This window comes from Brumimicrobium glaciale (assembly GCF_004152935.1).
Classification (GTDB): Bacteria; Bacteroidota; Bacteroidia; order Flavobacteriales_D; family Crocinitomicaceae; genus Brumimicrobium; species Brumimicrobium glaciale.
The window spans coordinates 1-57,671 of record NZ_SETE01000010.1 but is presented as its reverse complement, the minus strand read 5'-3'; the positions used below and the strand labels follow the sequence as shown (position 1 = coordinate 57,671).

49 protein-coding genes and 1 pseudogene (1 of these 50 running past the window's edge) are annotated in these 57,671 nt (G+C 33.8%); 20 read left to right on the top strand and 30 right to left on the bottom strand.

Translation table 11 applies throughout. The features are described 5' to 3' along the window. Positions 1 to 907: the 5' portion of a SulP family inorganic anion transporter gene (locus tag ERX46_RS17190; RefSeq protein ID WP_130095108.1), read on the bottom strand. It extends 758 nt beyond the left edge of the window; only the first 907 of its 1,665 coding nucleotides appear in the window; the start codon lies at positions 905 to 907; the stop codon falls past the left edge of the window. Positions 908 to 1,262: 355 nt separating this feature from the next. On the opposite strand from ERX46_RS17190, the gene ERX46_RS17185 reads away from it, so the two are divergent. Both ERX46_RS17185 and ERX46_RS17180 read left to right on the top strand, forming a co-directional pair. After that, positions 1,263 to 2,012 (top strand): YoaK family protein, encoded by a 750-nt coding sequence (locus ERX46_RS17185; protein ID WP_130095107.1) that lies wholly within the window; start codon positions 1,263 to 1,265, stop codon positions 2,010 to 2,012. 87 nt (positions 2,013 to 2,099) lie between these two features. Next, positions 2,100 to 2,975 (top strand): M90 family metallopeptidase, encoded by an 876-nt coding sequence (locus ERX46_RS17180; protein ID WP_130095106.1) that lies wholly within the window; start codon positions 2,100 to 2,102, stop codon positions 2,973 to 2,975. Positions 2,976 to 3,062: 87 nt separating this feature from the next. On the opposite strand, the gene ERX46_RS17175 is transcribed toward ERX46_RS17180, so the two are convergent. From ERX46_RS17175 to ERX46_RS17155, 5 genes are all read right to left on the bottom strand, one after another. Then, positions 3,063 to 3,557: a phosphoribosyltransferase family protein gene (locus ERX46_RS17175; protein WP_130095105.1), complete on the bottom strand. Its 495-nt coding sequence runs from the start codon at positions 3,555 to 3,557 to the stop codon at positions 3,063 to 3,065. A gap of 8 nt (positions 3,558 to 3,565) precedes the next feature. After that, positions 3,566 to 4,627 (bottom strand): endolytic transglycosylase MltG, encoded by a 1,062-nt coding sequence (mltG, locus tag ERX46_RS17170; RefSeq protein ID WP_130095104.1) that lies wholly within the window; start codon positions 4,625 to 4,627, stop codon positions 3,566 to 3,568. Positions 4,628 to 4,629: 2 nt separating this feature from the next. Next, positions 4,630 to 5,145 (bottom strand): GNAT family N-acetyltransferase, encoded by a 516-nt coding sequence (locus ERX46_RS17165; protein WP_130095103.1) that lies wholly within the window; start codon positions 5,143 to 5,145, stop codon positions 4,630 to 4,632. A gap of 731 nt (positions 5,146 to 5,876) precedes the next feature. Further along, the gene (gene dapF, locus ERX46_RS17160; protein WP_130095102.1) at positions 5,877 to 6,653 is read right to left on the bottom strand and encodes a diaminopimelate epimerase; all 777 of its coding nucleotides are present in this window, start codon (positions 6,651 to 6,653) and stop codon (positions 5,877 to 5,879) included. Beyond that, on the bottom strand, positions 6,650 to 7,258 hold the full coding sequence (locus ERX46_RS17155; protein WP_130095101.1) for a type 1 periplasmic-binding domain-containing protein: 609 nt from the start codon (positions 7,256 to 7,258) through the stop codon (positions 6,650 to 6,652). Before ERX46_RS17155 ends, dapF begins: the two co-directional genes overlap by 4 nt. A gap of 146 nt (positions 7,259 to 7,404) precedes the next feature. On the opposite strand from ERX46_RS17155, the gene ERX46_RS17150 reads away from it, so the two are divergent. The 3 genes from ERX46_RS17150 to ERX46_RS17140 all read left to right on the top strand — a co-directional run bounded on the left by ERX46_RS17150 (position 7,405) and on the right by ERX46_RS17140 (position 11,605). Continuing rightward, positions 7,405 to 8,880: a trypsin-like peptidase domain-containing protein gene (locus ERX46_RS17150; RefSeq protein ID WP_130095100.1), complete on the top strand. Its 1,476-nt coding sequence runs from the start codon at positions 7,405 to 7,407 to the stop codon at positions 8,878 to 8,880. Between the two features lie 330 nt (positions 8,881 to 9,210). Continuing rightward, complete coding sequence (locus ERX46_RS17145; RefSeq protein WP_130095099.1) at positions 9,211 to 10,077, top strand: sigma-70 family RNA polymerase sigma factor; 867 nt, start codon at positions 9,211 to 9,213, stop codon at positions 10,075 to 10,077. Between the two features lie 76 nt (positions 10,078 to 10,153). Further along, positions 10,154 to 11,605, top strand: coding sequence for a glyceraldehyde-3-phosphate dehydrogenase (locus ERX46_RS17140; protein WP_130095098.1), 1,452 nt, complete (start codon positions 10,154 to 10,156; stop codon positions 11,603 to 11,605). Between the two features lie 230 nt (positions 11,606 to 11,835). Here the strand turns inward: ERX46_RS17140 and ERX46_RS17135 are convergent, their stop codons facing one another. The 8 genes from ERX46_RS17135 to ERX46_RS17100 all read right to left on the bottom strand — a co-directional run bounded on the left by ERX46_RS17135 (position 11,836) and on the right by ERX46_RS17100 (position 19,851). Beyond that, positions 11,836 to 12,288: an FKBP-type peptidyl-prolyl cis-trans isomerase gene (locus ERX46_RS17135; protein ID WP_130095097.1), complete on the bottom strand. Its 453-nt coding sequence runs from the start codon at positions 12,286 to 12,288 to the stop codon at positions 11,836 to 11,838. Positions 12,289 to 12,290: 2 nt separating this feature from the next. Further along, positions 12,291 to 13,160, bottom strand: coding sequence for a TraB/GumN family protein (locus tag ERX46_RS17130; protein WP_130095096.1), 870 nt, complete (start codon positions 13,158 to 13,160; stop codon positions 12,291 to 12,293). After that, positions 13,157 to 13,870, bottom strand: a complete 714-nt coding sequence (locus ERX46_RS17125; RefSeq protein WP_130095095.1) for a class I SAM-dependent methyltransferase — start codon at positions 13,868 to 13,870, stop codon at positions 13,157 to 13,159. Before ERX46_RS17125 ends, ERX46_RS17130 begins: the two co-directional genes overlap by 4 nt. 15 nt (positions 13,871 to 13,885) lie before the next feature. Further along, complete coding sequence (locus ERX46_RS17120) at positions 13,886 to 14,437, bottom strand: IS1096 element passenger TnpR family protein (protein WP_130095094.1); 552 nt, start codon at positions 14,435 to 14,437, stop codon at positions 13,886 to 13,888. Positions 14,438 to 14,479: 42 nt separating this feature from the next. Then, positions 14,480 to 15,892: a CCA tRNA nucleotidyltransferase gene (locus ERX46_RS17115; RefSeq protein WP_130095093.1), complete on the bottom strand. Its 1,413-nt coding sequence runs from the start codon at positions 15,890 to 15,892 to the stop codon at positions 14,480 to 14,482. 72 nt (positions 15,893 to 15,964) lie between these two features. Beyond that, positions 15,965 to 16,312, bottom strand: a complete 348-nt coding sequence (locus tag ERX46_RS17110) for a hypothetical protein (RefSeq protein WP_130095092.1) — start codon at positions 16,310 to 16,312, stop codon at positions 15,965 to 15,967. Between the two features lie 56 nt (positions 16,313 to 16,368). Further along, on the bottom strand, positions 16,369 to 17,238 hold the full coding sequence (locus ERX46_RS17105) for a hypothetical protein (protein WP_130095091.1): 870 nt from the start codon (positions 17,236 to 17,238) through the stop codon (positions 16,369 to 16,371). A 60-nt stretch (positions 17,239 to 17,298) separates the two neighbouring features. Beyond that, the gene (locus ERX46_RS17100) at positions 17,299 to 19,851 is read right to left on the bottom strand and encodes an ATP-dependent Clp protease ATP-binding subunit (RefSeq protein ID WP_130095090.1); all 2,553 of its coding nucleotides are present in this window, start codon (positions 19,849 to 19,851) and stop codon (positions 17,299 to 17,301) included. 222 nt (positions 19,852 to 20,073) lie between these two features. Here ERX46_RS17100 and gyrA point away from each other — a divergent pair, with 222 nt between their 5' ends. The 3 genes from gyrA to ERX46_RS17085 all read left to right on the top strand — a co-directional run bounded on the left by gyrA (position 20,074) and on the right by ERX46_RS17085 (position 24,811). After that, complete coding sequence (gyrA, locus tag ERX46_RS17095; RefSeq protein ID WP_130095089.1) at positions 20,074 to 22,680, top strand: DNA gyrase subunit A; 2,607 nt, start codon at positions 20,074 to 20,076, stop codon at positions 22,678 to 22,680. A 20-nt stretch (positions 22,681 to 22,700) separates the two neighbouring features. Further along, on the top strand, positions 22,701 to 23,918 hold the full coding sequence (locus tag ERX46_RS17090) for a tetratricopeptide repeat protein (RefSeq protein WP_130095088.1): 1,218 nt from the start codon (positions 22,701 to 22,703) through the stop codon (positions 23,916 to 23,918). Positions 23,919 to 24,118: 200 nt separating this feature from the next. Further along, positions 24,119 to 24,811, top strand: coding sequence for a Crp/Fnr family transcriptional regulator (locus ERX46_RS17085; RefSeq protein WP_130095087.1), 693 nt, complete (start codon positions 24,119 to 24,121; stop codon positions 24,809 to 24,811). A 394-nt stretch (positions 24,812 to 25,205) separates the two neighbouring features. Here the strand turns inward: ERX46_RS17085 and ERX46_RS17080 are convergent, their stop codons facing one another. From ERX46_RS17080 to ERX46_RS17065, 4 genes are all read right to left on the bottom strand, one after another. Continuing rightward, positions 25,206 to 26,399: an aspartate aminotransferase family protein gene (locus tag ERX46_RS17080; RefSeq protein ID WP_130095086.1), complete on the bottom strand. Its 1,194-nt coding sequence runs from the start codon at positions 26,397 to 26,399 to the stop codon at positions 25,206 to 25,208. A 114-nt stretch (positions 26,400 to 26,513) separates the two neighbouring features. After that, positions 26,514 to 27,473, bottom strand: coding sequence for a transketolase family protein (locus ERX46_RS17075; protein ID WP_130095085.1), 960 nt, complete (start codon positions 27,471 to 27,473; stop codon positions 26,514 to 26,516). Beyond that, the gene (locus ERX46_RS17070; protein WP_130095084.1) at positions 27,473 to 28,825 is read right to left on the bottom strand and encodes a vWA domain-containing protein; all 1,353 of its coding nucleotides are present in this window, start codon (positions 28,823 to 28,825) and stop codon (positions 27,473 to 27,475) included. Before ERX46_RS17070 ends, ERX46_RS17075 begins: the two co-directional genes overlap by 1 nt. A 75-nt stretch (positions 28,826 to 28,900) precedes the next feature. Next, positions 28,901 to 29,743 carry a transketolase gene (locus ERX46_RS17065; RefSeq protein ID WP_130095083.1) on the bottom strand — a complete coding sequence of 281 codons (843 nt, stop codon included), beginning with the start codon at positions 29,741 to 29,743 and terminating at the stop codon, positions 28,901 to 28,903. Positions 29,744 to 29,851: 108 nt separating this feature from the next. On the opposite strand from ERX46_RS17065, the gene prmC reads away from it, so the two are divergent. The 9 genes from prmC (at position 29,852) to ERX46_RS17020 (ending at position 38,206) form a co-directional block, all read left to right on the top strand. Further along, positions 29,852 to 30,700: a peptide chain release factor N(5)-glutamine methyltransferase gene (gene prmC / locus ERX46_RS17060; protein WP_130095082.1), complete on the top strand. Its 849-nt coding sequence runs from the start codon at positions 29,852 to 29,854 to the stop codon at positions 30,698 to 30,700. A 6-nt stretch (positions 30,701 to 30,706) separates the two neighbouring features. Then, positions 30,707 to 32,716: an NAD-dependent DNA ligase LigA gene (ligA, locus tag ERX46_RS17055; protein ID WP_130095081.1), complete on the top strand. Its 2,010-nt coding sequence runs from the start codon at positions 30,707 to 30,709 to the stop codon at positions 32,714 to 32,716. 263 nt (positions 32,717 to 32,979) lie between these two features. Then, entirely contained in the window at positions 32,980 to 33,420 is a 441-nt protein-coding gene (locus tag ERX46_RS17050; RefSeq protein ID WP_130095080.1) for a hypothetical protein, read from the top strand. Beyond that, positions 33,420 to 34,292, top strand: a complete 873-nt coding sequence (dapA, locus tag ERX46_RS17045; protein WP_130095079.1) for a 4-hydroxy-tetrahydrodipicolinate synthase — start codon at positions 33,420 to 33,422, stop codon at positions 34,290 to 34,292. Before ERX46_RS17050 ends, dapA begins: the two co-directional genes overlap by 1 nt. Before the next feature lie 89 nt (positions 34,293 to 34,381). Next, the gene (locus tag ERX46_RS17040) at positions 34,382 to 35,269 is read left to right on the top strand and encodes a hypothetical protein (protein WP_130095078.1); all 888 of its coding nucleotides are present in this window, start codon (positions 34,382 to 34,384) and stop codon (positions 35,267 to 35,269) included. Between the two features lie 12 nt (positions 35,270 to 35,281). Further along, positions 35,282 to 35,782, top strand: a complete 501-nt coding sequence (locus ERX46_RS17035; protein ID WP_130095077.1) for a hypothetical protein — start codon at positions 35,282 to 35,284, stop codon at positions 35,780 to 35,782. Positions 35,783 to 35,803: 21 nt separating this feature from the next. Then, positions 35,804 to 36,814, top strand: a complete 1,011-nt coding sequence (locus tag ERX46_RS17030; protein WP_130095076.1) for a DHH family phosphoesterase — start codon at positions 35,804 to 35,806, stop codon at positions 36,812 to 36,814. 2 nt (positions 36,815 to 36,816) lie between these two features. Then, on the top strand, positions 36,817 to 37,338 hold the full coding sequence (locus tag ERX46_RS17025; protein ID WP_130095075.1) for an FKBP-type peptidyl-prolyl cis-trans isomerase: 522 nt from the start codon (positions 36,817 to 36,819) through the stop codon (positions 37,336 to 37,338). A gap of 1 nt (position 37,339) precedes the next feature. Continuing rightward, positions 37,340 to 38,206, top strand: a complete 867-nt coding sequence (locus ERX46_RS17020; protein ID WP_130095074.1) for an FKBP-type peptidyl-prolyl cis-trans isomerase — start codon at positions 37,340 to 37,342, stop codon at positions 38,204 to 38,206. Between the two features lie 130 nt (positions 38,207 to 38,336). Here the strand turns inward: ERX46_RS17020 and ERX46_RS17015 are convergent, their stop codons facing one another. Together ERX46_RS17015 and ERX46_RS17010 are read right to left on the bottom strand one after the other, a co-directional pair. After that, the gene (locus tag ERX46_RS17015; RefSeq protein WP_130095073.1) at positions 38,337 to 39,611 is read right to left on the bottom strand and encodes a chloride channel protein; all 1,275 of its coding nucleotides are present in this window, start codon (positions 39,609 to 39,611) and stop codon (positions 38,337 to 38,339) included. 394 nt (positions 39,612 to 40,005) lie between these two features. Further along, positions 40,006 to 40,614, bottom strand: coding sequence for an outer membrane beta-barrel protein (locus ERX46_RS17010; protein WP_130095072.1), 609 nt, complete (start codon positions 40,612 to 40,614; stop codon positions 40,006 to 40,008). A 295-nt stretch (positions 40,615 to 40,909) separates the two neighbouring features. Here ERX46_RS17010 and ERX46_RS17005 point away from each other — a divergent pair, with 295 nt between their 5' ends. After that, entirely contained in the window at positions 40,910 to 41,425 is a 516-nt protein-coding gene (locus tag ERX46_RS17005; protein ID WP_130095071.1) for a lipocalin family protein, read from the top strand. A 212-nt stretch (positions 41,426 to 41,637) separates the two neighbouring features. Here the strand turns inward: ERX46_RS17005 and ERX46_RS17000 are convergent, their stop codons facing one another. Then, positions 41,638 to 42,255 carry an outer membrane protein gene (locus tag ERX46_RS17000; protein ID WP_130095070.1) on the bottom strand — a complete coding sequence of 206 codons (618 nt, stop codon included), beginning with the start codon at positions 42,253 to 42,255 and terminating at the stop codon, positions 41,638 to 41,640. Between the two features lie 910 nt (positions 42,256 to 43,165). Between ERX46_RS17000 and ERX46_RS16995 the strand changes: the two genes are divergently transcribed. Beyond that, positions 43,166 to 44,878 carry a T9SS type A sorting domain-containing protein gene (locus ERX46_RS16995; protein ID WP_130095069.1) on the top strand — a complete coding sequence of 571 codons (1,713 nt, stop codon included), beginning with the start codon at positions 43,166 to 43,168 and terminating at the stop codon, positions 44,876 to 44,878. Between the two features lie 246 nt (positions 44,879 to 45,124). Here the strand turns inward: ERX46_RS16995 and lpdA are convergent, their stop codons facing one another. Beyond that, the gene (lpdA, locus tag ERX46_RS16990) at positions 45,125 to 46,516 is read right to left on the bottom strand and encodes a dihydrolipoyl dehydrogenase (RefSeq protein WP_130095068.1); all 1,392 of its coding nucleotides are present in this window, start codon (positions 46,514 to 46,516) and stop codon (positions 45,125 to 45,127) included. Positions 46,517 to 46,719: 203 nt separating this feature from the next. Between lpdA and ERX46_RS16985 the strand changes: the two genes are divergently transcribed. Continuing rightward, entirely contained in the window at positions 46,720 to 48,429 is a 1,710-nt protein-coding gene (locus ERX46_RS16985) for a M61 family metallopeptidase (protein ID WP_130095067.1), read from the top strand. A 47-nt stretch (positions 48,430 to 48,476) separates the two neighbouring features. Here ERX46_RS16985 and ERX46_RS16980 read toward each other — a convergent pair whose 3' ends face one another. From ERX46_RS16980 to ERX46_RS16950, 8 genes and pseudogenes are all read right to left on the bottom strand, one after another. After that, positions 48,477 to 49,601: an aminotransferase class I/II-fold pyridoxal phosphate-dependent enzyme gene (locus ERX46_RS16980; protein ID WP_130095066.1), complete on the bottom strand. Its 1,125-nt coding sequence runs from the start codon at positions 49,599 to 49,601 to the stop codon at positions 48,477 to 48,479. Positions 49,602 to 50,322: 721 nt separating this feature from the next. Next, complete coding sequence (locus ERX46_RS16975; protein WP_130095065.1) at positions 50,323 to 51,345, bottom strand: AI-2E family transporter; 1,023 nt, start codon at positions 51,343 to 51,345, stop codon at positions 50,323 to 50,325. Between the two features lie 178 nt (positions 51,346 to 51,523). Beyond that, positions 51,524 to 51,721 (bottom strand): annotated as a pseudogene (locus tag ERX46_RS17900) (DUF6364 family protein); the annotation flags it as partial. A gap of 156 nt (positions 51,722 to 51,877) precedes the next feature. Then, on the bottom strand, positions 51,878 to 52,474 hold the full coding sequence (locus ERX46_RS16970; RefSeq protein WP_130095064.1) for a hypothetical protein: 597 nt from the start codon (positions 52,472 to 52,474) through the stop codon (positions 51,878 to 51,880). A gap of 197 nt (positions 52,475 to 52,671) precedes the next feature. After that, positions 52,672 to 53,610, bottom strand: coding sequence for a hypothetical protein (locus ERX46_RS16965; RefSeq protein WP_130095063.1), 939 nt, complete (start codon positions 53,608 to 53,610; stop codon positions 52,672 to 52,674). A gap of 274 nt (positions 53,611 to 53,884) precedes the next feature. Next, on the bottom strand, positions 53,885 to 54,097 hold the full coding sequence (locus ERX46_RS16960; protein WP_207214197.1) for a hypothetical protein: 213 nt from the start codon (positions 54,095 to 54,097) through the stop codon (positions 53,885 to 53,887). A gap of 160 nt (positions 54,098 to 54,257) precedes the next feature. After that, a complete protein-coding gene (locus ERX46_RS16955) occupies positions 54,258 to 55,487 on the bottom strand; it encodes a hypothetical protein (protein ID WP_130095061.1) in 1,230 nt (409 codons plus the stop codon). 381 nt (positions 55,488 to 55,868) lie between these two features. Next, positions 55,869 to 57,185, bottom strand: a complete 1,317-nt coding sequence (locus tag ERX46_RS16950) for an APC family permease (protein ID WP_130095060.1) — start codon at positions 57,183 to 57,185, stop codon at positions 55,869 to 55,871. Between the last annotated feature and the right edge of the window lie 486 nt (positions 57,186 to 57,671).

Below are 57,671 nucleotides of genomic sequence, written 5' to 3'. Positions count from 1 at the left end.
TTCCACCAAACATTGCAGAAAATATATTCGCAGTTCCTTGGGCAATAAGTTCGGTGTTAGACCTGTGTCGACTTCCTATCATTCCGTCGGCTACAACGGCTGAAAGTAAGGATTCAATTCCACCTAAAAGGGCAATGGCCAAAGCGGGCTGAATCAATGATTGAATTGTTGCTAAATCTATTTTTGGAATACTCGGCATAGAAATGTGATTCGGAATATCGCCAAAACTACTTTCAATTGTAGTAACTGGAAGATTAAAGAAGTAAACTGCTGCAGTACTTAATACAATTGCGATAATAGAACCAGGAACTTTTTTAGTAACACTACTGAAATTAAGGCTAATAAGAATTGTGACAACAGCGATTATAACAGCTATCCAATTGATGCTTCCGAAATTCACAGCATATAATTTCCATTTACTGATAAAGTCAGCCGGAACGGTGTCGATAGGTAATCCAAAAAAATCTTTAATTTGAGAAGAGAAAATTATAATGGCTATTCCGCTTGTAAATCCTACAATTAAAGGGTAGGGAATGTATTTCAGCAAATTCCCCAATCGACCTACTCCCATAAGAATGAGGATAAATCCTGCCATAAATGTGGCGATAATCAATCCATCAACACCATGTTCTTGAACAATTGCATAAACAATTACGATAAAAGCCCCAGTTGGACCTCCAATTTGAACACGACTTCCACCAAGAACTGAAATGATAAGTCCAGCAATAATAGCAGTAATCAATCCTTTGTCGGGAGAAACACCAGAAGCAATTGCAAAAGCAATCGCCAGTGGAAGTGCTACAATTCCAACAATAATACCCGCTGATATGTCTTTTGATATTTGTTTTCTAGAAATTCCCTTTTTTAAAAGTGAGAAAAATTTTGGACTAAAAAGAGGTTCTTTCATGATGCGTACTTATAAAAACAAACTGATTTTGTAATTGAATAGAATTCCTAAATGGACAGGCTAAAATATTCTGCAAAGATATCTATATATAAATCCATAGTTGATTAGAATTGAATAAAAGTCTTAGTAAGTGCTTGATTATGTAACTTATGGTACATAGGACTTTGGCGAGGTATTTTGTGTGTAATTTCTGTTATATGGAGACCTGGGTTTAAAATCTTATCTACTTAAATCAGTTCCTTTTATCGCTTGAATATGCTTGATATTAAAGTGAGTGAATAAATTCAAAATATATTCTTGAAAGAGAGGAGCATTTTCAAAGGATAATGTCAAATAAACGGTTAATTTTAAAAATATGTACAGACATCAAGGCAAGGCCAGAACAATGAAAGACAATCTTCGAATTGCGATAATACTTTCTTTTGTTGCTGGAATTGTAAACGTTACGGGTTTTTTATTTTTAAAACAGCTGACAACCAATGTTACTGGTCACTTTGCTTTGTTTATTAACGACGTAGCAAATCTTGAATTCTGGAAAGGAACGGTTTATTTTCTTTATATTTTCTCCTTTTTATTGGGTTCATTTGCTTCAAGTTTCTTAATCGAATTCTTTAGAAATAACAAAAGACTAAATGTCTATGTTATTCCGGTAATTATTGAGTCGCTGATTTTAATTTTCGTTGCTATCCTTGGAAGTATCTATTTAGTCGAATATCCTGATTTAATTGCGTGTCTACTCTTATTTTCAATGGGTTTACAAAACTCGTATGTGACCAAAGTCTCTGACGCAGTAGTGCGAACAACGCATTTAACTGGATTGTTCACAGACTTAGGAATTGAACTTTCTTATTTATTCTTTAAAAAGAAGTACCCCAATCGCAAGAAAATAAAAGCTTCAATTAAATTAAGAATTTACATTATTTCATTCTTTTTCTTAGGTGGTTTGTTTGGCGGATTCGCATATTCTACCTTGCAATTAGGAATGTACACTTTGATTATCGGTGCAGCGGTTCTAATATTTAATCTTCTTTATGATGATATGAGATTTAAAGTAATCAATTTGAGAAGGAAGAGTTATAGAAGGAGAATTGCTTATCGCAAGTGATTCGCTTGTGTTGGAGGTGTGAAAGACCAGTTTTTAAAAACAAAACGCCACATTTGTACTAATGCCGATATCTACTATCTTTAACCCATGAAAAATAAATCATTCTTGCCATGGATTATTTTGTTCCTAATTTCATTGGGGAGTATTCCAATAATTCTGCATTACAAAGGATTTACTAGCGCTAAAATAGTGGGTGTAATTGTGGTTGTTTCAATTATAGCTGCGCTTTGGTTCTGGAGAATCAACACACGTAAGAAATCTCCTCGAAAAGCAAAAGTTTCATTGTCTGTGAACGATAAGCATTGGATGAGAGGGCATATTTCTTTCTACAAAAGATTAAATAAGGAAGACAAAATCATTTTTGAAGATAGGGTAGGCATCTTTATGGCGGATGTTACTATTACAGAGATTGGTCAGGAAAGGCCTGAAAAGGAAACTTGTATTTATGTGGCTTCAAGTGCTGTTATTGCATTTTGGGGACTTCCATATTACAATTATGGAAATTTGAGAGAGGTTTTAGTTTATCCAACAAACTTTGACATGGATAATTCGCTGAATAAACGTGGAATTGTTAACGGAAAAGTTCACCACGGCGGATTAATGAACAATACCATGATTTTATCTTTACCTGCTTTAGAAACTGGATTTCAAATTGATAATGACAAACAAAACGTTGGAATTCATGAGTTTTCGCATTTATTAGATAAATCCGATGGAAAAATTGATGGAATTCCAGAATACCTGGGAGAAGAGGACAAAAAGATTTGGGTAGGATTAATGAAAGAAGCAATGGACAATATAAAGGCCAATGAATCTTCTATTCCGGCTTATGGTGGTACTTCAGAAGCTGAATTCTTTGCTGTTGTCACAACGTATTATAAAGAATGTCCAAGTTTATTGAAGATCAAGAACCGTCCTTTATTTGAGTTCTTGGATGAATATTTCAATCAAGAGAAGGGTTAATAACGAATTACGAATTACGAAATGCTTTATTCCTCAGCGAAGCGAATTATCAATTGTCCATTATCAATTGTCAATTGTCAACTATCCTTATACCAAATAAGCCTTTTTCTCTCCTTCTAAATCAACTTCAATTCTGTCTTGTAAAGTTGTAGATAAAGTCAAACCAACATAATCACAGCGGATTGGAAAGCTTCTGTGTTTCCTATCCACAAGGGCAACTGTCTTCACACGTTTCGTTGGACGTTCCAATAACTTGATCAAGGCATATTGCATTGTTCTTCCTGAATTAATGACATCATCAACCAAAACAATCGTTTGATTATCAAAATGATCTAAAGAAATGCTTGTTGTTATTTCATGATCAAGTGGCTTTTTCTTGTCGATTGTTAATTCACTTACATTGATTTTCTGTTCACCAATAAGCTCAAGTCTCTTGCCCAGTTCTTTAGCTATTTCGAATCCATTTCCTTTTATTCCAACAAGAAATATCTGTTCATCCTGAAAGTTGTTTTCAACTATTTCATAAGCTATTCTGTCAAGCTTTTGATTAATTTGTCTTTCGTTGAGTACAATTGTTTTCATGATTTATATTATTTTCTATTTCTTATCCATTGTTGAAATTCCGCAGCATTTCTGTTGTGTTGCGCTAATGATTTTGCAAAATTATGTAAACCGTCGCCTTTCGGTTTTGCACACATATACATGTAATCATTATTTTCTGCATTAAGCACAGCATCTACAACATCAGCAGGAGGGATGAAGATTGGTCCTGGAGGTAATCCTGCATAAATGTATGTATTGTAAGGACAATCTCTATCTCGGTGTTCGTAAGTCAACCTTTCAACACCTTTCAATTCATCTCCCCAACAAAATTTGAATGTTGGATCAGATTGTAATTTCCAACCTTTACGAATTCTGTTCAAATATAATCCAGCGATTGTTTTCCATTCTTCTGGATATTTGTCTTGTTCTTTAAATACAATTGAAGCCAAAGTTACCGCATCAGATTGACTGCTTAATCCCACTTGTTTTAATTTCGCTAAACGATCAGGTGTCCAGAATTTTTTGAATTCACTGGCCATTTTTTCAACGAATTGAACATGGTCAGTATCCCAGTAAAAACGATACGTATTCGGTAAGAAAAGTGCACCAATTGTAGCTTCGTTAAAACCAAATTTATTTAGGATAGAATCAGACAATATGTAGTTGATAAATGTCGCACTGTCTATTTCAATTTGTGTCGAAACTTTACCTGCTATATCTCTAATATGTAAACAGTTGTTGAATGTTACTTCAACCTCTACTTCTTGGTTTCCGTTCCCTAAACTATTGAGTGTGAATCCATTTATTAGCGTTTTATATTCCGTGTTTGGAGCGATGTTATATTTACCAGCTCCAACTTTTTTATTTTCAAATTCTTTGTAATCCAATACGGCTTGAAAAGCATCAGCATCGTCAATGATTTTATTAAGAACCAATAAGTTTTTCAATTCTTCAATATCAGTTCCAGTTGGAATGTAAAAGTCTGCTTCTTTTTGATTTAAAGATTTCTTTTTACCACCAAAATAAGCGTCAATAGAGGTACAAGAATTTAGCAGCAGTAAGAAGGCTAAAATCCATAAATAGTTCAATTTTCGAAATTGCTTATTCATTATTAAATAAATTTTTGGTAAAAATAAGCATCGATTGTGATATTCTTATAAACATACCAGTTTTTTCTTGTGCCTGTTTTAACAAATCCAACTTTCTCAAATAAGGCGATACTTCCTGGATTGTCTGATTGGATATCACAATAAAGTTGACTCATTCCGATTCTCCTAGATGCAAAACCAGCCATTAACTCTAAAGCTTCATAAGCATATCCTTGATTTCGGTTTTCTTTATTCGCTATGAGTATTCCAATACCTGCTCTGTGATTCTTAAAGTCAATCTCGAATAAATCTATGGTTCCTATGGCTTGATTATCTTCAATCAAGCAGATAATTAAACGCAATTGTTTATTCTCTCTAATGTGACTTGCATTCTTAACATAATGTTGGAGTTGGTGCAATGAAAACGGAGCTTCTGACTCGCTATAGCGCCAATTCTCAGTGTCATTTTCCCAAAGCAACAATAAATTTACGTCCTCCTCCTCTAATTGTCGAAGATATATTTTCTTTCCTTTTAACATGGTAGTTCAAAGATACGATTTTCAATATGAATTATTGAGTAATTATATAAACTTGATGCGTTTTTAAAATATTCAATTCAATTGTTTTTTGAGAATGATGGGTATTTATTAAATTATCAATTAATTCAGCGGTTTACGATTGGTTTTTATTGGATTCAGAAAGAGTTAAAAAAAACCTCTTTAATGCATATTGCTTTGCCCGAAAGTTTACTGTAATGATAAGTGTAAATAGTAAGTTTCTATTTTCTGAACTCACTTCTTTGATTAGGATTCTATTGTTTCCAAGGTGTGTCGTCCTTTCAGAACTTGAAGGTACACTGTTTCTTTTCCCTAGGACTTTCGTTCTAGGTAAACACGTGCCATCCCTTTGGGATTCATTTTGGTATTTAAGATTATATTAATCTTAAATGCTTATTGGATACTTTACCAGTAAGTCTAGAATTATATTTTAATTCTTTAACAGCACATTAGGTTCTCTTAAGAAATTAGATATGATATTATTTAATGGTAAGGAAATAGTTACTATTACGGACAAAAGCGATCCGCGTTTATCCGAATTCACAAGAAGTGAAAAACCCTTGAGTATCCGCGTTGCTTGCAGTTCTGCTGAGCCCGCCGAAGTATCAGTGTCATCCGCGTGCCATTACAGCGTACAACCATTTTATCGGAAATAACACTAAAATAATGAATTTACTGGTAAAGATCCCGACAGGAATTTAATCTTAAAAACTTTAAATTGTAATTTCTCCAACAAACACTTTTTCTGCAGGGCCAATAAGATAAATATTGTCGAAAGTGTCATTATTGCGTTCAGCTTTTACATATAATTCACCTCCTTTAACGAAGATTTTGACATCTATATCATCATAATCTAGGACCAAAGAAAAAGCCAGAGCTACTGCTGTTGCGCCAGTTCCACAAGAATAAGTTTCATCTTCAACACCACGCTCGTAAGTAAGCATTTCCAATTCATTGTCTGCCAAAACTTCAACTAAATTGACATTAATACCTTTTGTCTTGTATTTTTTTGAATAACGAATGTTTTTTCCGTACTCAACAATGTCCTCATCATCTACGTCTGCCACAAATTTCACATAGTGCGGACTTCCAGTATCAATAATATAAGCAGTATCATCTTTAGTATAGGATGTTACATCTTTCATTTTTACTGAAATTAGTTCATCATCAATAATCGCATTGTGTTCACCATCAATCGCTTCAAATTTCGCTTTAGTTTCAATTAAACCTAAAGACTTCGCAAATTGAACTGCGCATCGTGCTCCATTTCCACAAAAACTTTGTGAACCATCAGAGTTATAATATGTCATTTTGAAATCTAGGGTAGGGTGCTCAAAAATGAGAATTATTCCGTCTGCGCCAATCCCAAATCTGCGATCACATAGATCAGCAATTTGCTCATTGTCTAACTCGAAATCCTTGGCAGATGTGCAATCAACCATGATAAAATCATTCCCTGTCCCTTGATATTTTGTAAACGAAAAAGTCATCTTAATTTTAAAGTCTTAAACTGTTTAGATTTTTGAAGCACAATACTCATCGATTCAGTGTTGAGTAGGATTTGTTCTTCATTTTTGTCCAATTGCAAAGAAATCGATTCATTTGGATTAAACCCAAATAATTTCAGTCTATTTCTTGTTAATTCATATCCCGTAATATTTAAAGGACTCTGCCAAAATTCAACTACGATATCCTTGGAAAAAGATTTACTTTTTAGGTTAAGCATTTCAGAAACATCAGTTGTGTCATTTGGTGAAGGGCCTAATGTGATAGTACGTTGAGCAACTAATTCCTCCATAATTATGACTTCTTCACTCTCTGTGTTTTGAGAAGGTTCAATGTAATCTTCTTCATTTGACAAAGTGTCAACGATAAAATCATTATCAGAAGCTAGTTGTGAATCATCTTGAACTGGAGTTTCAACTGTTTTTTCGACTTCAGATTTTCTTTTAATGACCTTTTTCTTAACTTTTTCAACGTAGATTTCCTCAGTGTCTTCTTGAGCAATATCCTCATTTTTAAAATCAAAATTGAGGAAATAGCCTATTCCTACACCAGCAAGCAATAATAATAAATAAACGAGTATTTTTTTCATTAAATTATACTATCAAATAGTGCGTCAAAAGTACATAAAAAGAATGAATAAAATGCTTAACATGTTTTAACACGAACTGAATCATATTCAGTCTATTTTGGTGTTAATATTGGAGTAGATAAATCAACTATTTAAAAATAAGAATTATGAAAAAAAATATGAAATCAATAGGCCTAGGAATTCTAGGTGGACTATTGCCATTAGGTGTGTTTTTTATGTTAGATTCTTCAGATTATACATCATCAACAGGTTCCACTTCAGGTTTAATTGAAGAAACTGGTGCACCTGTAGCTAACATAAATTTTGCTTCTTCCGAAATTGACAGTAAACTTGATTTTACAAAAGCCAGCGAGGAGAGTATCCATTCCGTTGTTCACGTTAAAACAAAAGTTGTTCAATCCTATGTTCAAACTGATCCATTTTTGGAATTCTTTTATGGACCAGGTGCAGGAAGAGAACGCAAGCAATTTGGAAGTGGATCAGGATCTGGTGTAATTGTTTCTCAAGATGGTTATATTGTTACCAATAATCACGTAATTCAAAATGCAAGCGAAATTCAGGTGACACTGAATAACAATACAACATTTGACGCAGTTGTTGTGGGGACAGATCCTTCAACGGATATTGCAGTATTGAAAATTGAGAAAACTGGATTACGTGCGATGCCAATTGCAAATAGTGACGATGTGAAAGTGGGGCAGTGGGTGCTTGCAGTAGGAAATCCATTTAATTTGAATTCAACTGTAACTGCCGGAATCGTTTCTGCAAAAGCAAGAAATATCAATATAATAGGAAGTCAAAATAAGGAAATTATGCCAATTGAGTCCTTTATACAAACTGATGCTGCTGTGAATCCTGGGAATTCTGGTGGAGCATTGATCAACACACAAGGTCAGTTAATTGGAATAAACACAGCAATTGCTTCTCAAACTGGAAACTATGCTGGTTATTCTTTTGCAGTTCCTTCGCGTTTAGTGGCTAAAATTATGAGTGACTTAATAGACTATGGAATGGTTCAGCGAGGATTCTTAGGAATTCAAATTCTTGAAGTAACGCAAGATTTAATTAATGAAAAGAAATTGGTTGATTCTAAAGGACTTTATATTGCAGGAGTAAATGCTGATTCAGGAGCTGAAAAAGCAAAAGTGAAAGAAGGAGACGTAATTCTAAAAGTGGGTTCTAAATCTATTAACTCAGTTGCTGAATTACAAGAAGAAATAGGAAGAAGAAGACCTGGAGATATTGTGACCTTAACTTTAAGAAGAGAAGGAGACGTTATAACTAAAGATGTGTTATTGAAAAACATTGATGGAAATACGGATTTGACTTCAAAAGATGAGCTTGAAAAATATTCTGCCTTGGGAGCAACATTCACAGAGTTGACAAAAACAGAGAAGAAGGAGTTGAATATTTCAAACGGTGTAAAAATCTCTTCTATATCTTCCGGTAAATTGAGATCAATTGGTTTATCAAAAGGAATTATCATTACGAAATTCAACAATGTTGAGGTGACAAGCGTTGAGCAACTTACAGAATATTTAAAGCGAAATGATCAAAAAGGTGTACTGCTAGAAATAATGACTGAAAGTGGAAGGAAAGATTATGTCGGATTTGGACTGTAACCTTTCTCAGGTAATTGCGTAATAAAAACGCTCCTATCATAAACTGTTAGGAGCGTTTGTTATTTGATTTCATATTTAGTCTTTGCAAGAAAACTCCAAATACTGCGTTGTGCTTGTCTTTGAAGTTTTCTTATCAAAGACTTGAAAAAATAGTTTTCTTGCGGACACTATTGATTGAAAATAATAAGGTTAAAACGGACATCTTAAGTATATTGTTTAATAAGTAGGTGAATTTAGAAATTTGCCCTCACTTATATTTTGTAGTATAGTTTAATTGGTGTAATTTTGCCACACTTTATTTCCCATTATTAAAATAAGGATAAGAAAAACATGAGACAGCTTAAAATTACAAAGTCGATCACTAACCGAGAAAGTCAATCACTAGATAAGTATCTACAAGACATTGGTAAAGAAGAATTGATTACAGCCGATGAAGAGGTTTTATTGGCAAGAAGAATTAAACAAGGTGATCAAAAAGCTTTAGAGAAATTAACAAGAGCTAATTTAAGATTTGTTGTCTCCGTAGCAAAGCAGTATCAGAACCAAGGACTTACACTTCCAGATTTAATTAATGAAGGTAACCTAGGGTTGATAAAAGCAGCTCAAAAATTTGATGAAACTCGTGGATTCAAATTTATCTCTTATGCAGTTTGGTGGATTCGTCAATCTATTTTGTCAGCATTGGCAGAACAAGCACGTATTGTTCGTTTGCCTTTGAATCAAGTAGGTTCATTGAATAAAATCAATAAAGCATTTTCTCGTTTAGAACAAGAATACGAACGTCCACCATCAGCTGAAGAATTAGCTGAAGCATTGGAAGTTCCAGAAGATAAGATTAAAGAAAGCATGAACGTTTCAGGACGTCACGTTTCAATGGATGCACCATTATCAGCTAATGAAGATGGAGGTACTTTAATGGATGTGATGGCGAACGCTGATTCTCCAAAAGCAGATACGCTGTTGATGGCTGAGTCACTTCAACGTGAAATAGAACGTTCCCTTTCAACATTGACAGACAAAGAACGTGAGATTATTCGTTTATTCTTCGGAATTGGAATGAATCACGGTTTAACGCTGGAAGAAATTGGATCTAAATTCAACTTAACGAGAGAGAGAGTTAGACAAATCAAAGAAAAAGCAATTAGAAGACTGCGACACACTTCGCGAAATAAACTTTTAAAGGCTTATTTAGGATAAGAAATTTGGGGGCTGCTATTATTAGCAGCCCCTTTTTTATATGCAAAAATTTAAATCAAATCATAAACACAACAATATGAATACTTCAAACGGGTATGAAGAACAGTTAGACGCTCACGTTAAAAGAGAGAGAGCAGCTGTTAAATTAGCCAGTAAAACCGGACAACTTCTTTATGACAAAGGAGTGGAGTTAGTATTATTTAGAAACCACCTTGTAGGATTGACAGTTTCTGAAATTATGAAATTGCATGACTATTCACGCAAAGTAGTTCAGAAGCCAATCGACGTGTACACGACTTCTGCTTTGGCAGAGGCACTTTTATCTATCGACCTTGCTCCATCAAAATTGGACATCGGACGTTTAGCTTATGAGTACAATGACACAAAAGCTAATTTTAGCGACGAAAAAGAATTCTTAAAAGAAACGTTGAAAGACTTTATCGGTCAAGATAAAGCAAAAACAGAACCTCGTGATGTAGTTTTATACGGATTCGGTCGTATCGGACGTCTTGCAGCGCGTGAGTTAATCAAACAAGCAGGAAAAGGTCAACAATTACGTTTAAGAGCAATTGTAACAAGAGATGTTTCTCCTGAAATCATTAAAAAACGTGCAGCTTTATTTACAAATGACTCTGTTCACGGAGCTTTTGATGGAATAGTAGATGTTGATACAGAAAACAATGTATTGAATATTAACGGGATGAAGATTCAAATGATTGAAGCTAAAAATCCAGAAGATATTGACTATACAGCTTATGGAATTAACAATGCATTAATCATTGACAATACAGGCGTTTTTACAGATAAAGAAAGTTTATCAAGACACTTGCAAGCAAAAGGAGCTTCTCGTGTAATTTTAACTGCACCAGGAAAAGGAATTCCAAATATCGTTTATGGAATTAACCAAGGATCTTTAGATCTTGAGAATACTAAAATTTTCTCGGCTGCTTCTTGTACAACGAATGCAATTGCGCCAATATTAAATGTTATTAATGACAAATTTGGTGTTGTAAAAGGTCACATCGAAACTGTTCATGCTTATACCAACGACCAAAACTTGTTGGACAACATGCATAAGAAACCAAGAAGAGGTCGTTCAGCGGCAATCAACATGGTTATTACTTCAACTGGTGCTGGTAAAGCAGTAACGAAAGTTATTCCAGATTTAGAAAATAAATTAACAGCAAACGCTGTTCGTGTTCCTACTCCAAATGGTTCTTTGGCAATTTTAGCTTTAGAATTAAATAAAGAAGTTACAACGGAAGACATCAACAATGCTGTTAAATATGCAGCATTAAATGGTAGTTTGATCAACCAAATTCATTATTCAATTGATGAAGAATTGGTGTCAAATGACATTATCGGAAATACATGTTGTTCCGTATTTGATTCACCAGCAACAATAGTTTCAAACGACAAGAAAAACGTTGTGCTATACACTTGGTATGATAACGAATTCGGATATACGAAACAAGTTATTCGTTTAGCTAAATATGTAGCTAAAGTAAGAAGATTGATCTATTACTAGAATTTTAGTTTTGTGTTAGTTACCAAGAGATGCAATCTCATGGTAACTAAAAAAATTAAATAACGGTAATTAAAATATGTAAACAAAAAGGACGCACTTATGGTGCGTCCTTTTTGTTTGCGATGTATTTTGGATTTGACGGTGTTTTTTGATGTTGTTGGATGCACGGAATTGGATGTTATAGTGTGGTTGGCTTACCCTGTTAGCTTGCCTACCGTAAACCCAAACCGTCAATGCACGTCCAATACCGTCAATTCATATTCTAATATCGTATTCGCTGGAATAATCGACGAACTTTGATCTGCATAACCTAGTTGCGGTGGAATAATTATATGAATACTTCCGCCTTTTTTCAACATCATTAAAGCATCTTGCCATCCTATAATTAATTGACTCACTTTAAAGCTTAAGGGATCATTTTTCGAAATAACTTGAAATGAATTTCCTGTCAAGAAAGAACCTTTGTAATAGAAGGTAACCTGATCTTTGTAACCAATAAATTCTTCACCTTCACCTTCTTCAACGATAGCGTAGTAAAGACCATCTTCGGTTCTCTCCATTTCTAATCCTGTCGAGTCTAAATATTCTTTAATTTGATCATCAAAGGATACTAAATCTCTCTCAGAATAAGTTGTGCAGCTTGCAATTGAAAATAAGAGTATAAAAAGACCAATCCACTTCATAATTATAGTTTTGCAGGCGTTAAAGTATATCCTTCCGCTTTTAGTAATTCGATTACTCCATTTGGACCGCCTAAATGTGCGGCTCCAACAGCAATAAACGCTTTGTTTTTCTTGATAATTTTCTTAATCGGTGCAATCCAGTTTTTATTCCTGTTGTTTAAGAAATCTTCTTCAAATTCAGGTGAACTTACATCTGAGTTCACAGCAAAACTATGGATCTTATTGATGTCTTGAGATAAATAAATATCAATTAACTTTCTCATTTCTTCCTCTCCATCATCCCCTGATCTTAAAGCTTCCATGATCATATTTACCTGATCGTCTGAACTCAAATTGTCGATGAAACCCATTTGTTCCTCAATTGTTTCCAAGCCTAAAACCTCTATTTCATTGGCTTTTGCAATTTTCTCTAATGACATTTCATAACTCTGTGGATTTTCTCCAAAAGCATCCTTTGTAAATAACTGTAATAAAACAAATGGTTTCATTTTTCCAAAAGCCATACGCATTTGCGCTTCTTCAAAGCCAAGGTTCTCTTTCGTATAAGTGAAAATTGAATCCAACTGTTCTTCTGTGAAATAATCGAACATTGTTCCAGAATCCAACATCATTAATTTCATCGCTTTCATTTGTTCTCCTAGACCACCAATTTCCATTACTAAAATGTCAGAAGCCTTAACTTTATCTTTCAATGTCTCCGGAAATAAAAAATCATCATTTGGAATTAAGTGCATTGTTCCAAAAATGTAAGATGGCGATTTAACTTTTTTTCCTGTTACTTCCCATAAAAGAGAATTTGTAGGCGTTTCTTGAGCAATTCCAAAATTTATGGAAAAGAAAAGAGCAGAGATTATTACTAAAAGCGTTTTCATAATTGTTTTTTTAATTGGACTAAAAATGAATTTTCATCATCTTCGAGTAAAGTCAAGTCAAGGCCAGCTTCATTTGCAAATTTCTCAAGGTTTTTTACATCTACGTAAACCCAATTGAACCAGCCACTTTCTGAATCTTTATACTTCATATTGAATTTAAATTCCCCGTAGTAATTTGCGTTTAGGTCTACCCAAAGTGCTCCTTCTTCGTCTTCAAAAACGTTTTGAACATCGGTTGAATCGCACAAAATACTTCCGCCTGGAGCTAATAGCGAAGCTACATGTTTTAAAAACGGTGTCACTTCATTAAATGTGCCAGCTAAACCAATTCCATTCATCAATAATAAAATGGTATCGTATTCACCTGTATTGAAATCAAGTATTGGAGTAGAGTAGTGTGTTGCTTTAGGAAAAACTTCTTCTAAATAACGCAAAGCAGTCGGACTTACCTCTAAAGTAGTTACATCATGTCCTTTTTCGAGTAAATATCTAGCATGTGGACCAGCTGCGGCGCCAACATCAAGAATTCTTCCCGTACAATGTTCCATGGCAGCAATTTCTAACTTTGGAAAGTCGTCGAAATTACGCATTAAATGGTCGATAGGTAAAAAGTCGTCATCTATAAGATCAGATTCCACAACAATATCCTCAGGACTGTTATGGGTATGATAATCCCATATTGCTTTACCGATTGGGTCTTTTTTATCCATGTTATTTATGCTAAACTAAATATCGTAATCGTCAATATTGTCAAACTGACCATTTCCAAATTCATCATCGAAGTCGTCAAAATCTTCTGCGTTTGGATCACGGTCTGTTTCAAATTTCATATTCTCCAAGTTTTTATGGCCTTTATCCATCATTTCTTGAGGGATATCACCAACTTCTAGAATTAATTGTGGATGTTCAACCTCTTCATCCGTAATTTCGTGCAATTCAATTAAGAAAATCCACATTGATAAAAAGTCGTGAACTAATATGAAACGTTGTTTTGGATCAGAAATGCGTTCTTTTAATTGTAAAGAATTCATTTCTACGGGAGCCTCTTCTTCATCGATTTGCCCAAAAGACATATCCATCAAAGAAATCTCTTCTCCTTTATTCCAATCTTGGTCACTTACAAAAAATGACGCCATTTGATCATTTGAAAACCCAAATGCATCTAAAATAGTATTGTAAAAATGTTCAAAATTAAAATCATCATTGATTAAAATATCTCTAAAAACTTCAGTGTTCTTAACACTATCGAGTAATATTCTAAATTTAAGTCCTGCCATATTATCGTTTCCTATTGAACAATCAACAAAGTTAATAGTTTTCTATCTCTTCAAACCCAATTCTTCTCCTAATTTCAGCATCATTTGAAATGCTTCTTCATAGTCGTTTTGGATTTTTCCTTCTAAAATTGCTTCTTTTATTCTGTTTTTAATTGTTCCAATTTCTCCACATGGTTTTATATCAAAAGTTTCCATGATTAATTGACCATCTATTGGTGGTTGAAAATTACGAACACTGTCTTTTTCTTCAACCGATTTTAATTTTTCTTCAACTTTCTTGAAGTTATTGCGGTATTTCTTGACTTTAAAGTCATTTTTTGAAGTTATATCCGCATTACACAATAACATTAAATCTTCAATGTCATCGCCAGCTTCATTTAATAATCGGCGAATCGCTGAATCTGTAACATCACCCTTTACTAAGGAAATAGGACGTAAATGTAAACGTACAAGTTTCTGTACGTACTTCATTTTATGGTCCATCGGTAATTTCATCCGACGAAAAATCTTAGGAACCATTTTCGCTCCTAAATCTTCGTGGCCGTGAAATGTCCAACCAATTTTTTCATTGTACCTTTTTGTTGGAGGCTTCGCAATATCATGCATTATCGCTGCCCATCTCAACCATAAATCATCGGTATGTTCAGCAATGTTGTCTAACACCTCTAAAGTATGATAGAAATTATCTTTATGTGAATGTCCATTAATTGTTTCAACTCCTGACAAATTTACCATTTCTGGAAAAAACTGATGGAGTAGGTGAGTTGAATTTAATAATTTGAATCCTCGTGAAGGCGTATCGCTCAAAATTATCTTATTGAGTTCTTCACTTATTCTTTCTGCTGAAATAATTGAAAGCCGTTCAGCATTTTCTTTAATCGCATTAAGGCTCTTGATTTCAATCTTAAAATCCAATTGTGTTGCAAAACGAATGGCACGCAACATTCTCAATGGATCGTCAGAGTAGGTTGTTTCAGGATCGAGTGGTGTACGAATAATTCCCTTCTCCAAATCTTCAATTCCATTAAATGGATCAATTAAATCTCCGAAATTATCTTCATGTAAACTCAACGCCAATGCGTTAATAGAGAAATCTCTTCTTTTTTGATCTTCATCTAGTGTTCCATCCTCAACAATTGGCTTTCTTGAATCTCTTTGGTAAGATTCCTTACGCGCACCAACAAATTCAATGTCAAGGTCTTTATAATTGAAGTGTGCGGTTCCAAATGACTTGAAAGTAGTCACTTTTTTAACGCGTAGTTTTTCTGCGACCTTTTCTGCTAATTCAAGTCCATTGCCCACAACAACAATATCGATATCCTTTGATGGTCGATCCAATATTAAATCTCTCACGAAGCCACCTATAACATAAGATTCCAGACCTTCTGTGGTGATAATGTCTCGTGTGACTTTAAAAACGGGATGTTTAAGCTTTTCTTTGTAATTCAATTTCATTTCGGGTGCAAATATAATTGACTTTTAGTTAAAATGATAGTTTATGCCTATTCACCTGAGTAATATCTTCGATTATTCGGCATAAGATTTTACTGAATCAATCTGTTTTAGGTATAAAAACTCTGAACGTTTGAAAAGGGAATAGTGCGAGTAATTGCTAAATAATAACTTTTTCCCTTTAAGATTAGATCCTAATTCAAGTCTAAAAAGTTCATTTTCTTTAATAATAATTTTTAATGGATTGGTTTTAAACCAATCTATCTGAGCATAAATCTCATTTTCTCCTAGATTGAGTTCAAATGTTTGAGATTCTCCATCTTGAATTTTAGCAACCTTTTCATTATTGATGAATAGCTTAATACCACGACCAAAATTGACCATTTGATTTATTCTAATTACTTCAATTTTTCCTTTAATCATGAGGGTCAGTCTATTGATTTTTAAAACTCAGGTTTCTTTGCGGTTTTCTCAAAAGACTAATTCGTGTTCTTCACCTTAATCCAACCATAAACCCCTTTGTTTTTGAAGTTTGTATAGTTCAAAACTCTACTTTGCTCTTCAGCAATACCATTAAAAAACACGACAAATTGCCAATCATTTTTCTCATATAATATTTTATATAAGGCTCCTTCATTGTAATGAATAATTAAATTGGTTTCTGCCCAGTCTTTAAAAGCATTTTCCTCTACCACTTCTGGGGACCAACGCACTTCTGTTTTTTTACCTAGCTTATAATATTTATCTGAAAATTCTACTTTCTTTGGAAAGAAAGGTCCCACCATATCACCTGAATCTCTTCCCACAAAAAAGCGATCGTTTATTTTAAGCCCCTCTTCAACTCTTCTGAGTCGATAAATGTTATGACTCGCACTTTTGCAACACGGATATTTGTGCACATATAAAATAACTTCGCTTGTTAATGGATGTATTTTATAAGCTAATAAAACACCTACATCACTGAAAAGTCCGCGATAATTTCTGTCTTTTTCAAGATCAAAAATCTCCACATATTCTCTTTCGTCAACGTCGTTTTTCAATCCTTTAAACAAGAGCAATGGTTTTTGCTGTTTATTAAAAGAGATATAAAACCATTGAGACTTATATTTTTTCCAATATTCATTAAAACTATTCGTTTGAATAGTCAAATCATGGCTCAACTCATTAAAACTGTGAAGTGTTTTAACTTTTTCTTCAATTGAAGCATCTTGAGAAAGTATTTTATTAAAATCACTTTTTCCATCATTTACAAAAACTTCATGAGGAATATTTACTAAACTCGGATTAACCTGCGCTTGATAGCTACTGGTCGAGATAGCAAACAATAGAAATAAAGATATTTTTTTCATGTTTATTAAAATAAAAAAGGGAGCATATAAATACCCCCTTTATTTTTCAAATATTAAAATTTATTTTTCATCTTCTTTAGCATCATTCACCTTTTTCTCTCCTTTAATCACTTCAGTTGCTAAACCATCTTTTTCCTTGTTTAAAGTCATCTTGATGGTATCACCTTCTTTGATTGAAGCATTGATAATTTGTTCTGCCAAAGGATCCTCAATATATTTTTGAATTGCGCGGCTCAAAGGTCTAGCTCCAAATTTCGCATCATATCCTTTGTCAACAATAAAGTCTTTTGAATCTTTGTCTAACTCGATTTGATAACCTAAGTTATTGATTCTTTTGTACAAATGTACCAACTCCAAATCAATGATTTTATGAATATCAGCACGTTCAAGTGATTTAAACATAATCATATCATCAACACGGTTTAAGAATTCTGGAGAGAATGCTTTACGTAATGCACTTTGGATAACTGATTTTTGATCATCGTCCGTAGCAGTTAATTTCGCTGCAGTTCCAAATCCTACACCGGTTCCAAAATCTTGCAATTGTCTTGCTCCAATATTTGAAGTCATAATGATGATTGTGTTTTTAAAGTCAATTTTACGACCCAAACCATCCGTCATGTGACCTTCATCTAATGCTTGAAGCAAAATATTGAACACATCAGGATGCGCTTTTTCAATCTCATCTAATAGAATAATAGAGTAGGGCTTTCTTCTTACTTTTTCAGTTAATTGACCACCTTCTTCATATCCTACGTATCCTGGAGGTGCTCCAACTAAACGAGAGATAGAGAATTTCTCCATGTATTCAGACATATCCACTCTAATTAAAGCGTCTTCTGAATCGAACATTTGTCTGGCCAATACTTTTGCCAATAAAGTTTTACCAACTCCGGTTGGCCCTAAGAAGAAGAATGAACCAATTGGTTTGTTTGGATCTTTCAATCCGGCGCGGTTTCTTTGAATTGCTTTCACAACTTTTGAAACAGCTTCATCTTGACCAATGATTTGACTTCTCACTTCGTCATACATTTTTGCCAGTTTACCGCTTTCTTTCTCAGCGATACGCTGAACAGGAATTCCGGTCATCATAGCAACAACATCTGCAACGTTTTCCTCTGTAACCGTTACTTTATGGTTTTTAGTATCTTCTTCCCACTTTAATTTCTCTTCTTCTAATTGATCTTGAAGTTTCTTTTCAGAATCACGTAATTCAGCAGCTTTTTCATATTGCTGAGATTTAATTACATCATTTTTCTTGTCTTTAATTTCTTCAATCTTTCCTTCGATTTCGATAATTTGCTTCGGTACATTAATGTTCGTTAAGTGAACACGAGAACCTACTTCATCTAATGCGTCAATGGCTTTATCCGGCAAGTGACGATCAGAAATATATCTATCCGTTAAAGAAACACAAGCTTTAATCGCTTCTGGCGTATAAGTCACACTGTGGTGATCTTCATAACGCTCCTTAATGTTATTTAAAATTTCAATTGTTTCTTCAGCAGTTGTTGGTTCAACCAATACTTTTTGGAAACGACGCTCTAAAGCCCCATCTTTTTCGATATGCTGACGGTATTCATCTAGCGTAGTTGCTCCAATTGCTTGAAGTTCTCCTCTTGCTAAAGCAGGTTTGAACATATTTGACGCATCCAAAGATCCGCTTGCTCCACCAGCACCAACTATAGTATGAATTTCATCAATAAATAGAATAACATCTCTGTTCTTTTCTATTTCTGCCATTACCGCTTTCATACGTTCTTCAAATTGTCCACGGTACTTAGTTCCCGCAACAAGTGAAGCTAAATCTAACGACACAATTCTTTTATCGAACAATACACGCGAAACTTTACGTTGTACGATTCTCAAGGCCAAACCTTCAGCGATGGCACTTTTACCAACACCAGGTTCACCTATAAGGATAGGATTGTTCTTTTTTCTACGCGATAAGATTTGACTTACACGTTCAATTTCTTTTTCTCTTCCTACAATTGGATCTAATTGATCATTCTCAGCGAGTTTTGTTAAATCTCTACCGAAATTGTCAAGCACAGGAGTTTTTGATTTTGTATCTCCAGATTTTCTAGCTCCACCAGTTGGTCCAGCTCCACCTGCAAATCCAGCATCTCCACCTCCGTCTCCAGTTCCAGGGAATTCCGCTCTCGGATTATTTTCTTCTAACATAGCTTCAATTTCGTCTTTAATGTTGTCATAAATTACTCCATATCTATTCAAAGTTCTGCAAGCAACATTGTTTTCGTCCTTTAATATAGACAACAACAAATGTTCCGTTCCAATTACTGGACTCTTGAATAGTTTTGCTTCCAGATATGTGATTTTCAATACTTTCTCAGCTTGTTTAACCAATGGGATATTGGTCAAATCTTTAGCTGCGTTATTAGTTGACTTATTTAGGTACGATTCTATTTGATACCGTATCTGTTCTAAATCTAAATTAAATTCTTTCAATACACGAATGCCCAAGCCTTCTCCTTCACGAATAAGACCAAGCAGTAGGTGTTCAACGCCTATATAATCATTCCCAAGACGTAAGGCTTCCTCACGACTGAAATTGATAACGTCTTTTACTCTTGGCGAAAATTTTGCTTCCATAGTTTTACGAATATACATAAATTTTGTGTTGCTCACTTGCTAGATAATTAACACTTTCAAAAATAAAACGATTTAACAAGAGAATGGTTTAAGTTCTTCACAATTATTCACAGGATTTTGTTTATAATTTATAAAATCACTGTTGCCTAACTTGATTTAAATCCTTATTTTCGGGGATTCTTATGCACGCAACTTTCGTGCAGTAATAAATTAAATGACAAGATGGCAGAAGGAGAAAGAATCATTAAGATTAATATCGAAGATGAAATGAAATCCGCTTACATCGATTACTCGATGTCAGTAATTGTTTCGCGTGCTCTTCCAGATGTACGTGATGGATTTAAACCAGTACATAGACGTGTGCTTTACGGAATGCAAGATTTAGGAGTTTACTCCAACAAAGCACATAAAAAATCAGCGAGAATCGTTGGTGAGGTATTAGGTAAGTATCACCCGCATGGAGATAGTTCAGTTTATGATACAATGGTGCGTATGGCTCAATATTGGTCCTTGCGTTATCCTTTAGTAGATGGACAAGGTAACTTCGGGTCAATGGATGGAGATAGTCCAGCCGCAATGCGTTATACTGAGGCACGATTAAGAAAGATATCTGAAGAAATGTTGGGTGACCTCGACAAAGAAACAGTTGATTTCGTACCTAACTTTGATGATAGTTTAACAGAACCTACAGTTTTACCTACTAAAGTACCCAACCTTTTAATTAATGGTGCAAGTGGTATTGCAGTTGGGATGGCGACAAATATGGCGCCCCACAACTTAACTGAGGTAATCAACGGGACAATTGCGTACGTTGATGATAAAGATATCGACATTGAAGGTTTAATGAAGTACATCACTGCACCTGATTTCCCTACTGGAGGAATCATTTACGGTTATGATGGAGTTAAGTCAGCTTTTGAAACTGGAAAAGGACGAATTGTTATTCGTGCAAAAGCGATAATCGAAGAAAATAAACACGGTCGCGAGCATATCGTTGTGTCTGAAGTTCCTTATCAAGTGAACAAGGCGGATATGATTAAGAAGACCGCTGATATGGTAAACGAGGGAAGAATTGAAGGGATTACTGATATCCGTGATGAATCTGACCGAAATGGTTTGCGTATTGTTTATGAATTGAAACGTGATGCAATTCCTAACGTAGTGTTAAACAAATTGTTTAAGTTTACTGCGTTACAAACTTCATTTTCAGTGAATAACATTTGTTTGGTTGATGGTCGACCTGAGTTGTTGAACCTAAAACAAATGATTGAGAAATTCGTTGCTTTCCGTCACGAAGTGATTGTTAGAAGAACGAAATATGAATTGCGTAAGGCAGAAGAAAGAGCACACCTATTAGAGGGATTAATTATTGCATCTGATAATATCGATGAAGTAATTAAAATCATTCGTGCATCAAACAGTCCAGACGAAGCAAGAGAGAACTTAATCAAACGTTTCGAACTTTCAGATTTACAGTCACGTGCGATTGTAGAAATGCGATTGAGACAGTTAACAGGACTTGAGCAGGACAAGCTAAGAGCTGAATATGCTGAGTTGATGATAACTATTACTGATTTAAAAGATATTCTTGCTAATGAGTCACGCAGAATGGCAATTATTAGAGAAGAATTAGAATACATTCGTGAGAAATACGGTGATGAGCGTCGTTCTATTATTGAATACTCAGCTTCAGAAATGAGAATTGAGGATTTAATACCAGATGATGAAGTTGTTGTAACAATTTCTCATGCAGGTTATATTAAACGTACTAGTTTAAGCGAATACAAAGTTCAAAATAGAGGTGGAACGGGCTCAAAAGGTTCGACTACTAGAGATAAAGATTTCTTAGAGACAATTTTTGTTGCTACAAATCACAACTACTTGATGGTATTTACTGAAAAAGGTAAATGTTTCTGGATGCGTGTATTTGAAGTTCCTGAAGGAAGTAAAACTTCTAAAGGTAGAGCGATTCAAAACTTGATCAATATAGAACAAGACGATAAGATTAAAGCATACATCAACGTTGAAGATTTAACGAATGAAGAGTATGTTGATAATAACTTTATCATAATGTGTACTAAGAAAGGTATCATTAAAAAAACGAAGTTAGAAGCTTATTCTCGACCACGTTCTAATGGTATCAACGCTATTAATATCAATGAAGGTGATGAATTATTAAGCGCTAAATTGACTAATGGTAAACAAGAAATTATCTTGGCGAAAAGATCAGGATACGCAATTCGTTTCAATGAGTCTACTGTGAGAACCGTAGGAAGAAACTCAATAGGAGTGAAAGGTGTTAAAATGAGCAGACCAGAAAATGACGAAGTTATTGGAATGATTTGTTTGGAGCCAGATAGTGAGAACAGTATTTTAGTTGTTTCTGAAAATGGTTATGGAAAACGTTCGTTCTTTAATGATCCGGAAACTGGAGATCCAATTTACCGTGTTACTAACCGTGGTGGAAAAGGTGTGAAAACACTTTCTGTTACTGAAAAAACAGGTGATCTTATTGCTATTTTGAATGTAACAGACGATGATGATTTAATGATTATCACTAAACGTGGAATTACAATTCGTTCAAGAGTAGATCAGATTCGAGTTATGGGTCGTGCTGCACAAGGTGTGAAAGTAATCAACCTTTCAAAAGGTGGTGAAATTGCTGCTGTTGCAAAAGTGCCGAAAGAAGATGATGTAGAAATTATTGAAGGTGAAATCGTTGACGGAGAGATTGTTGAGGGAGGTGTTGTTGATTCAGAAGATATCGACACTGAAAATCCTGATGCTCCAGAAGAAGATGGCACAGAAAATGATACTACAGAAGAATAAGAAATAAAAAACAGAACAAAATGAAATTGAACAAAGTAAATTTAGGAATCCTTTGTGCTACATTTTTTATAGGAGCACAAGGATTCTCACAAAACAGCAATGTTGTTTCTGCTGCACTTGAGTTTCAGAAATATGAGCCTGCTTTTGCAAGTCAAGATTTAGTGAAAGCAAAATCTTATTTGTTGGAGGCAAAAAGATACATTGATCCTGCGATGAAGGATGAGTCGACAAAGGCTGATCCAAAAGCAAATTACTATAACGCTGTAATTAATTACAGTTTAGTTGAATTGTCTGGAATGACAGGTGCTGAAGATTTGAAAGTATATCAGACTGATTCTATTCTTGATGTTATTGAAGGATCAATCAAGCACACAGAAGCTAAGAAGCGTTATAAATCGGATGTAGATTTATTCTTCAACCGTAAAATTGGTCAAGCTGTAACAATCGGTGAAATGATGTTTAAGCAGAAGAATTATCAAATGGCTTTTGCTGGATTTGCAGGTGCTTATCAAGTAAAGAAAATTGCAAATATCGAAGAAGAGCGTGAAGCTATGAAAACGAATGCAATTATTGCTGCTAGAAACTACATTGACACTTTGAGCAAATCAGGTGAATCAGAAAAAGCTATGGAATTTATTTCTAGCGCTTTGGAGTTGTTTCCTGAAAGTGAAGATTTAGCAATTGCTGGTGTGAATATCGCATTAGACAATAACGATTTAGAAAAAGCTGAAGCTTATTTTGATGCTGCTGCTAAATCATCTCCAAACAACAAAGTGTTGTTTTCTAACATGGGATCTATTTACTTGACTGCTGCAGATAAAGCATATAATGAGTTTACTGCAATGGAAATTACAGAAGAAGGTTACCAAGTTAAATCTGATGAAGTGGAAGGTTTGTACACTAAAGCTGAAAACAACCTTGAGCGCGCTATCAAAATAGATCCAGAATATGCTGAAGCAGCATATAACTTAGGAGTTCTATATTTAGGTAGAGGTGAAAAACTGAAAACTACAGCTAGTCAAATGGATTTCAACAATCCTGATTACGACCAAGTTAGTGCAAGAAGTCAAGAGATGTACAAAAAGGCAATTGCGCCTTTGGAAATTTACATTAATCAAGATCCAAATAATTCAGGAGTATTGAATGTATTGTTTCAAGTACACAGAAACGCTGGAAACACTGAGAAAGCATTAGAGTACAAAAAACGTGCTGATGCAGTTGATGCGGAAGGTAAATAATATTTAATTCTAAAATAGAAGAGAGGTTGTTGCGAAAGTGACAACCTCTTTTTTTTTGAGGACGATTCACTTCCGAAGGGATGGCTTGCAAATAACTTCAAAAAAAAATAGATTATTTCCCATGAACTTTTTTTATTAATCATTGTTTTATAAGATAAGTAATAACACGTAATTATTATCTAAAGTAAAACTTAAAGAATATGATTAATAAAAGTGCAAAGAAGTGGTTGGTTGATAGCATTGAGTTGTTTGATGGACTTACATCCGATCGAAAAATAGCCTTGCAAAGCATTTTTAAGGAGAATCAATATTCGAAAAATGATTATCTTTTTCGCAATGGTGATTCTATAGATGAAGTTTTTTTTATTAAAAACGGAAGAGTTAAAATCATCAAACATTCAGACTCTGAAAAAGAGAGTATCAAACGTATTTTAAATGACGGTGACTATTATGGCGAATATGCAGCTATAGACCCTTCTATGTTTGCTAATCACAATGATTCAGCCAAAGTAATGGATAAAAATACTATAGTGCTTTCTATACCAACAAAAGATTTCAAAAACATCTGTGATGCAAATCAAGAGGTTTATCAGAAAGTTATTAAAAATATGTTGACCAATTACCGAAGACTAGACAATAGACTTGAATCGGTAATGCTTAAGAAGTCAAAACACAGAATTATAGACTTTATTAAAGAAATGGCTGAAGACATTGGAAAACCTGTAGGTTATGAAATGTTGATTAAACACAATCTTACTCACCAAGAAATAGCTAATTTGACGGGGATTTCAAGACAAAAAGTAACAACAATCCTAAACGAATTTAAACAAGCAGGATTGATTCACTTGGAGAGAAATTCTATATTGGTGCATGATGCGAAGTTGTTGGCATAGAGAAGAGTGACGCAGAGTTTCGCAGAGGGGCGGAGATTCGCAGAGAAAAAGGAAGAAAGAGAAGTATAAGTTGAGCGCCTTTGACGCTTTAATTATTTTCACAGAGTTGCACGGAGGTTTTTCACGGAGGGACTCAGAGAAAAAAAAATAAGAGTTACGCAGAGTTTCGCAGAGGGGCGGAGATTCGCAGAGAAAAAAGAAGAAAAAGAAGTATAAGTTGAGCGTATTCGGCACTTTAATTATTTTCATTAGAGATGTAGGGAGGTCTTCATAGAGAAAAAAAAATAAAATCAAAAATTTCACTCGACACGAAGAAAAAAATCTGCGTAATCCGCGAAAATCTGCGGGAGAAATAAGTCTAGCTCTCCGAGTAATTATTCTCGCAGAGTAGGTGTCATATTTCTTTCATCACCTCTTCAATAATCTTCAAAGCCTTTTCCCCTTCTTCACGACTCAGCGTCAATGGCGGACTCAACCTAAAACTCTCCGGGTGCGACAAAAACCAAAATGAAATCAATCCTTTTTCCATGCATTTCATCACAATTTCATTCACGACTTCCGCATTCTCCATGTCAATGGCAAACATAAATCCAATACGTCTAACTTCTTTCACGAGTTTATGCTTCAACAATTCATCTTCTATATGTTGACCTATTTTATTCACTTCATCGTAATCAATTCCAGATAAAACTTTTAATCCAGCCGCAGCTGCAGCACAAACCACAGGATGCCCACCAAATGTTGTAATGTGTCCCAAAATTGGATCATGACTGAATAAATCTAGCTTTTCGTGACTACTCACCAATGCTCCGATTGGCATTCCGCCGCCCAATGCTTTACCTAAGGTCAAAATATCAGGGACAACTCCAGAGTGTTCGAAGGCAAAGTTCTTTCCAGATCTTCCTATTCCACATTGGATTTCATCAAATATCAGTTGTGTTCCGGTTTCATCACATCGTTTTCTCAATGCTTTTAAATATTCGGTAGAAGCTTGTCGAACACCAGCATCTCCCTGAATAGGTTCAATAAAAACTCCAGCGGTTTTTTCTGTGATTAATGTTAAATCTTCTATTTCATTGTGACGAATAAAATTCACCTCTGGCATTAAAGGTTCAAATGGCTTTTTCTTAATTTCCTTACTTGATAAACTTAAACTTCCGTTCGTGCTTCCGTGATACGCTCCATAACAAGAAATGATTTCTCTTCTTCCAGTCACACGCTTTGCCAATTTTATAGCTGCTTCGTTGGCTTCCGTTCCAGAATTCACCGCATAAACTGAATTCAATTGCTGGGGTAAAATCGCTGTCAAACGTTCAGCCATTTCTAATGGAGCATCTTGAATGAATTCTCCATAAACCATTACATGTAAATGACGGTCAATTTGTGCTTTTAAAGCTTTGACAACCTCAGGATGATTGTGACCAATATTGTTTACGGCAACCCCTGCAATCATATCCAAATAAGACTTTCCTTGTTTATCATAGATATAACTTCCTTTTGCATAATCAACTTCGATTAAAAAAGGAAATGGACTGGTTTGCCCTTGCAATTGCTTAAACTTTTCAGCTGTGGTCAATGGATTTTTCATGAGAAATTAGAATTATTACTAAAATGTAAAATCAGACTATTTTAAAGGGCAGGAGTTAGATCAAAAAAAAACAGTTCTCCAGAAGTAAACTTCCAAAGAACTGTTTGTAAACTATTATTTTTTACGAGCGATAACTTTTTTTGCTGCTTTGATTACATCAGCTGTATCGATATTGTATTTCGTCATTAATTCATCAGGCGTTCCACTTTCACCGAAAGTATCATCAACACCAACATATTCTTGTGGTGTAGGATTATTCATGCTTAAAACTTGCGCAACAGAATCACCCAAACCACCATTGATCATGTGTTCCTCAGCGGTAACAACACAACCCGTTTTCTTAGCAGTTGCTAAAATAGCTTTTATATCCAAAGGTTTAATCGTATGCATGTTGATAACTTCTGCATTGATTCCTTCTTTTGCCAATTCTTGAGCCGCTTCAATTGCTTTGTAAACCATGTGTCCACAAGCGATAATTGAAACATCCTTTCCTTCAAAAATAGTATCAGCTTTCCCAATAACGAATTCAGCATCATCTGCAACGAAAATCGGAACTTTTGGACGACCAAAACGAAGATAAACAGGACCTTCTAAGTCAGCGATTGCTTTTGTAGCTTGTTTTGTTTGGTTAAAATCAGCTGGAACAATAACAGTCATGTTCGGCATCATTTTCATCATTCCGATATCTTCTAAGATTTGATGCGTTGCTCCATCTTCACCAAGTGTTAATCCAGCGTGAGAGGCACAAATCTTTACATTTTTCTTAGAGTATGCAACAGATTGACGAATTTGGTCATACACTCTTCCTGTAGAAAAGTTAGCGAATGTTCCAGTAAAAGGAATTTTTCCACCAATCGTCATTCCTGCTGCCATACTGATCATGTTTGCTTCAGAAATACCTACTTGGAAAAAACGATCTGAAAAATCATCTTCAAAAGCATTCATTTTTAATGAACCTGTTAAATCAGCACACAATGCCACAACATTTGGATGTGATTTACCCAATTCGTGCAAACCTTCTCCAAAGCCTGAACGTGTATCTTTCTCGCCTAAAATTTTGATTTTCTTTTCCATTATAAATTTATCGTTACTGTTTTGTTCGAATATACGTTAAAATCTTTTTGTTTAGTATAGCTGGTAGATTTCAAATCTTTTTGTCTGTAAACCACTTTGTATTTCCCCGGTTGAAGGATAAAAGTGTTGCTCAGCGTGTTCTCAAGTAAATCACAAACCCATTCAAATTCATTGTTCTCTTTAACTTCAAATACTTGAGCGGTGACAATCTTATACGCTGAAAAGTTGGCCACTCCAGGAGCATCAATTGAAACTGTGTTCAATGCACTTTGACTTACTTTAATCGTTTTATATCTTCTTGGCAAAGTCAAAACTTCTAATTCATATTCCCCAACAATGTATTCTTGGGTAGCATTGAATTTTTGAACGTTTAAAGTATTCGTTTTCCCTTTTTCCATAACACGCACATCAACATAGTCATAGCGTGAAGGTTGATTGAAAACAACTTTAATTTGACCTTGTGGCGTTGGTAATTCTACTGTATTGTGAGTATTACGCAGAATTTTAATCCCTGTTTTGACTTGTTCGGGAAGTGTTTTGGCTACCAAATCATACGGAATACTTGGATCTAAAACTAAAGTGTCTGGCAATTTTGCCTCATTTAAAGTATGCACGTAAGAATACTTTAAATTTTTAGTTCCTGATTCATACAAAAATAGTGTAACATCAGTTTCCAAAGGTTTTCCTGATGTTGTATTCAAATTAATTTGAACTGTAGTATTCACCAAGGCTTTGTTCACCACATTCTTTAAAACTGCTTCAAACGCCTGAGGATCTTCAGCTGATTTATAATTTCCGTAGCAATCAAAATGTGATAAATAAGACATATCCATTCCTAAACCAATTACAAACGGACTAATCGTGATTCCTTTCGCGCGCAATTTATCTGCAATCACACAAGGTTCATCATCACAGGCTTCAATACCATCTGTAATTAATATGATTACATTTCTAGAAGTTTTATCTGGAAAGTCATCCGCTGCCTGTTCAAGTGAACGCGCAATTGGAGTTGTTCCTTTGGCACGAATGGTTCGGATTTTATTCAAAACTGCATCGTGGTTGTTTTTTGCGAAAGGAACTTCCAGTTTAGTGTCTGCACAATCTTGATAACTGGCTGTAATAGGGGATTGGTGACCATAGACACGTAAGGCGATTTCTAAATTTGGAATTCCTCTTAAACTGTCCACAGAATTTGAGACAATTCGCTTAGCTGTTACGAATCTTGATTCATTTCCCCATTTTTTATTCATCGAATTGGAAGCGTCTAGAACAAAAAGTATACGTGTCAGTTCTTCTTGGGCATAACTATAGCCAGCAAAACAAATAAATACTGCAACGATTAACTTTTTCATTCTAACTTCTTTTCCTTCGAGAATCGTGTTATAATTTTCACTTATAACATAACGAGGACTTTATTTAATTCAACTTTAGTAATCTCCTAAAGTTTCTTCTAATTGATTTAAAGCACTTTCCAATTGCTCTGCATTTGGAGCAGCTCCGTGCCATTTGTGCGTTCCAGTCATGTAGTCAACCCCTTGACCCATTTCTGTTTTCAATAAAACCATTACTGGTTTACCTTTTCCACATAAAGATTGTGCTTTTTCGTACGTAGCAATTATTTCTTCCATGTTATGACCATCAACTTCAAGTGTTTCCCAACCAAAAGCTTGCCATTTCTGTTTTAAGTTTCCAAGAGACAATACATCTTCTACATCACCATCAATTTGACGTCCGTTGTAATCAACAGTCGCAATAAGGTTATCAACTTTCTTGGCAGCAGCATATAATGCAGCTTCCCAAATCTGACCTTCTTGTAATTCTCCGTCTCCCATTAAAACATAAACAAAACGATCGTCTTTATTTAGTTTTTTAGCTTCAGCAGCACCAATTCCATTAGAAAGTCCTTGACCTAAAGATCCAGATGCAATACGAATTCCTGGAAGGTTATGATCTATACTTGGGTGACCTTGTAAACGTGAGTTTAATTTTCTAAATGTTGCCAATTCGGGAACAGGAAAATAATTTGCACGTGCCAAAGTACTGTACCATACTGGAGAAATGTGTCCATTCGAAAGGAAGAATAAATCTTCTCCTTCACCGTCCATAGTAAAGTTTTTAGGATCTTGCTTTAAGATTTTGTGATACATCACTGTAAAAAAGTCAGCACAACCTAGTGAACCTCCTGGGTGTCCAGAGTTTACGGCTGCTACCATTCTTACAATATCTCTTCTCGTCTGTGAAGCATATTGCTCCATTGTTTTAATATCCATAGCTTATTGTGACAAATTGTTTTGATTTACAAATCTATACTTAATTTAGAATATTTTAGTGGAAATAGCCCTTAATTTATTACTACTTTTACACAAAATAGGAATACCATGTACACTGTAAATGAAATGCTGAATCGTTTTAGTGAAAAGCTAAGCGATGTATTTATTGATAGAGAAAAGAGACAAATCGCAAAGATGTTTTTGATGCAATACATGCAGTATGATGCTTCGGAAATGTTGTTAAACAATGATCAAAAGGTTCCAGAAGATGTTCAGGTTATGTTGGAACATGCTGTTGCTGAAATTAATAACGGAAAACCTGTTCAATATGTTTTAGGAGTGGCCTATTTTTATGATTTAGAATTAAAGATTGACAGACGAGCATTAATTCCGAGACCAGAAACTGAAGAATTAGCGTATTGGATTGTTGAAAAATGGAAAGACCGCAGTCCGAAAATTTTGGATGTTGGAACGGGTTCAGGATGTATTGCTTTAGCTTTGAAGTCGCATATTCCTAAAAGCAAGGTATTTGGCGTGGATGTAATTCAAAATGCTTTAGATTTGGCCAATGAAAACGCTATTCAGCTGAAGTTGAATGTACAGTTCGACTTTGCAAATGCTTTAAATCTGCATGCTTATTCTCATTATAAGTGGGATATGATTGTTTCTAATCCGCCATATATTCCTCTTGATGATAAAGAAAATATGAAGGATCATGTACTAGATCATGAGCCAGATTCAGCACTTTTCGTACCCAATAACAATCCATTACTTTATTATAAAGCAATATCACTTTATGCGAGAGATCACTTGGTACCCAAAGGAAGTTTGTATTTCGAAGTTCATGAAGAAATGGCAAAAGAAGTAGAAGTTGTTTTAAATTCTTATGGATTTTCGAAAGTTGAAATTCGTCAGGATTTACAAGGGAAAGACCGAATGATTCACGCACAATTTTAAAGAGAGATGAATACAAAAGAGGCTGTAAAAAGAATAGAAGATTTAACAAAAGAATTAAATCATTACAACCATCTATATTACATAGAAAATGTTTCTGAGGTTTCAGATTTTGAATATGATCAGCGATTAAAAGAATTGCAAGGCCTTGAAGAGCAATTTCCAGATTTAGCAGCCTCAAATAGTCCAACGAAAAGAGTTGGTGGAGATATTACAAAGAAATTTAAAACAGTAAAGCATGAATATCCTATGCTTTCTTTATCGAATACCTATTCAGAAGAAGAAATCGTAGAATGGGAAAACCGTGTTAAAAAATTAGTTCCAGGAAAAGTCAATTACGTTTGTGAATTGAAATATGACGGAGTTGCCATCGGTATTCGCTATGAAAATGGAGCATTAACGCAAGCGATAACACGTGGTGATGGTTCAAAAGGAGAAAATGTTTCCGCTAATGTGAAAACTATTCGTACAATTCCTTTGCATTTAAAAGGAAACTTTCCAGAAGTATTTGAAATAAGAGGAGAAATATTTTTCCCACTGGAATCTTTCAATGCTTTAAATAAATCAAGAGAAGAAAATGGAGAAGAGCTTTTTGCTAACCCAAGAAACTCAGCATCAGGAACATTAAAGTTGCAGGATTCAAGTGTAGTTGCTGAACGTGGATTAGATTGTTTTTTATACGGTGTATATGGAACAGACTTACCTGCTGATGGTCATTATAAAAGTGTATTAAATGCTGGAGAATGGGGTTTCAAAATTCCTACTCCAGAAAAAAAATATCTGAAAAGAACTGATTCTATTGAAGGAATCATGGAATTTATCCATTATTGGGATAGAAACAGAGCAGATTTGCCTTTTGAAATTGACGGAGTTGTGATTAAGGTAGATGATTATGGTCAGCAAGAGGAATTAGGGAATACCGCAAAATCTCCAAGATGGGCAATTGCTTATAAGTTTAAAACTGAACAAGCAAGCGCAGAATTAGAAGCTGTAACATACCAAGTAGGTAGAACAGGAGCGGTAACTCCAGTAGCCAATCTTTCTGCTGTTGCATTAGGAGGAACGATTGTTCGCCGCGCTTCTTTATACAATGAAGACCAAATCAATAAGTTAGACCTTCATGAAAACGACACCGTTTATGTTGAGAAAGGTGGAGAAATTATTCCTAAGATTGTAGGGGTCGATTTAACACAAAGAGCTCCAGACGCAAAGAAAATTGAATTCATTTCTAATTGTCCAGAATGTGAAGAGCCGCTAAAAAGATTGGAAGGAGAAGCGCATCATTATTGTTTAAATGATTTAGGTTGCCCACCACAAATTACAGGTCGAATAATTCATTTTATTTCTCGAAAAGCAATGGATATTGAAGGAATCGGAGCGGAAACAGTAGAACTACTTTTCGCAGAAGGTTTTATTCATAACAGTTCGGATTTATACACTTTGACATTCGATCAAATCGTGGGATTGGAAAGAATGGGAGATAAATCTGCCAATAATTTATTAAAAGGATTACAAGATTCAAAAGAAATTCCATTTGAAAGGGTTTTATTTGCTTTGGGAATACGTCATGTTGGAGAAACAGTCGCTAAAAAAATTGCCAAAGCATTAAAAAATATTGATGCATTAAGAAGTGCAACTTATGATGAGCTAATCACTATTGACGAAGTAGGAGAGAAGATCGCTATTTCAATTCAGCAGCACTTTTTGCAAGCGGAGAACGTTCAAATAGTTGAAGGACTAAAAACAGCTGGATTACAATTCGAAATAGAAGAAAAAGAATTAGACAGTGCAGTTTTAGAAGGGAAGTCGATTGTTGTTTCAGGAGTTTTTCAAACACTTTCTCGAAAAGAATTGAAGGAAGCCATTGAAGCAAATGGAGGAAAGAACGTAGGAAGTATTTCTGCAAAAACCTCTTTTATTATAGCAGGAGACAATATGGGCCCTGCGAAGTTAGAAAAAGCAAAAAGTTTAGGCGTTGAAATTGTTTCAGAGAATGAGTTTATTGAGATGATAAAATGAATGAAAAATGAAAATTGAAAGAATGAAAAATTGGAGGATTCAAACAACCCAGCATCAAAGGCACAATGTAGGGACGATTTGTAAATCGTCCGTTCCATTGTAAATGCAATTCAAGGATGCAAAAATTCAAAGATTCATTAAAACCCAGCATCAAAGGTACAATGTAGGGACGATTTGTAAATCGTCCATTCCATTGTAAATGCAATTCAAGGATGCAAAAATTGGAGAATGATAAGTGAGGATTTAGAAAATAAAAGTGAAAAATGAGGAAAAAAATTGTTGTTATTTCTGAATGGAAAAATAAAGAAGACTTTCAGCAATTGAAATCCAATGTTGAAAAGAATATTTCCATTGCAGACACATTTTATTACATATGTTCTATCAATAGTTCAGTGAAAATTGATGAGTTACCTAAAATAACTAATGTTTACTATCTTTCTAAAAAGGATTTTACTCTTTTTGGTAAACTGAAAACACCTTCTTTGAGAGAATTATTAATCGATAAGTCGGAAGGTGTTTTAGTTGTAGCAATGGAAAAAAGATCGCCATTACTAGGGAAAGTTTTAAGAAATTCTAAATTAAGGAGTGTAGGGATGGAAAAAGATACACTGCCAGATTTTGAATTATCATTTATTGATTCCCAATTATTGGACGGAAAATTATTCCAACAAATTAATAAGTATTTAACCAAAATTCAATTATAATGCAATTTAAAGGAACTGGAGTGGCGCTTGTTACACCATTTATGAAAGATGGTAGCGTAGATGAAAATGCACTGCGTAAATTAGTGAATTTTCAAATTGATAATGGAACAGATTTTTTAGTCGTTCAAGGAACAACAGGAGAAACTGCTACGTTGACTAAAGAAGAGAAAACACGTGTTTTAGCTATTGTAATAGAGGAAAATAATGGGAAATTACCTATCGTTTTAGGAATGGCAGATAACAATACCGCTGCGTTAGTTGAAGAAATCAAAGCTTTCGAAAATGATGGAGTTGATGGATTTTTAAGTGCTTCACCGCATTATAGTAAACCAAGTCAACGCGGTATTATTGCACATTTTAAAGCAATTGCAGAAGTTTCAAAAAAGCCAATCATACTTTACAATGTTCCAGGTAGAACAGCGAGTAACATGACCGCGGAAACAACTTTAGCTTTATCAAAAGTCGAAAATATTGTTGGAGTGAAAGAAGCTTCTGGAAATATTGAGCAAGTAATGCAAATTTTAAAGAATGCACCAGAAGGATTTGCAGTTTTGTCTGGCGAAGATGCTTTAACAATGCCAATTATTGCGATGGGTGGACATGGAGTGATTTCGGTAGTGGCCAACGCATTGCCAAAACAGTTTTCAACGATGATTAATGCCACTTTAAAAGGAGATTTAGCAACAGCGAGAAAAGAACATTTTAGCGTTTTAGACATCACAAGTTCATTTTTCTCGGAAGGAAATCCATCTGGAATAAAATATTGTTTGGAGTTGGTAGGTATTGGAAATGATACTGTCCGTTTGCCTTTGACTACAATTAGCGATGATTTGAAGTCTAAAATGGAAGCGCAATTAAAGCTAATAGTTTGAAAACTTGTTGGTTAATATTAATAATTTAAAATAAATAGGGTGCTCTTGAAAAAATAATTAATTTTGAACCAAGACCATTTAACTATATCATGACCAAACATATTATTTATGTTATCTCCATTCCACTTTTTTTGTTTGTTTCCTGTAATTCGGAAGCAGATGCAATTGTCGTTGAAGAAACTATAATTAATGTGGAAGTGGAAGAGGGTCAAAATTATGAACCAAAAAATTTAGTCGTTTATTCCATTCCATCTCCGAATGAACAAATGAATTTATTTTATAATTCAAATGCAAAATTTGATCCTTCATTAATACTCCCATTATCGAATTTTTCTAGTTATTCAACAGATGCTAAAAAAGCACTAAATTTTGGTGTTCTTATGTCTGATGGAGCTTATTTGACGCGTTTCAGTCAAAGTAAAGGAAGATGGATGGACTACCACACAACATTAAAGAATCTAGGCAAAGACATTGGTATTACTGAATCATTTAAAGGTAATTTGGATATTAATGTTGAGGAATTGGCTAATGATTCAAATAAACTATTTGAGGTTTCATCGCAATATTATCTGTCTATTTATGACGAGTTAATTGAAAAACAAAGGGGTGTTGAACTTTCATTTATTTTAAGCGGCGCTTGGATTGAAACAATGCATATTTTGTTGACTTCTGCTAATAAATACGATGAAAATAGTGAAATTCAAACGCATATTGTAGATCAACGCTTTGTATTGGAAAACTTAATGGGCATTTTAGGGGATTATAAAGATAATCTTCAATTAAATGATTTATTGAAGCAATTTGATGAGATATGTCAAGTTTATTTAAAGTTGAATTGTGAAAATTTTGACCTAGAAATAGAGAATAGAGAAGAATTATTAATTCTTAATGGTGGATCAACTTGCACTTTTGACTCTGATTCTTTTAAGGAGATGAAATCTTTAGTTAAACAAATAAGAACATCAATTATTTCATAAAGAAAAGTAAACATGATTAAATTTGCTCATCTAATATTTGGTTCATTAATATTCATTGGAGGGAATTCATTTTCTCAATGTGAGCATACAACACATCATATAACACCTGATTTTACTAATGGTTGGATTGAAAATTCTCAATCAAAAATAGTTGAATTACATCTTGGAGATGATTTTGAAATGAAATTCATCGCGCAAGCAGGAGTAAAGTATAGAATTCAAACTTCGGCAGGACAAAAAGATTTCACAAAGAATAATATTTCATTTCAATTGATAATAAAAGAAGTTAATCGGATAGTTGAAAAAGGAATAGTTTCCTACAAAACTGCTGAAGTGATTTTATACGATAGTGAGTTGTCTGGCAAAGATGATGAAGCCATTATTCAAACTGCAAAAACACAAAACTTGTCTATAAAAGTTAGAATTCATGGAACAGAAATTGATCCAAATTTAGCTTTTTGTTCAATTGTTTTAATCGAGGAAAAAAGATCGGAATCACATGATTTACGATAATTAAAAAAATATAATAAGTACATGCAAACATTTAATGAGCAGAAGATTGCTCAAATAAAAGAGGTTTTATCCTCATCGAAAAACATAGTTATAGTAGCACATAAATCCCCTGATGGAGATTCGATAGGTAGTTCATTAGGACTTTTCCATTACTTAGAGAAGTTAGGGTATAACGTAAAAGTTTGTCATCCAGATCCATCTCCATATTTTTTGGATTGGATGATAGGAATTGACCAAATCATTGATGCCGAAACACAATTTGAAGAAGTAAAAAAGCAAGTTGAATTGGCAGATGTGATTTTTTGCTTAGATTTTAACGCAATGAGTCGAGTTGGAGTAATGAAAGAAATGTTAGTCAATAGCAATGCTTTTAAAATAATGATAGATCATCATTTAGATCCAGCAGAAGAATTTGATTTACTTTTTTCAGAAACTACTTCATGCTCAACGGCGCAGTTAATCGTTGATTTTATTGAAGCAATGGGAAATACCAATTTATTGGATAGTAACATCGGTGAACCTTTGTATTGTGGAATAATGACAGACAGTGGATCTTTCCGCTTCCCAAGCGTAACGGCGCATACGCATGAAGTTATTGCGACATTAATGCGTGGAGGTGTTGCACCATATAAAGTTCATGAAGCTGTTTTTGATACCAATACTTTCGATAAATTGCGTTTGAAGAGTTATGCAATTAACGAGAAAATGGAAATCTTAGAAGAGTTTGATACTTCAATAATTTCTTTAGACAAATCTGAATTAGCTCGTTTTAATTATGTCAAAGGAGATACTGAAGGATTGGTTAATGTTGGTCTTTCTATTCAAGGAGTGAAAAAATCAATATTTTTAACAGAAGGTGATGGAATAATTAAAATTTCTTTTCGTTCAAAAGGACAAGATAACCCAATCAACGTCATGGCTGGAACCTACTTTCATGGTGGTGGACATGCCAATGCATCAGGTGGAAGATGGGATGGAAATATGGAAGAAGCAATTGCTAAAATAAAAAGCGTTTTGCCAGAATTTAATTAATTATGATAAAAAAATTCATACTAATAAGTAGTTTTTCCGGACTGCTTTTTTCATGTGAGCAGAAGCCAGAGGAACAGCCAAAAGAGCCTGAATGGTCAGTAGAACATTCTACTACCATGAACGAACAATTTACAAGAGAGGATGAAATCAATATTCGTTTGTATTTGTCACGTCGTGAAAATTGGGAAGTTAAATCAACGGGTTCAGGATTACGTTACTGGATTTATGAAGATGTTGAAGGACCAACTGCTAAGACAGGAGATAAAGTGGATGTTAAGTTTGAAGTGAAAATGCTAAATGATTCTTTACTTTATAAAACAGAAGGAAAAGAAGTAAGTACTTTTAAAGTAGACAGATCTGATATCGAAACTGGTGTTATGGAAGGGATTAAATACCTTTCTGAAGGAGATAAAGCAAAATTGATAATTCCAAGTCATATTGGACATGGTTTATTAGGTGATTTTAAAAAAATCCCACCATTACAAGTTTTGGTAATAGATTTAGAATTGGTAAAAATATATTGATATGCGAATTTTTTTAATGATTATAATTGTTGGTTTAACATTCACATCTTGTGATATTGAAGGGGTGAAAACTTCTGATGAAAAGGAAAAACAAGCAGCTGAAAATGATGCTTTGGTTGAAGAAATGAAATCAGATTCACTTTCACCACAAAAAGAGATTGTAATAGACAAAGCAAGTGATACTTTAAAGTTGAATAACGGAATCACGATTACTTACTTTAAGAAAGGAAAAGGGGAGAAATTGAAGAAAGGCGACGTTGTAATGATTGATTATCGCGCGAAATTAGAAGACGGTACAATTTACGATGGAAATCACAAGGTAAAAAAGCCAAGTATTCCATTTTTAGTGGGTTGGAATCAACAAACATCAGGTTGGGATATTGCTTTGCAAGAACTAAGAGTAGGAGACGATGTTGATATTTTCTTACCCGCAAAATTTGCTAGAGGAAAGAACGGAATCAAAGGAATTGTTCCTCCAAATGCAAACAATATTCTTTCTATGAGAATTGTAGAAAAGTTTGAACCTACAGCAACTGTTGATGGAGTGAAAATTTGGAAATACGATGAATTAAAAACACCTGGTGACTCAATTCAACCAAAAGATGATGTTTTAATCAATTATTGGGTAAGTTCAGAAAGTAAACCACGCTATGACAACAGCTACCAAAGAGGAGAACCATTCAAACTGAAAATTGGAGATAAAAACATTGTACCGGGATTACACAAAGCATTGCTTTCAGCAAGAGAAGGTGACCGATTAATGGTCTTCATTCCAGCTAAAGAAGCTTATGGTAATGATGGTTTGATTGAAATGGTAAAACCTGGTGAGGATATTTTTTATGATGTTCAGGTGGCGGCTGTTTTATAATGATTAATGTTAAATTATTAATTATTAACGTGTTTGGTGATGAATTACAACTGCGTTGTAATTGAGGCTTTTAATTAGGAATTATTCATCGCTCAAAAATCATCATTGACAACACGTTAACCATTAACCATTATTCCTTCTCCTCTCTCAACTGCGCAGCAATAAACGGTAATTTAGGTGCTAAGAAATATCCAGTCAAACTTGCGAACAGTATCGGAATTAAATAAGTAAAGCCTGTTAATGTTGCTACAAGAATAGTTGTACTCATTGGTGTTCTCGTTACCGTTGAATTGATTGCCGCCATACTGCAAATTATAGCTAATGAAGCATTGATGTCTGGGAAGATTTCAGCGATAATTAATCCAATTGTCGCTCCAACAAAGAAAAGCGGAATGATGAATCCACCTCTCCAACCGGAAGTTACAGTAATAGAAATTGCAGCTATTTTAAAGAATAAAATGGCCAATAACATCCACAACGTATATGGAGTTGTGAGTAATTCATTGACTTCGTAGTGGCTAAAATAACGTGTAATTGGAAAAGCATAGGAGATAAATCCAAGAATTATTCCTCCTACCATCATTTTTATGTAAACAGGCATAGTTTTCCATTCGAATATTTTCTTGAATGTTTTGGTTAAATAAATGAAAAACCAACCAACCGCAGCGGCTATAATTCCATATAAAACTGCTAATCCGAAATCGAACATTCCTTCGTATTCATAGATAGGAACTTGCCAAAGTGCACCTAATCCTAAACTAATGATTAAAGCGAAAACGATATAACTAAATAAGCTTGAAACTAGAGCAGGAGTAATGGCTTGATAATATTGAACCACATGTTTGTGATGAAGAATTTCCAAAGCGAATAAACTTCCACCAAGAGGAGCACCAAATAATGCGGTGAATCCGGCTGCCATTCCAGCGATACTCATGGAGCGTAATTCTTCGCCTTTTAAACGGAATACTTTACCAAGCCAAGTTCCTGTTGAGCCTGTTACTTGAACTAGTGGAGCTTCTGGACCTAAACTTCCTCCGGAGCCAACACATAAGAGGGATGACAAAATCATTGATGGATTCCGCTTAGGATCGAGTTTGCCTTTATTGAATCTAATGTTGTTTACGATTAAAGATATCTCTCCAGGATCTCCAATAAAGTGAATGATAATTCCGGCTAAAAATCCAGAAATTGCCATTGTTGGTATAACTAACCACCCTTCAAATTGACCTAAAAAATGAATAACCATCTCAAGAATGATCCAATAAATTCCAGCTATCAGCCCACCCATTAATCCCAATAATGCCCAAAGAAAAAATGTGCGACTAAATAGAAACGGATTAAACCTGATAGGTTGATCAAGTATGTTTAAGTAATTAACGAGTTTTCTTCTACTTTTTAACTTCACTACAATCTATTTTTAAAATCGAACCTGGCAAAAGTAATAATTTGTTTAAAAAGTATCGGATGGTTTCGTCTTTAATTGATCGTTCAACTATTTTTAACCTGAATATTATGGTGGAATTAGTTACAGCTCTAGGCTAGAAATAGAGACTTCATGAAAAATAATAGCTTATTTTTTATTAATATTGTACTTATTAGGCTGATTTATAATGCTTTAAATATAAATTTTGACAAAAAATTTTATGCTTAATCATATAGGGTTTGTTTTTCAATTGAGTGGGTTTGGTATATATTTATAATTAGAAATTTTATAAAAACTCTCTCACAAAAAGTTCATAAAAGAGTTTTTACAAAGAATTAAAGTCAGTAAGTGCGGTAAATTGAAATATTCAATATTTTTAAAACTTAATTGATATTCCTCCATTTACAAATCCACCTTCACCATAACCAACAGATAGATTTACTCCAATTTTGTCAGTGATAAAATATCTTGCACCTAATCCAATTTTTAAAGCTAAAGGATAGTCATAAACATAGTCTTCTCTTTGATATTTTGGTATATACGAAATTTCTGTTGATGAGCGAAGGGCTGCACCCACACCCAGTGTTCCATATAAATCAAATTTTTCAGAACTTTTAAGGAAATGATAATTGAATGTTAGCATTGTTGCAATTGATTTATATTCATGAAATTTTGCATTTCCATAGCTAAGAGATGAAATTTTCAAATCGGTGTAACTTGCATCAAAACCAAGTCCTATTCTATTGCTTATCATGTATTCAGTTCTTATTCCAATAGGAGCAATACCACTGTAAATTAAATAACCATCTTCTCGTTCAAATCTTTTAACATCATTTCTATTAGTCAGCTCATAAGTTTTAGGTGAACCAATATAGGCGTCAAACAAAAAATCGCCTTTTGTTAATACTTGGGCGTTAAATGAATTTAAGCTTAAAATGGCAAACATGGAAAGTAAACCAGCGGTAATAATTTTCAATTTTTTCATAGCTTTTTTTTAATAGATTTAAAACTTGAACCTCAATATGATTCGGTTAAAATTTAGTTAATAATTGTAAATTCAAAATAACGTAAAATAAAGATGTTCTAAAGTTAAAATATGACAAGAAAAGGTAATTTTAATGGAAAATTATTGATATTCAATTGTTAACGTCTTGATATTGATTTATAAAACGGAGTAATTGAGACAATTATAAGTTCTGTCACTAGTCAATTTTAACGCTATTCGTATTGGTTAAGTCATAAGAAAAGGTAATTTTAGGAGAATACAAAAATAAATAATCATGAAAAAAGTTGGCTTGGCATTGTTGCTATTTGGTTTGTTTGGATGTGCAACAATACCTAAAAAGGCGGAAGCAGTTAAAAAATTCGATGCAGACAAATACCTCGGAAAATGGTATGAAGTAGCACGTTTTGATTTTCGATTTGAGAAGAATTTAAACAATACCACAGCAGAATATTCGAAAAACGATAATGGAACAATCAAAGTCGTGAACAAAGGATATAATTATGTGAAAAACGAATGGACATCAGCAGAAGGGAAGGCTAAGTTTGTCAAAGATACTCAAACAGCAATGTTAAAAGTTTCATTTTTCGGTCCATTTTATTCAGGATATAATGTTGTAGAACTAGATGATGATTATAAATATGCATTGGTGGCTGGTGAAAGTTTGAAATATTTATGGATTTTGTCAAGAACACCTATTATTCCGCAGGAAATTAAAGAGAAATATATCCAAAAAGCAAAAGAAATTGGTTACGCAACTGAGAATTTGATTTGGGTTGAACACGATAGGTAAATAGGAATGCTGAATTATGAATGTTGAATTATGATAACAGAGTGAATTTAAAACTCAAAATCATTACACTATTCTTATTTTCTGTATCTATTAAGGTTGATTGGTCTGTAGATATGGTTTACGGTATTGAGTTGTTTAAAATTCCAAAGAGTTAAAAACGAAAAATGGCTACACAATTATGTGTAGCCATTCTTTAATAAAACATAAATATTTTAAAGTTTCAGAGAAATTCCGGCATTCAATAAACCTCCTTGTCCAAAGCCCATTGCTAGACTTGCACCAAAGTTTTCGCTGAAGAAATATCTCATTCCAACACCAATTCTAGCTGCTATTGGAAAAGGTGAACTAAATGTTGCAATTTCATATCCAGGCTCTGTAGACGTGTAATTAAAGGTTCTATTTCCATAACCCGCACCAGCCATTACATAAGCATCAAAATTGTCAGAGTTCTTCACGAAATGGTAATTAAAAGTTGCCATAACACCAATCTTTCGAGTATCGAAATTATATTCATAATTATTCGATTCATTAGCGTAACTTTTTTCCTCATAACTTATTTTAGTGTTTGAGAAACCGATATCAAGTCCAACACCAAACTGATCTGCAATCATATATTCACCTCTGACTCCTAATGGACCAATTCCACCTACTTCTAAATTAATTTCTTGACCAGAGCCAGCATAAGCAGCTCTAAATACAGTTTTATACAAGTTAGGAAAGCCGTAATAGGCATCGATAATTATATCCCCTTCTTCTAGTGCTTGCGCATTAGCTGTGCTAATTGTTAACATTGAGATTAATCCAATGAGTGTTAGTTTCAATTTTTTCATAGTGTTTTTTTGTTTTTTTAACAAAACAATAGTAACAACATTTTTTGGATAATTTAACTTCTAGCTAAGTAAATATCGAAGTTTTATTGAGAAACTTGTAAAATGAAGATGAAGAATTCTAAATTATACTCCATTATCAACAAAAGATATTTTAAAATGAGGAAAATAGAATTGTGCTAATAATAATGGTATTATGTAGTTGTGTATCTAGAAAGTACAAAAAGTAGAAAAATTCGACGCTGAAAATAACCTTGGAAAATGGTATGAAGTTTTGAGATTTAATTTCCTTTTAGAAAAATAAATAAATGCAACAAAATGAATTTAAAACTTAAAATCAAAATTATAATACTCTTCTCATTCTCCATTTTATTGCGGTCAATAGGTTTCTATGATATGTTTTATGGTATTGAATTTCTTAAAGATTTAAGATTACAACAACATGATAACTTTTGGAGTCTCGAAAACATAATCAATATTATACCTGCTTTATTTTCACTTTCAGGAATATTCCTTTATTACTATTGTTTCAAAAGACATTTAACACGTAAATATTTTAATACAAATGAATTAATTGATCTCATTTTAATTATTTATGTGTTTTTGGATGTGTCAATTAGTGTGCTAGTATATTTACTTAGTAATTTCTATGTTAGTTTTGGTTAATAATTGACATTCTTCATGCTTTTATTCCACGAAACAGAAGAAATGAAAATAGCTCTGATTAAATATAATGCTTATCCGCATGTTTATCCCAAAATAGATTCTGTTAAATTATAAAGTATTAGCACGAGATTTTATCTCGTGGGAACATTCAAGGGAAATGCTCATCAATAAAGACATATCAATCAATTGTTAATTATCAATTGTGAATTGTCAATTAAATCGTCTTGAATTTATCTATTTTTGCAGGATGAAATATTTATTTATCCTTTTTATTGCACTATCGTCTGTGGTTTCTGCACAAGATGAAACTTTGTCTATCGTTTCTTACAATCTTTTAAACTATCCAGATGGGAGGGATGATTGTGGTTCAAATACCATTGTTCCCAATAGAGCGGATACCTTAAAGAAGATCACTAATTATCTTCAACCAGATATTTTTGTGGCTTGTGAAGTTCAAACTCAAGCGGGAGTTGATGCTGTTTTGAATGATGCATTAAACGGGAATGGAAATACCAATTATATTGCGGCAACATTCAATGGAAGCGGATATTTGCACAATGCTATGTTCTATAATTCAGATAAACTTGTATTGAAAAGTCAGCATGTGGTAGTAAGTTCGCCGCGTGAAATTGATCATTATATTTTGTATTTAAAAGATCCGAATTTGAATGTCTATTTCGACACTACTTTTATTGAAGTATATATGATGCATTTAAAAGCTGGAAATTCAAGTTCAAGTGAAGCACAAAGAGATTCCCAAACACAAATTTTAATGAATTATATTGCCAATCGTCCTACCGATAGAAATGTATTTGTATGTGGTGATATGAACGTTTATTCTTCAAACGACGATGGATATCAGAATATGACTTCAGGTTCATTTGCATTGAAAGATCCAATCAATACGCCAGGAAATTGGAATAATTCATCTTCTTACGCTGCAATTCATACACAATCGACAAGAACAAGTGCAAATTTTGATTGTGGTTCAAAAGGAGGAATGGATGATCGATTTGATCAAATTCTAGTTTCTCAAAACGTATTAAATAACAATGATAATGTTCAATATCAAACAGGAAGTTATAGAGCGGTTGGAAACGACGGAAACCATTACAACTCTAGTTTAATTTCAGGTTCAAATAGCATATATCCTTCAAATGTTGTTCGCGCTTTATATTACATGTCGGATCATTTACCGGTTGAATTAAAAGTAGACATCAATTACCCAACAAGTAATGGCTTGGCTTTGGTTCCTAGTCAAAACAACATTTCGTGTAATAATGGAAATGACGGAGAAGCTACAATTACACCAAATTTAGGTCAAGCACCTTACACTTTTCTTTGGGATGCAAATGCGAATAATCAAACTTCACAAACAGCAACAAATTTAAGTGTTGGAACATATTGCGTTACAGTAACGGATGATTTAGGAGAAGTAGATGACTATTGTATCAACATCACAGAGCCAGATGCAATACTATTTAACACATTTATTACCCCTGATAATTCTGGAGATTGTCTAGGAGATATACAGATTATCGTTGGTGGTGGAGTAGGGCCATATACATTTACATGGACTGACTTTCCTGCGAACACTAGTCCTGCAGCTGTAGATTTATGTATTGGAACTTACGAAGTAACAATAACTGACGCCAATGGTTGTGAGTTGATAATTAATCCAGAAGTTGGAGGAGTTTCAGGTTTAGCATCTGAAATTAAAGGAGAACAACTAATTCAATTGTTCCCAAATCCAGCAAATGAAAAATTAACTATTCACGCAGAAAACAATATTCAATCGATTAAGGTTTTGGCCATTACAGGAAGAGAAATGAATGTTGATTCAAATAAAATAAAGGACAATTTATATGAATTGAACACATCAAAATTATCAACTGGAACATACATTGTAATGATGAATTTTGATGGTGTTTGGGTGAGTTCAAGGATTGTGGTTCAGTAGGCAAGCCTACAGTACCACATTGCAATAAATCTTATAAATATCAATCACATAAATATTTAAAACCAAAAAAGCGAGAAACAATTAAGTTTCTCGCCTTTAAATATTCTTTTCTAAAGATAAATCTAAAGTTTGAAATAGAAAGTCTGATAGCAAGGCGCTTGTAGTTTTGAAATCCAAGGAGTTGACATTTGTCAATGACTGCTTTCAAAACTTCAAGCAACGCCGATAGCGGACTTTATATTCAAACTATAGATGGATAACTTCTCCGTACGCCATTGCCGCAGCCTCCATAACCGCTTCTGACATTGTTGGGTGCGGATGAACAGTTTTAATTAACTCTTCTCCTGTAGTCTCTAACTTTCTAACTGCTACTAATTCAGCAATCATTTCCGTTACGTTCATTCCAATCATGTGACCACCTAATAACTCTCCGTATTTTGCATCAAAGATTAATTTCACGAAACCTTCTTTTGCTCCAGCAGCACTTGCTTTTCCTGATGCAGAGAATGGGAATTTACCGATTTTCAATTCGTAACCCGCTTCTTTTGCTTGCTCTTCTGTATACCCAACAGATGCAATTTCTGGTGAAGCATAAGTACAACCTGGGATGTTATTGTAATCTAAAGGCTCTGGAGAATGTCCAGCGATCTTTTCAACACAAAGAATTCCTTCAGCACTTGCTACGTGAGCCAACGCTTGACCTGGTACACAGTCACCAATTGCGAAATAACCTGGGATATTTGTTTGATAGAAGTCATTTACCATGATTTTACCTTTGTCAGTTGCAATACCCACATCTTCTAATCCGATGTTCTCGATATTTGCTTCAATTCCAACAGCTGATAAAACAACATCACATTCGATGTTTTCTTCTCCTTTTTTAGTTTTGATATTTACTTTGCAAGTTCCTCCTTTAACTTCAACTTTTTCAACTGAAGAACCTGTCATAATTTTAATTCCTTGTTTCTTTAAGCTTTTCATTAATTCTTTAGAAACATCTTTGTCTTCAACAGGAACAATGCTGTCCTGAAATTCAACTACAGTTACTTCAGTTCCTAAAGAGTTGTAGAAATAAGCGAACTCAATTCCTATAGCTCCAGAACCCACAACTACCAATTTTTTAGGTTGTTTTTCTAAAGTCATTGCTTCTCTGTATCCGATAATATTTTTACCGTCTTGTGGAAGATTTGGCAATTGACGAGAACGTGCTCCAGTTGCGATAATCAAGCCTTTACTAGCAGCATAAGTTTCCTTTTTACCATCAGCGTCAGTCACTTCAACTTTCTTACCAGATAACAGTTTACCCGTACCCATAAGAACATCGATTTTGTTTTTCTTCAATAAGAATTGAACACCTTTACTCATGCCATCAGCAACGTCACGACTTCTTTTGATAATCTTACCAAAATCAGCTTTTGCGTCTTTTACAGTAATTCCGTAATCCTCTGCATGATTCAAATAATCAAAAACGTTTGCACTTTTCAACAAAGCTTTCGTTGGGATACATCCCCAGTTCAAACAAACTCCTCCAAGTGATTCTTTTTCTACAATAGCAGTCTTTAAACCCAACTGCGAAGCGCGGATTGCAGTAACATATCCACCAGGTCCACTTCCAACAACAATAATATCGTAACTCATATTCTTAGATTTTTCAATTTTTTCAGTTGTGCGAATTTAATGATTTAACCCTTAATAATAGGATAAAGGAATAGAATTTTTGTTTTGTAGGGGTGTTTTGTAAGGGCGTTTTGCAAAACGCCCCTACATACGCCCTTACAAAACCGCAAACAAATACAAAAACAGAGATAATTATTTTTATCTTTAAGAAAAAACATAAACCCATGAAATTCACATTTGATATTAAATCACCACAACAACAATACATTCAAATTACCGCAGAAATTAAAGCGACTGGAAAGGAAACTACAGTTTATTTTCCAGCTTGGCGACCGGGAAGATATGAATTGGGTGATTTTGCAAAGAATGTAAATCATTTTCAGATTTTTAATGGTGATGGTTCAGCATTAAAATATCAAAAGGCAAACAAGAATACTTGGATTGTCCAAACGGAAGGTTGCAAGACAATTACTGTGAAATATAGTTATTACGCAACAGATTTAAACGCTGGTTCTACATTTTTGGATGCTTCACAATTGTATGTGAATCCTGTGAATTGTTGTTTGTTTACCGACGAATCATACAACGATCCAATTACAGTAATATTAAACATTCCAAAATCATGGAAAGTTGCTCATTCACTAAAAGTAAAAGAAAATTCTTTCACTGCAGCAAATTATGATGAGTTAGCAGATAGTCCATTTATTTGTTCGGCTCAATTACAAAAATCAACTTATGAGGTAGATGGAACTACTTTCTATATATGGTTTAATGGAATTGTTAAACCAGATTGGAAACGTTTAGAAAACGATTTTAAAGCTTTTACCGAGTCACAAATTAAAGCCTTTTCAAAATTCCCAACAGATGAATATCATTTCTTGATTCAGATTTTACCTTATCAAACTTACCACGGAGTTGAGCATTCAAAATCTACAGTAATAACACTTGGACCAAGTTATGCTGTTTTTGAAGAAATGTACAAGGAATTATTGGGCGTAAGTTCACACGAATTATATCATACTTGGAATGTGAAATCTATTCGTCCAAGTGAAATGGTTCCTTACAATTTTAAGAAAGAGAATTATTCTGAATTGGGTTACATCGCTGAAGGAGTTACAACTTATATGGGAGATTTGATGCTCTTTAAAAGTGGAGTATTTAATTTGGATCAATATTTACTTGAAATGAACAAGCAAATCCAAAAACACATGGATAACTTCGGTCGTTTCAATTATTCTGTCGCAGATTCTTCATTTGATACTTGGTTGGATGGATATGTTGCCGGAGCGCCAGGTAGAAAAGTTTCTATTTATACTGAAGGTTGTTTATTGGCTTTCATTCTCGATATTCAATTATTGAAATATACAGACAATCAAAAGAATTTGGACGATGTAATGCGCAGTATGTACCTTAATTTTGGAGCCCGAGGAAAAGGAGTAACAGAAAAAGATTATCAAAATGAAATCGAAAAACTGACTGGTGTTTCTATGCAATGGTATTTTGACGATTATGTTCATGGAACAAAAGCTTATACCACGTTATTGATTGATTGCTTGGAATATATCGGAATTGAATACAAAAACGAACCTGTAGAAAGTGATTTTGGAGCTTATCTTGGTGCAAAAATCATGGAAGTAAATAATGAAACAGTAATTGCAGCATTATATCCGGGTGGCGCTTTGGATATCTCAGGGGCAATGATTGGAGACAAAGTGATTTCAATTAATGAAATGGCGATTACGAACAATGCGGATCGATGGGCGAAATTCTACAGAAGAGAAGATAAAGAAATTGTGATCAATAGAAAAGGAGCTTTGGTGAATTTGCACTTAACTGCTTCTAAAAATGAATATTACCAAAGATATTTCTTAAAACCAGCACCTAGTTTGGACAAAGATCATATTGATGCTTTTGATGTATGGAGAAATGTTTAAAATAAACTAGACAGGTGGCTTCGACTCTGCTCAGCCACCTGTCTATTTTAAAGCTTAATTTCCAAAGCCTTAGGCTTATTTTCAGCTTGTAAACTGCCTTGAATAACTGCGTACAATTTATCGATTTCTTCTATTGAATTATAAGAGTGAATTGAAAATCTTAAACATTCCTTTTCCTTTGGAACAGCTGGAGAAAATACAGCTACAGTTCCGAATCTTTGATTATGCAGTTCTTTTTCAACAGCTCTTATTTCTTTTCTATCTTTTAAACGTAAAATTTTGATAGGCGATCTTTCGTCACTGGTTAATATAAAAGAAGAGAAAATCTTATTAAAATGATTTATATTTTTTTGCAATAAAGTTTGTTGCTTATTGAAATCCGCATTTTCTAAAATATGAAGTGTTCTGGCTACAGTAAATTCACTTAATGCGGTTGTGTAAATAAAAGAACGAGCAAAATTGGTTAAGTAATCTTTTGTTATTTGACTTCCAATCACGCAAGCACCATGGCTACTAAAAGCTTTTCCGAAAGTAAAAATTCGCAGAAAAGGATGAATTCCTTGTGCCTTAGCGTAACCTTTTCCTTCAGGTCCATAAACACCGCCGCTATGGGCTTCATCAACAATTAAAAAAGCTCCATATTCGTCACATAATTTCTGCATTTCTTTTAAAGGAGCTAAATCACCATCCATTGAGTAAAGTCCTTCAACGGCAACAAAACAATTATTACTCGATTGTTGGTGTAACTTTCTTTCAAGATCGGCCAAGTCGTTGTGTTTAAAACTTCTCCTGCGTGCCAATGATAATCGCATTCCATCAATCATGCTGGCATGTGAGCTTTCATCATAAAGAATCATATCGCCACGTTGTGGAATAGATGAAAAAACACCTATGTTAGCATCGTAACCAGAGTTAAAAGCCAAAGCAGCTTCATCATCGAAAAATTCAGCACATTTTTTTTCCAATTTTAGAAAAAGGGGAGTAGTTCCAGAAATTAACCGCGAGCTTCCCGGTTTATCTATAATATGCAAAGGGGTAGGGATTTCCACAAGTGAAAGATAGTCGTTGGAAAAGAAGTCAGTAAAACCGTCATGGGATTCTAATGTTCTTATATTCAATTGCTCAGTACGCAAATCCAACTGCGCTTTCATTATAGATTCAATATTGTTCATTTATTCTTTTTGTACTATTCGTTTAACTCTCAATCGAGTAATATATATCTTTTATTAGCAACTTTAAACTTCATATCAGATGATAACAACTCACGAGCAATATCTTAAAATCAACGCCAATATTTATATTCAACAAAGAAAATGTTTTACCCCTAATTGATTATGAAGTTGACGGTGAATTGGTTCCGCTTAATTCATTATTTCTATTATTCACGTTGTTTTAAACGCAAGTAACTCTTCCTTAGTTTGATATACTGAATTCAAATTCTCAATATCTTTTTACCCGCAGTAAATATAAAAAAAATAAGTACTCATGAAACGTTGAAGCGCTTTATCGTTGGGATTGAGTGGATTTAGACAGTTTTATTCGACTAGCGTTTTATTTCTGTTTTTCATATTGTAACATCTTACATTTAGAAGAAGATTTACGTAGGCAAATCATTTTGTATTCAGATTTTATTGCGCGGAATTTAAACGATCTCAATCTGATGAAAAGGGTGGGATTGAGATTTCTTTCATTTCTTCTGTAAGTTTAATAGCCATGGCATAAAAAAAAGCATTCATTACACCAAATCCGATAAGTGTAAATAGAGCTTGAATAAATGCTATTGTTGTTCTAAATGTTTTCAATTGACTTTTAATTACACCATATATTAGCGTTAGATTAATTACTAAAGTTTTTACTTTAAAATCCCTTAATTAAATTTCAAACAAATGACAATCAAATCTTTCCTTTTTCAGAAAACATAATTGCAATAGCTTTAGTATTCTTAAAGTTAGAAAAGATGATTACCATAATAACGGTAATAGGGACGCTTAAAAACATTCCTGTAATTCCCCAAATTGCTCCCCAAAATGACAAGGCAAATATGGCTACAAAAGGACTAATATTTAATGAGTTTCCCGCTAATTTAGGTTCTAATATATTTCCAACAATAACCTGAATACCGCCCACAACAGTCAATACTAATAATCCTTTAGAGAAATCACCAAACTGGAGTAAGCAGAAAATTACTGGAAAAATAGTCGCTATTAAAGAGCCAATTGTGGGAATGTAGTTTAAAAGGAAGATTAAAAATGCCCAAAATAGGGGGGCATCAACGCCTATGAAATATAAAGCTAAGTAACTCGCGAAACCAGTTGTAAAACTCACTAATGTTTTTAATCCTATATATTTACTCACTGATGTATCAATTTTGCCGAGGACTCTTGAGAGGTGCCTAAATTGACTTTCGCCAGAAATAACAGTTTTCAACTTGGTGTAAAAGTGAGTTTCTTCTAGAAGAATAAATAACGTGTAAATGATAATAATAAAGGTGTTGCTCACCAGACTTGTTAAGGATTCGATGATTCTTTGAAGGATGCTTATGAAATTAAAATTACTAGAATTTGATTTAAAGTATTCCAATAAATTGATCTGAAATAGTTCGTTGACTTGAGTAATCAAAACATAGACATTCCCTTCATAGGAGGAATAAGATTTCGTCAAAATATTAATATTGACCATCAATAATTTTGAGATAATTGTAAACAAAGCAACTAATAATATAGAAGGAATTAAGTTTTTCAACCACAGCGGGAAGTACTTTTTAATAAAATGGATTTTATTTAATTGTTCTCGAATAAAACGAACTATAAACCACAGTAATAAGGCAAAAACAAAAGGTATAAGTATGGCTTTTCCTACGATTAGGATGAATACTATGGAAATGGTTATTATAAAAAAGTAAGCTGTGTTTTTCATGTGTGTTTATTTGATGCTTTGCTTATTTGGAAATAATAATTTTACGAATATCACTTTTTTGGATGGATAAATAATGTTTATTTCAAATTTTAAAGGGTTTACATTCACCACCAATTTTTTCTCGTTCTGCTGCAATTCCAGTTGGCATTTCAAATAATTGGTTGTGGTTTTGTCAATTTCATTTTCCCAAGTGTTTTTCAAATAATGCATTTTTTAAAAGCTCTTTGTATGAAGTAAAATCATCAGGTAGCTTGACAGACTCTTTTAATTCCCTCACAATTTTCAAAGATGATTTTTTCTTATTTGTTTCTTCTTTTAAGACAAGTGAACTGAGAAATTCTTCAACAATACTAGATAAGCTTTTACCATTTGATTTAGCATATTTTTTACCTCTTCAATTACCTTTTCATCACTAATAAGGTTAATTTAGTTTTCATTCGGATTGCTTTTTACGTATAAATTTAGGTTTTATCTACTCAGTATGCAAGATTTTATAACTGCAAGTTAACGTTTGGTGTTTGGCACCGAAGTTCTATTTCAAGAAGTGATAAGAAATACCCATCGTTAAATTAGTAAATCTATCTTTTCCAAACCTTGAACCTGGGCTGGCACTTAAAAAATATTCCTCATAGGTCAAAATTGCTTTTAGGTTCTTTTTACCAAATTGTAGTTTGAATTTTGGACCAATTGCAAACTGGTTTATTTCCTTTTTAAAGTTTTGAAAATTGCTTATATCACCAAAGGAAGTAGAGTAGGAGGTTTTTGTATGCCAATATCCGAATTGAATACTCGCGAAAATTTTCAAAAATTTATTTATTTCTGAATAAGTTCCCACACCGCTCATAATGACAATCTGTGGATAGTAATTAGCGACAATATTTTCATAGTTGGGAAACTGCTCATAAATTGTATTGGAAAGGAGATATGGAGAGAAATTGATTTCAATTGGTACAGAATCAAACTTATAATTTAAACTCAATTCTAAACTTGGTTTGAATTTACTGCTAAGGTATCCATAAGGAATATTACGTTGCATTTCACCAGCTCCTAAAGTAAAATCCATCGAGAACTGCCCAAGACTTAAAAATGACATTTTAACTAAAATAAGGACGATAAGTAGTTTTCTCATATTTATTCTGTTTATAAGAATAACAATTTGAATGAGCGATTTGTTACAGTGAGGTTTTGCATAATGGTCAGGACTAAGCTTTCGTACCTAACCTAGAAAACAAACTTTTCGGTATGAAATGTAGGCTAAGTTTCACGTAATTCTGTACAGGCTTCGAATATTTTAGATTATCTAAATCATGATTTAGTTATTGATAATCAATATGTTATTGCTTTATAATATTTGTAGTAAATAGTTTCAATCAATTCTCCAGACTTATTTATTTCTTTATGAATAACACGCTCTCTTAGACCATTAGGAAAGTATATGAATTCATTTTCGAGTTTTTTGGGCCATTTATACTCTGCTAAGGCAATTGTCTGTTTTGTCGTAATAAATTTGTAATGCTTTAAAATGTCATTTTCAAAAATGAAATATTCGGTGAAATAATGGGGTAGGTCTTGACCGAGTGGAATATTTAAATTTGCCATTCGATGGTCTTTCAATATCATTGTGTCACAGTTTTCACTTACTGTTACAATCCCCTTATAAACTAAGGATGAATCAATATATGATTTAAGAATCCATCCATTTTTAATTGGTTCAAGCTTTGTCCAAATTGGCCATTGGTAAGAAAGTGCTTTTTTATTAATTTCACTAATCGTATCCGTACTTTCCAATTTTCCTATTTTTTTGAGAGGGTAGTATTGAGATTTAGGGTAGTCTTTATGAATCGAAGCGCTGTCCATAGGTATGGGTTTTTTCGAGGTGGTATAAGACATTACTACTGTTGATGATGGATGTAATGGAGAATTACCAGTATGCACTGTTTGAATCACTCTGCCATTTGTATCAAAGTAGTGTTTTCGAGTCAAACCATATACACTTGAAGTTATTTCTAAGTATTTGAATCCATACTTTTTAATCGTGTCAGGATTGAAATTTTCAATTTGCTCTCCTGGGAAATCATTTTCCTCATAAATACGATGATAACGGTGACCGCGGTAAATACACATTTTGGAAGGCTCATTGTCCAGAGAATCTTTTTGTTCACTCTTCGTAAGTACTTCAACGTTAGATACAATTTCCGTCTTTGATTGGCAGCTAGCTACCGAAATTAGTATAAGCGTGATTAGAATTTGCAGTACTTTTCTCATTATTTTTGATAATTTGTTTTCTTAAAAACCAACTAAGCAAGGCGACATCACGAATACCTTTAAAAACTGATCAAACGAGTAAATCAGCGATTTGGCGTTGTTGGTTAAAGGTAATGAATTTCAGGAAACTGTGAAATGCATATACTGATGAAGCAACAGTGCTAGTTCTGTTAAACTGTCAACAATATTAGTTATTATTCGGTCACCCATTCTTGTTTTAATTCATATTCTGATAGTTCTTTCTTAGGGTATTCCCCGTTAAATGACCAAATCTCTAAATAGTCAATCCGTTTAAAATTAAATCGGCTTTTGTTGCTTTAAATTTTTTAATTCCGTTCATGTGCTCAAAAGAGATAAACACTCCAACTCCAGTGTAATCGAATTTAGTTTCAGTCAAGAAGTCTATTTGTTTTTTTACTTCTTCACTTTCCTCATCTCCTTCAAGAAGTAATGTTAGAATATCTTGTATGAATTTCGACTGAATCATTTGGTCATTTCTACTTTTGCATAACGTTAATTTGGTATGAAAAGTTGCCATTGTTAAAGCTCTTTATTATCAATCCGTAAAACATTGATTAAAAGTACTAAATTTACAATTAAGTACTTCACTTGGCATTTTTTTATGACCACATGTTGACACCAGTATTTTATTCAATCAACCTTTTAGGTGGACTAATAAATCCTCCAAGTCCAATGTTAAAGTACCAAATACTTCCATTTTGCTCAAATTTATTATTGAAACCCAAAGGATGACAGCCACCATAAAATCTTAAATACCAATATCCAACCTCTTTATCTGCTCCATAATAACTCTTATGTTTTTCACGGTAACGTTTTACTGGAATGTTGAATTTTAAATCTATAATCATAGCCAAATTTGGTTGAATTAAAGCGTTTGTTTTTTCAATTGTTGAATCCCCCTCAATATATCGGATTCCGCCAATACCTAACCCACCAGTAGGAGTTATTCTAAATCTATTATTATCTAAAATTGAATATCCTATGTTTAAACCTGCGTTAAATGAAAAAATTCGTCCAGTTGTATTCCAATCTGATTTATACGTAATATTCTTATTTATATCTGCATTGAATCCATATAGTTTAATATTATAGATCCACTTCCTTTTTGAAATATCAATATTTACACCTCCTGCAAATCCATTTATAAAATAATCGGATAAATCATTTGTAAATTTTGCATAACCAAAGGGTGTTATATCTGCACCAATCCCCCAATCTCCATAAGTATATCTGTATCTTAAATAATTTTTTATAAAATAATTGTAAGTTGTATCGCTTGAATTATCTATTAATTCAGTAGATATTTTGTTAAGAGAGTCTTGATTGAAATAAGAATGAAATGGAAAACCATAAAGTTTATTTATTGCATTTTTCCAGTAATTGGATAAAATCGTTTTATCACTTTCAGACAGTGAACTTTCCTCAATTTGAGATAGTACTCTTTCACTACTTTCAATCCAGAAGTCTTTTAATTCATAATTTAATTGTGGTATATAATCGGAGTATCTATTCACTCGAGTATATTCAAAATTATAATAATGTTCTTTTCCTAAAATATCTTGTAGAAGAGTATTATAATCTTTACTAAAGAAACCAATTAAGGTTTTTTCCTGATTATTTAATAAACGAATAGTATCTGATTTCTTATAACTCTTAATCACGAATTTTATGTTTAAATAGGGCGTGATACTATCAATAGCTCCATTATTCAATCGCATCTTTAATCCATATTTCATTTCAGTCGCTTGACTTATATAGGATTCATAATTATTAAGCAAAATGGTGCTATCTTGACTTTTCAATTCTCCGAATGAAGTCAATAAAATAAGTATCAGTATTTGGGTTTTAATCTTCATTCGTTTTATAGGAGGTTGTTATAATGGGGCTAACGGTGGCGGTATGAAATCGTTGGGGATTGCGGGCTATTTTCCTATCCAGTTACACCGAACTTGATGCGTGGTAGAATGCTCGAATAACCACTAAAACCCCAATATTTTATACCGCGTGTTAGCAACTGGTGTGTGCCCTGCGTTATCAAAGGTTACAAAGATTTAAACGTACTTTGAAATAGCAACAGAATTGCAGTCAAGATGGTAGATTGAATAAAACTGCTAAAGAAACGAGACAGGCAATGATCAACTCTGCTGCCCTTTTTTCTTTCTCTTCGTTTGAAAGGCAAGTTGTTTGTTAGCAACTATTAAAGGAGGTTATGAAATAAAATTGGAAGGTTACTTTTTTTATTTAAAAATTTTACGAAAAAATCCTTCACTACCTTTATTAACTTTTCTATTTGTAATTGATCTGATAATTAGTTCTATTAAAAATGACAGCGTAAGTATTCCAATAAATAAATAAAGTATAGTATACGAGTCTTTAATAGAATATATTAAAAACAACACTATTACTGCCAATGTGGTAAGCAAAGCAGTAACAACCAAAAATTTTGATGCCTTAGTTTGCTGAATAACTTTAAGATGGCCTAAGTGCGTTACTGCGTGAATAAACAATACAGTAATAGAACCAACTGCGGCTATTTGTAATAAATTCAGAAAGATTATCAGTATCGCTGTTAAAAATACAGTTACTAATAAACCCTCTCTGGTTTGTCCGATTGGTTTGGCAAAGAATCCGGGTAACTCACCATTTTTTGCCATTTGATAAGAAATATTAGTTGCAGCGTATAATACGGCATTAATAGATGATGATGTAGCAAACAATGCGGCAATTGAAATAATGGTAAACCCAATTGCTCCAAAAATAGGTTTAGCTGCTTCAGCCAAAGCAAAGTCTTTAGCTTCAATTACCTGGTCAACTTCCAGGTTGCCAAAAACAGCAACTGCCAATGCAGTGTAAATAACCATTGTAATAGCAATTGAAATAAAAATTGCTCTAACTAAGTTCTTTTCTGGATTAATAATATCTTCAGCGGTATTCGTAATTATTCTAAATCCTTCGTATGAAAAGAAGGTTATAGCAAGGCTAAAGAGTATTTTATTGGATGAAGGATATAATGCCGGTGCCATTAATTCAGGTTTCATATTGATTAAACCTCCTGTGGCAATTGTGACTAATATTGTAATGGTAATTATGATTGCTACATTCTGAAATTTGATTATCTTTTTTATTCCGAAATATTGCACTATACCAAGTAATGTCATTATCGATAGAGCAAATATATTAGTGTGTAGCAAAGACCCTTTGAAATTTGATAAAGCTGCAGCATAGCTTCCAAATGCCTTAGCCAATAATGCCAGTGATAATATGGTTGCTAAATACAACATAACACTTATCGCACCAGTAAAAATGTTTATACCGAAAGACTGAACTACATATTCTACAATACCACCAGCGACAGGGTAACGTGCTCCTAGTTTTGCTAAGGAGTAACCACTAATTGCTGCTACAAATCCTCCTAAAATAAATGAGAGGTAAACCGCTTTACCTGCAATTGCTCCGGCCTCTCCCATAAGTGCAAATATTCCAGCACCAATCATGGCTCCAACGCCTATTCCAACTGCCGACCATAAACTTATTTTTTTTGTAGAACTATTCATTTTTAAAAAGTGTTTAATCTGTTTGTTTTTAAAAAAGGTTGTTATGTATTCTTTAGAATTACCTTTTTTGATTTTTATTATTTGATAATTATGCTCTAATTCTTCACATATCTGCTGAGTTGTAAGGCTTTTTTACACTTGTTGCTAACGTTTGGGCCTTTGCGGCGGCCTGTTTGCTAAATGTTTTATCGAAGATACAAACTTTAGATTTACATGAATGTAAAAATCGAAGGTTTTACAGGCTGACGGCAAAGGCTGTGTGTGTGCCTTGAATGGTAAATATAAATAAATTCTCACAACAAGTTGTGAGAAAGTCCAGAGAGTGTAAGTCTCTCATGTGCTGGGGTAACGCCTGGAAGCATTAGTAAGTCGCAAGCTGGTTTGGAGCGATCCATGCAGTGAAGTAAGCGAGACTACAAAAGTCTGAACTGACGAACAGGAACGGGATAAGAGGCATAGTTGTATGGATGAGTAAGCACATCATTG

Coding starts and splice junctions, on each gene's coding strand:
- ERX46_RS17185 (WP_130095107.1), top strand. CDS start 1,263: ATGTACAGACATCAAGGCAAGGCCAGAACAATGAAAGACAATCTTCGA.
- ERX46_RS16950 (WP_130095060.1), bottom strand. CDS start 57,185: ATGAATAGTTCTACAAAAAAAATAAGTTTATGGTCGGCAGTTGGAATA.
- ERX46_RS17100 (WP_130095090.1), bottom strand. CDS start 19,851: ATGGAAGCAAAATTTTCGCCAAGAGTAAAAGACGTTATCAATTTCAGT.
- gyrA (WP_130095089.1), top strand. CDS start 20,074: ATGGCAGAAGGAGAAAGAATCATTAAGATTAATATCGAAGATGAAATG.
- ERX46_RS17075 (WP_130095085.1), bottom strand. CDS start 27,473: ATGGAAAAGAAAATCAAAATTTTAGGCGAGAAAGATACACGTTCAGGC.
- ERX46_RS17070 (WP_130095084.1), bottom strand. CDS start 28,825: ATGAAAAAGTTAATCGTTGCAGTATTTATTTGTTTTGCTGGCTATAGT.
- ERX46_RS16955 (WP_130095061.1), bottom strand. CDS start 55,487: ATGAAGATTAAAACCCAAATACTGATACTTATTTTATTGACTTCATTC.
- ERX46_RS16985 (WP_130095067.1), top strand. CDS start 46,720: ATGAAATTCACATTTGATATTAAATCACCACAACAACAATACATTCAA.
- ERX46_RS17085 (WP_130095087.1), top strand. CDS start 24,119: ATGATTAATAAAAGTGCAAAGAAGTGGTTGGTTGATAGCATTGAGTTG.
- ERX46_RS17165 (WP_130095103.1), bottom strand. CDS start 5,145: ATGTTAAAAGGAAAGAAAATATATCTTCGACAATTAGAGGAGGAGGAC.
- ERX46_RS17155 (WP_130095101.1), bottom strand. CDS start 7,258: ATGAAAAAAATACTCGTTTATTTATTATTATTGCTTGCTGGTGTAGGA.
- ERX46_RS17000 (WP_130095070.1), bottom strand. CDS start 42,255: ATGAAAAAATTGAAACTAACACTCATTGGATTAATCTCAATGTTAACA.
- ligA (WP_130095081.1), top strand. CDS start 30,707: ATGAATACAAAAGAGGCTGTAAAAAGAATAGAAGATTTAACAAAAGAA.
- ERX46_RS17175 (WP_130095105.1), bottom strand. CDS start 3,557: ATGAAAACAATTGTACTCAACGAAAGACAAATTAATCAAAAGCTTGAC.
- ERX46_RS16995 (WP_130095069.1), top strand. CDS start 43,166: ATGAAATATTTATTTATCCTTTTTATTGCACTATCGTCTGTGGTTTCT.
- ERX46_RS17115 (WP_130095093.1), bottom strand. CDS start 15,892: ATGAAATTGAATTACAAAGAAAAGCTTAAACATCCCGTTTTTAAAGTC.
- ERX46_RS17180 (WP_130095106.1), top strand. CDS start 2,100: ATGAAAAATAAATCATTCTTGCCATGGATTATTTTGTTCCTAATTTCA.
- ERX46_RS17025 (WP_130095075.1), top strand. CDS start 36,817: ATGATAAAAAAATTCATACTAATAAGTAGTTTTTCCGGACTGCTTTTT.
- ERX46_RS17040 (WP_130095078.1), top strand. CDS start 34,382: ATGACCAAACATATTATTTATGTTATCTCCATTCCACTTTTTTTGTTT.
- ERX46_RS17105 (WP_130095091.1), bottom strand. CDS start 17,238: ATGAAAAAAATATCTTTATTTCTATTGTTTGCTATCTCGACCAGTAGC.
- ERX46_RS17010 (WP_130095072.1), bottom strand. CDS start 40,614: ATGAAAAAATTGAAAATTATTACCGCTGGTTTACTTTCCATGTTTGCC.
- mltG (WP_130095104.1), bottom strand. CDS start 4,627: ATGAATAAGCAATTTCGAAAATTGAACTATTTATGGATTTTAGCCTTC.
- ERX46_RS17020 (WP_130095074.1), top strand. CDS start 37,340: ATGCGAATTTTTTTAATGATTATAATTGTTGGTTTAACATTCACATCT.
- ERX46_RS16980 (WP_130095066.1), bottom strand. CDS start 49,601: ATGAACAATATTGAATCTATAATGAAAGCGCAGTTGGATTTGCGTACT.
- ERX46_RS17150 (WP_130095100.1), top strand. CDS start 7,405: ATGAAAAAAAATATGAAATCAATAGGCCTAGGAATTCTAGGTGGACTA.
- ERX46_RS16975 (WP_130095065.1), bottom strand. CDS start 51,345: ATGAAAAACACAGCTTACTTTTTTATAATAACCATTTCCATAGTATTC.
- dapA (WP_130095079.1), top strand. CDS start 33,420: ATGCAATTTAAAGGAACTGGAGTGGCGCTTGTTACACCATTTATGAAA.
- ERX46_RS17050 (WP_130095080.1), top strand. CDS start 32,980: ATGAGGAAAAAAATTGTTGTTATTTCTGAATGGAAAAATAAAGAAGAC.
- ERX46_RS16960 (WP_207214197.1), bottom strand. CDS start 54,097: ATGATTCAGTCGAAATTCATACAAGATATTCTAACATTACTTCTTGAA.
- ERX46_RS16965 (WP_130095063.1), bottom strand. CDS start 53,610: ATGAGAAAAGTACTGCAAATTCTAATCACGCTTATACTAATTTCGGTA.
- ERX46_RS17030 (WP_130095076.1), top strand. CDS start 35,804: ATGCAAACATTTAATGAGCAGAAGATTGCTCAAATAAAAGAGGTTTTA.
- ERX46_RS17090 (WP_130095088.1), top strand. CDS start 22,701: ATGAAATTGAACAAAGTAAATTTAGGAATCCTTTGTGCTACATTTTTT.
- lpdA (WP_130095068.1), bottom strand. CDS start 46,516: ATGAGTTACGATATTATTGTTGTTGGAAGTGGACCTGGTGGATATGTT.
- ERX46_RS17145 (WP_130095099.1), top strand. CDS start 9,211: ATGAGACAGCTTAAAATTACAAAGTCGATCACTAACCGAGAAAGTCAA.
- ERX46_RS17035 (WP_130095077.1), top strand. CDS start 35,282: ATGATTAAATTTGCTCATCTAATATTTGGTTCATTAATATTCATTGGA.
- ERX46_RS17065 (WP_130095083.1), bottom strand. CDS start 29,743: ATGGATATTAAAACAATGGAGCAATATGCTTCACAGACGAGAAGAGAT.
- ERX46_RS17080 (WP_130095086.1), bottom strand. CDS start 26,399: ATGAAAAATCCATTGACCACAGCTGAAAAGTTTAAGCAATTGCAAGGG.
- ERX46_RS17130 (WP_130095096.1), bottom strand. CDS start 13,160: ATGAAAACGCTTTTAGTAATAATCTCTGCTCTTTTCTTTTCCATAAAT.
- ERX46_RS17125 (WP_130095095.1), bottom strand. CDS start 13,870: ATGGATAAAAAAGACCCAATCGGTAAAGCAATATGGGATTATCATACC.
- ERX46_RS17120 (WP_130095094.1), bottom strand. CDS start 14,437: ATGGCAGGACTTAAATTTAGAATATTACTCGATAGTGTTAAGAACACT.
- ERX46_RS17110 (WP_130095092.1), bottom strand. CDS start 16,312: ATGATTAAAGGAAAAATTGAAGTAATTAGAATAAATCAAATGGTCAAT.
- ERX46_RS17140 (WP_130095098.1), top strand. CDS start 10,154: ATGAATACTTCAAACGGGTATGAAGAACAGTTAGACGCTCACGTTAAA.
- prmC (WP_130095082.1), top strand. CDS start 29,852: ATGTACACTGTAAATGAAATGCTGAATCGTTTTAGTGAAAAGCTAAGC.
- ERX46_RS16970 (WP_130095064.1), bottom strand. CDS start 52,474: ATGAGAAAACTACTTATCGTCCTTATTTTAGTTAAAATGTCATTTTTA.
- ERX46_RS17135 (WP_130095097.1), bottom strand. CDS start 12,288: ATGAAGTGGATTGGTCTTTTTATACTCTTATTTTCAATTGCAAGCTGC.
- ERX46_RS17005 (WP_130095071.1), top strand. CDS start 40,910: ATGAAAAAAGTTGGCTTGGCATTGTTGCTATTTGGTTTGTTTGGATGT.
- dapF (WP_130095102.1), bottom strand. CDS start 6,653: ATGACTTTTTCGTTTACAAAATATCAAGGGACAGGGAATGATTTTATC.